This is a genomic window from Paenibacillus rubinfantis, assembly GCF_001486505.1.
GTDB lineage: Bacteria > Bacillota > Bacilli > Paenibacillales > Paenibacillaceae > Fontibacillus > Fontibacillus rubinfantis.
The window spans coordinates 286527-340996 of sequence record NZ_LN909062.1 but is presented as its reverse complement, the minus strand read 5'-3'; the positions used below and the strand labels follow the sequence as shown (position 1 = coordinate 340996).

Annotated in this window: 46 protein-coding genes, 16 tRNA genes, 1 rRNA gene and 3 pseudogenes (1 of these 66 only partly in view); 51 read left to right on the top strand and 15 right to left on the bottom strand. The window is 51.1% G+C overall.

Annotation, left to right across the window (positions count from 1 at the left end):
• From BN3277_RS05025 to BN3277_RS04935, 19 genes are all read left to right on the top strand, one after another.
• Positions 1-464: ribosomal RNA gene (locus BN3277_RS05025) — 23S ribosomal RNA — on the top strand; the annotation flags it as partial.
• Between the two features lie 67 nt (positions 465-531).
• Positions 532-607, top strand: a tRNA-Asn gene (locus tag BN3277_RS05020).
• Between the two features lie 6 nt (positions 608-613).
• A tRNA-Ser gene (locus BN3277_RS05015) sits at positions 614-705 on the top strand.
• Positions 706-727: 22 nt separating this feature from the next.
• Positions 728-799: transfer RNA gene (locus BN3277_RS05010), tRNA-Glu, on the top strand.
• Between the two features lie 86 nt (positions 800-885).
• Positions 886-961: transfer RNA gene (locus BN3277_RS05005), tRNA-Val, on the top strand.
• 21 nt (positions 962-982) lie between these two features.
• Positions 983-1056, top strand: a tRNA-Met gene (locus tag BN3277_RS05000).
• A gap of 34 nt (positions 1057-1090) precedes the next feature.
• Positions 1091-1167, top strand: a tRNA-Asp gene (locus BN3277_RS04995).
• 17 nt (positions 1168-1184) lie between these two features.
• Positions 1185-1260 (top strand) — tRNA-Phe (locus BN3277_RS04990).
• Between the two features lie 20 nt (positions 1261-1280).
• A tRNA-Thr gene (locus BN3277_RS04985) sits at positions 1281-1356 on the top strand.
• 3 nt (positions 1357-1359) lie between these two features.
• Positions 1360-1445 (top strand) — tRNA-Tyr (locus BN3277_RS04980).
• A 6-nt stretch (positions 1446-1451) separates the two neighbouring features.
• A tRNA-Trp gene (locus BN3277_RS04975) sits at positions 1452-1525 on the top strand.
• A gap of 35 nt (positions 1526-1560) precedes the next feature.
• Positions 1561-1636: transfer RNA gene (locus BN3277_RS04970), tRNA-His, on the top strand.
• A 23-nt stretch (positions 1637-1659) separates the two neighbouring features.
• A tRNA-Gln gene (locus tag BN3277_RS04965) sits at positions 1660-1731 on the top strand.
• Between the two features lie 5 nt (positions 1732-1736).
• Positions 1737-1811 (top strand) — tRNA-Gly (locus tag BN3277_RS04960).
• A gap of 12 nt (positions 1812-1823) precedes the next feature.
• A tRNA-Cys gene (locus BN3277_RS04955) sits at positions 1824-1897 on the top strand.
• Positions 1898-1909: 12 nt separating this feature from the next.
• A tRNA-Leu gene (locus tag BN3277_RS04950) sits at positions 1910-1995 on the top strand.
• A 21-nt stretch (positions 1996-2016) separates the two neighbouring features.
• Positions 2017-2096, top strand: a tRNA-Leu gene (locus BN3277_RS04945).
• Between the two features lie 167 nt (positions 2097-2263).
• A complete protein-coding gene (locus BN3277_RS04940; RefSeq protein ID WP_059041174.1) occupies positions 2264-2701 on the top strand; it encodes a MarR family winged helix-turn-helix transcriptional regulator in 438 nt (145 codons plus the stop codon).
• A 64-nt stretch (positions 2702-2765) separates the two neighbouring features.
• Positions 2766-4145 (top strand): metallophosphoesterase, encoded by a 1380-nt coding sequence (locus tag BN3277_RS04935; protein WP_082691317.1) that lies wholly within the window; start codon positions 2766-2768, stop codon positions 4143-4145.
• A gap of 78 nt (positions 4146-4223) precedes the next feature.
• Here BN3277_RS04935 and BN3277_RS04930 read toward each other — a convergent pair whose 3' ends face one another.
• Complete coding sequence (locus BN3277_RS04930; RefSeq protein WP_059041172.1) at positions 4224-6329, bottom strand: GxGYxYP domain-containing protein; 2106 nt, start codon at positions 6327-6329, stop codon at positions 4224-4226.
• 248 nt (positions 6330-6577) lie between these two features.
• Here BN3277_RS04930 and BN3277_RS04925 point away from each other — a divergent pair, with 248 nt between their 5' ends.
• The 8 genes from BN3277_RS04925 to BN3277_RS04890 all read left to right on the top strand — a co-directional run bounded on the left by BN3277_RS04925 (position 6578) and on the right by BN3277_RS04890 (position 20178).
• Complete coding sequence (locus BN3277_RS04925; protein WP_059041171.1) at positions 6578-7831, top strand: GntR family transcriptional regulator; 1254 nt, start codon at positions 6578-6580, stop codon at positions 7829-7831.
• Between the two features lie 192 nt (positions 7832-8023).
• Entirely contained in the window at positions 8024-9016 is a 993-nt protein-coding gene (locus BN3277_RS04920; RefSeq protein WP_059041170.1) for a carbohydrate ABC transporter permease, read from the top strand.
• A complete protein-coding gene (locus tag BN3277_RS04915) occupies positions 8994-9917 on the top strand; it encodes a carbohydrate ABC transporter permease (RefSeq protein WP_059041169.1) in 924 nt (307 codons plus the stop codon). The genes BN3277_RS04920 and BN3277_RS04915 overlap by 23 nt, the downstream gene beginning before the upstream one ends.
• Positions 9918-10057: 140 nt before the next feature.
• Positions 10058-11527, top strand: coding sequence for an extracellular solute-binding protein (locus BN3277_RS04910; RefSeq protein WP_059041168.1), 1470 nt, complete (start codon positions 10058-10060; stop codon positions 11525-11527).
• A gap of 24 nt (positions 11528-11551) precedes the next feature.
• Entirely contained in the window at positions 11552-14590 is a 3039-nt protein-coding gene (locus BN3277_RS04905) for an alpha-mannosidase (RefSeq protein ID WP_059041167.1), read from the top strand.
• A 66-nt stretch (positions 14591-14656) separates the two neighbouring features.
• Positions 14657-16990: a hypothetical protein gene (locus tag BN3277_RS04900; protein WP_059041166.1), complete on the top strand. Its 2334-nt coding sequence runs from the start codon at positions 14657-14659 to the stop codon at positions 16988-16990.
• A 77-nt stretch (positions 16991-17067) separates the two neighbouring features.
• Positions 17068-19098: a glutaminase family protein gene (locus BN3277_RS04895; protein ID WP_059041165.1), complete on the top strand. Its 2031-nt coding sequence runs from the start codon at positions 17068-17070 to the stop codon at positions 19096-19098.
• 237 nt (positions 19099-19335) lie between these two features.
• Entirely contained in the window at positions 19336-20178 is an 843-nt protein-coding gene (locus tag BN3277_RS04890; RefSeq protein ID WP_059041206.1) for an aldo/keto reductase, read from the top strand.
• 49 nt (positions 20179-20227) lie between these two features.
• Here BN3277_RS04890 and BN3277_RS04885 read toward each other — a convergent pair whose 3' ends face one another.
• Positions 20228-20674 carry a metallophosphoesterase family protein gene (locus BN3277_RS04885; RefSeq protein WP_059041164.1) on the bottom strand — a complete coding sequence of 149 codons (447 nt, stop codon included), beginning with the start codon at positions 20672-20674 and terminating at the stop codon, positions 20228-20230.
• 14 nt (positions 20675-20688) lie between these two features.
• Between BN3277_RS04885 and BN3277_RS04880 the strand changes: the two are divergent.
• Positions 20689-20937 (top strand): annotated as a pseudogene (locus tag BN3277_RS04880) (LysR substrate-binding domain-containing protein); the annotation flags it as partial.
• A gap of 70 nt (positions 20938-21007) precedes the next feature.
• Here BN3277_RS04880 and BN3277_RS04875 read toward each other — a convergent pair.
• The 4 genes from BN3277_RS04875 to BN3277_RS04860 form a co-directional block, all read right to left on the bottom strand.
• Complete coding sequence (locus BN3277_RS04875; protein ID WP_059041162.1) at positions 21008-21865, bottom strand: YitT family protein; 858 nt, start codon at positions 21863-21865, stop codon at positions 21008-21010.
• A gap of 152 nt (positions 21866-22017) precedes the next feature.
• Positions 22018-22509 (bottom strand): cation:proton antiporter regulatory subunit, encoded by a 492-nt coding sequence (locus BN3277_RS04870; RefSeq protein ID WP_059041161.1) that lies wholly within the window; start codon positions 22507-22509, stop codon positions 22018-22020.
• A gap of 20 nt (positions 22510-22529) precedes the next feature.
• Positions 22530-22952, bottom strand: a complete 423-nt coding sequence (locus BN3277_RS04865) for a hypothetical protein (protein ID WP_059041160.1) — start codon at positions 22950-22952, stop codon at positions 22530-22532.
• 98 nt (positions 22953-23050) lie between these two features.
• Positions 23051-24334: an ArsB/NhaD family transporter gene (locus BN3277_RS04860; RefSeq protein WP_059041159.1), complete on the bottom strand. Its 1284-nt coding sequence runs from the start codon at positions 24332-24334 to the stop codon at positions 23051-23053.
• A 355-nt stretch (positions 24335-24689) separates the two neighbouring features.
• On the opposite strand from BN3277_RS04860, the gene BN3277_RS04855 reads away from it, so the two are divergent.
• The 7 genes from BN3277_RS04855 to BN3277_RS04825 all read left to right on the top strand — a co-directional run bounded on the left by BN3277_RS04855 (position 24690) and on the right by BN3277_RS04825 (position 29432).
• Complete coding sequence (locus BN3277_RS04855) at positions 24690-24986, top strand: hypothetical protein (protein WP_059041158.1); 297 nt, start codon at positions 24690-24692, stop codon at positions 24984-24986.
• A 65-nt stretch (positions 24987-25051) separates the two neighbouring features.
• A complete protein-coding gene (locus BN3277_RS04850; RefSeq protein WP_059041157.1) occupies positions 25052-25726 on the top strand; it encodes a PspA/IM30 family protein in 675 nt (224 codons plus the stop codon).
• 5 nt (positions 25727-25731) lie between these two features.
• Positions 25732-26232, top strand: coding sequence for a PspC domain-containing protein (locus BN3277_RS04845; RefSeq protein WP_059041156.1), 501 nt, complete (start codon positions 25732-25734; stop codon positions 26230-26232).
• A gap of 3 nt (positions 26233-26235) precedes the next feature.
• A complete protein-coding gene (locus BN3277_RS04840) occupies positions 26236-26937 on the top strand; it encodes a PspA/IM30 family protein (protein WP_059041155.1) in 702 nt (233 codons plus the stop codon).
• Between the two features lie 114 nt (positions 26938-27051).
• The gene (gene liaF / locus BN3277_RS04835; RefSeq protein WP_059041154.1) at positions 27052-27702 is read left to right on the top strand and encodes a cell wall-active antibiotics response protein LiaF; all 651 of its coding nucleotides are present in this window, start codon (positions 27052-27054) and stop codon (positions 27700-27702) included.
• Between the two features lie 19 nt (positions 27703-27721).
• Positions 27722-28804 (top strand): sensor histidine kinase, encoded by a 1083-nt coding sequence (locus tag BN3277_RS04830; RefSeq protein WP_059041153.1) that lies wholly within the window; start codon positions 27722-27724, stop codon positions 28802-28804.
• Positions 28779-29432 (top strand): response regulator, encoded by a 654-nt coding sequence (locus BN3277_RS04825; protein WP_059041152.1) that lies wholly within the window; start codon positions 28779-28781, stop codon positions 29430-29432. The genes BN3277_RS04830 and BN3277_RS04825 overlap by 26 nt, the downstream gene beginning before the upstream one ends.
• Before the next feature lie 48 nt (positions 29433-29480).
• Here BN3277_RS04825 and BN3277_RS04820 read toward each other — a convergent pair whose 3' ends face one another.
• The gene (locus BN3277_RS04820) at positions 29481-30041 is read right to left on the bottom strand and encodes a hypothetical protein (RefSeq protein WP_059041151.1); all 561 of its coding nucleotides are present in this window, start codon (positions 30039-30041) and stop codon (positions 29481-29483) included.
• A 69-nt stretch (positions 30042-30110) separates the two neighbouring features.
• On the bottom strand, positions 30111-31274 hold the full coding sequence (locus BN3277_RS04815; protein ID WP_059041150.1) for a hypothetical protein: 1164 nt from the start codon (positions 31272-31274) through the stop codon (positions 30111-30113).
• 335 nt (positions 31275-31609) lie between these two features.
• On the opposite strand from BN3277_RS04815, the gene BN3277_RS04810 reads away from it, so the two are divergent.
• The 5 genes and pseudogenes from BN3277_RS04810 to BN3277_RS24945 form a co-directional block, all read left to right on the top strand.
• The gene (locus BN3277_RS04810) at positions 31610-32041 is read left to right on the top strand and encodes a TlpA family protein disulfide reductase (protein ID WP_059041149.1); all 432 of its coding nucleotides are present in this window, start codon (positions 31610-31612) and stop codon (positions 32039-32041) included.
• Positions 32042-32059: 18 nt separating this feature from the next.
• The gene (locus BN3277_RS04805; protein WP_059041148.1) at positions 32060-33214 is read left to right on the top strand and encodes a cysteine desulfurase family protein; all 1155 of its coding nucleotides are present in this window, start codon (positions 32060-32062) and stop codon (positions 33212-33214) included.
• Between the two features lie 60 nt (positions 33215-33274).
• Positions 33275-34582 carry an ABC transporter substrate-binding protein gene (locus BN3277_RS04800; RefSeq protein ID WP_059041147.1) on the top strand — a complete coding sequence of 436 codons (1308 nt, stop codon included), beginning with the start codon at positions 33275-33277 and terminating at the stop codon, positions 34580-34582.
• Positions 34583-34610: 28 nt separating this feature from the next.
• Positions 34611-35858: an ABC transporter substrate-binding protein gene (locus BN3277_RS04795; RefSeq protein WP_059041146.1), complete on the top strand. Its 1248-nt coding sequence runs from the start codon at positions 34611-34613 to the stop codon at positions 35856-35858.
• 253 nt (positions 35859-36111) lie between these two features.
• Positions 36112-36279, top strand: a pseudogene (locus BN3277_RS24945) (response regulator transcription factor); the annotation flags it as partial.
• A gap of 20 nt (positions 36280-36299) precedes the next feature.
• Here the strand turns inward: BN3277_RS24945 and BN3277_RS04790 are convergent.
• The 3 genes from BN3277_RS04790 to BN3277_RS04780 are packed head-to-tail and all read right to left on the bottom strand — an operon-like array spanning position 36300 to position 40020.
• Positions 36300-37445, bottom strand: coding sequence for a Ger(x)C family spore germination protein (locus BN3277_RS04790; RefSeq protein WP_059041145.1), 1146 nt, complete (start codon positions 37443-37445; stop codon positions 36300-36302).
• Positions 37442-38932: a spore germination protein gene (locus BN3277_RS04785; RefSeq protein WP_059041144.1), complete on the bottom strand. Its 1491-nt coding sequence runs from the start codon at positions 38930-38932 to the stop codon at positions 37442-37444. The genes BN3277_RS04790 and BN3277_RS04785 overlap by 4 nt, the downstream gene beginning before the upstream one ends.
• Complete coding sequence (locus tag BN3277_RS04780; protein WP_059041143.1) at positions 38929-40020, bottom strand: endospore germination permease; 1092 nt, start codon at positions 40018-40020, stop codon at positions 38929-38931. Before BN3277_RS04780 ends, BN3277_RS04785 begins: the two co-directional genes overlap by 4 nt.
• A 55-nt stretch (positions 40021-40075) precedes the next feature.
• Between BN3277_RS04780 and BN3277_RS04775 the strand changes: the two genes are divergently transcribed.
• The 4 genes from BN3277_RS04775 (at position 40076) to BN3277_RS04760 (ending at position 45147) form a co-directional block, all read left to right on the top strand.
• A complete protein-coding gene (locus BN3277_RS04775) occupies positions 40076-40903 on the top strand; it encodes a YwmB family TATA-box binding protein (protein ID WP_059041142.1) in 828 nt (275 codons plus the stop codon).
• Between the two features lie 24 nt (positions 40904-40927).
• Positions 40928-41677 (top strand): spermidine synthase, encoded by a 750-nt coding sequence (locus tag BN3277_RS04770; RefSeq protein ID WP_059041141.1) that lies wholly within the window; start codon positions 40928-40930, stop codon positions 41675-41677.
• Between the two features lie 174 nt (positions 41678-41851).
• Entirely contained in the window at positions 41852-43402 is a 1551-nt protein-coding gene (gene zwf, locus BN3277_RS04765; RefSeq protein ID WP_059041140.1) for a glucose-6-phosphate dehydrogenase, read from the top strand.
• A gap of 161 nt (positions 43403-43563) precedes the next feature.
• Positions 43564-45147 (top strand): peptide chain release factor 3, encoded by a 1584-nt coding sequence (locus BN3277_RS04760; protein WP_059041139.1) that lies wholly within the window; start codon positions 43564-43566, stop codon positions 45145-45147.
• A gap of 81 nt (positions 45148-45228) precedes the next feature.
• Here the strand turns inward: BN3277_RS04760 and sspI are convergent, their stop codons facing one another.
• Positions 45229-45456 (bottom strand): small acid-soluble spore protein SspI, encoded by a 228-nt coding sequence (sspI, locus tag BN3277_RS04755; RefSeq protein ID WP_059041138.1) that lies wholly within the window; start codon positions 45454-45456, stop codon positions 45229-45231.
• A gap of 134 nt (positions 45457-45590) precedes the next feature.
• Here sspI and BN3277_RS25450 point away from each other — a divergent pair, with 134 nt between their 5' ends.
• The 4 genes and pseudogenes from BN3277_RS25450 to BN3277_RS24935 form a co-directional block, all read left to right on the top strand.
• A complete protein-coding gene (locus BN3277_RS25450; RefSeq protein WP_157688685.1) occupies positions 45591-45821 on the top strand; it encodes a hypothetical protein in 231 nt (76 codons plus the stop codon).
• A 1639-nt stretch (positions 45822-47460) separates the two neighbouring features.
• A complete protein-coding gene (locus tag BN3277_RS04750; protein ID WP_059041137.1) occupies positions 47461-48135 on the top strand; it encodes a potassium channel family protein in 675 nt (224 codons plus the stop codon).
• An 83-nt stretch (positions 48136-48218) separates the two neighbouring features.
• Positions 48219-49010, top strand: coding sequence for a TrmH family RNA methyltransferase (locus BN3277_RS04745; protein WP_059041136.1), 792 nt, complete (start codon positions 48219-48221; stop codon positions 49008-49010).
• Between the two features lie 88 nt (positions 49011-49098).
• A pseudogene (locus tag BN3277_RS24935) lies at positions 49099-49241 on the top strand (alpha-galactosidase); the annotation flags it as partial.
• Between the two features lie 119 nt (positions 49242-49360).
• Here BN3277_RS24935 and BN3277_RS04735 read toward each other — a convergent pair.
• On the bottom strand, positions 49361-49717 hold the full coding sequence (locus BN3277_RS04735) for a hypothetical protein (RefSeq protein ID WP_059041134.1): 357 nt from the start codon (positions 49715-49717) through the stop codon (positions 49361-49363).
• A gap of 280 nt (positions 49718-49997) precedes the next feature.
• Between BN3277_RS04735 and yunB the strand changes: the two genes are divergently transcribed.
• Complete coding sequence (gene yunB / locus BN3277_RS04730; RefSeq protein ID WP_059041133.1) at positions 49998-50873, top strand: sporulation protein YunB; 876 nt, start codon at positions 49998-50000, stop codon at positions 50871-50873.
• Positions 50874-50886: 13 nt separating this feature from the next.
• On the opposite strand, the gene BN3277_RS04725 is transcribed toward yunB, so the two are convergent.
• Complete coding sequence (locus tag BN3277_RS04725) at positions 50887-51942, bottom strand: M23 family metallopeptidase (RefSeq protein ID WP_059041132.1); 1056 nt, start codon at positions 51940-51942, stop codon at positions 50887-50889.
• Between the two features lie 167 nt (positions 51943-52109).
• On the opposite strand from BN3277_RS04725, the gene lipA reads away from it, so the two are divergent.
• Both lipA and BN3277_RS04715 read left to right on the top strand, forming a co-directional pair.
• Entirely contained in the window at positions 52110-53006 is an 897-nt protein-coding gene (gene lipA / locus BN3277_RS04720) for a lipoyl synthase (RefSeq protein ID WP_187380032.1), read from the top strand.
• Between the two features lie 12 nt (positions 53007-53018).
• Positions 53019-53390 (top strand): YutD family protein, encoded by a 372-nt coding sequence (locus BN3277_RS04715; RefSeq protein WP_232436327.1) that lies wholly within the window; start codon positions 53019-53021, stop codon positions 53388-53390.
• 40 nt (positions 53391-53430) lie between these two features.
• Here BN3277_RS04715 and BN3277_RS04710 read toward each other — a convergent pair whose 3' ends face one another.
• Positions 53431-54470: the 3' portion of a S41 family peptidase gene (locus BN3277_RS04710; RefSeq protein WP_059041130.1), read on the bottom strand. 463 nt of this gene lie beyond the right edge of the window; the window shows 1040 of its 1503 coding nt (coding positions 464-1503); its start codon lies off the right edge, out of view; the stop codon is at positions 53431-53433.

Below are 54470 nucleotides of genomic sequence, written 5' to 3'. Positions count from 1 at the left end.
GGATAAAAGCTACCCTGGGGATAACAGGCTTATCTCCCCCAAGAGTCCACATCGACGGGGAGGTTTGGCACCTCGATGTCGGCTCATCGCATCCTGGGGCTGAAGTAGGTCCCAAGGGTTGGGCTGTTCGCCCATTAAAGCGGTACGCGAGCTGGGTTCAGAACGTCGTGAGACAGTTCGGTCCCTATCTGTCGTGGGCGTAGGAAATTTGAGAGGAGCTGTCCTTAGTACGAGAGGACCGGGATGGACGCACCGCTGGTGCACCAGTTGTTCCGCCAGGAGCACAGCTGGGTAGCTAAGTGCGGACGGGATAAGCGCTGAAAGCATCTAAGCGTGAAGCCCCCCTCAAGATGAGATTTCCCAATTAGTAAGACCCCTTGAAGACGACGAGGTTGATAGGCCTGAGGTGGAAGTGCAGCAATGTATGGAGCTGACAGGTACTAATCGGTCGAGGGCTTATCCAATTTACTAACACGCAAATTCGTTTCGTATCCAGTTTTCAAGGATTAAACCTTGAAAAGTTCATAATGTTCCCTGATAGCTCAGTTGGTAGAGCACTCGACTGTTAATCGAGTTGTCACAGGTTCGAGTCCTGTTCGGGGAGCCACTATATGGAGAGGTGTCCGAGTTGGCCGAAGGAGCACGATTGGAAATCGTGTAGGCGTCACAAGCGTCTCGAGGGTTCGAATCCCTCTCTCTCCGCCATTATTATTCTGTTCTACTGCATGGCCCGTTGGTCAAGGGGTTAAGACACCTCCCTTTCACGGAGGTAACAGGGGTTCGAATCCCCTACGGGTCATTCCCTTCATTATTTTAAGTCGATATTGCTGTCTGACTTGATTTGTGAATGGGTTATCTGTTACAATAGAACTTGTCTTTTCCCATGGAGGCTTAGCTCAGCTGGGAGAGCATCTGCCTTACAAGCAGAGGGTCGGGGGTTCGATCCCCTCAGCCTCCACCATATCGATTTTCTTTTTACTGACGCGGGGTGGAGCAGCCCGGTAGCTCGTCGGGCTCATAACCCGAAGGCCGCAGGTTCAAATCCTGCCCCCGCAATTATCCTCGCAAGAGGATGAAATCATCCTAGTGTGGAGCCGTGGTGTAGAGGCCTAACATGCCTGCCTGTCACGCAGGAGACCGCGGGTTCGAATCCCGTCGGCTCCGCCATTCAACTTCATAATTAAGGCTCGGTAGCTCAGTCGGTAGAGCAGAGGACTGAAAATCCTCGTGTCGGCGGTTCGATTCCGTCCCGAGCCACCATTCAACATTATTGTTGAAGCGCCGGTGTAGCTCAATTGGTAGAGCAACTGACTTGTAATCAGTAGGTTGGGGGTTCAAGTCCTCTCGCCGGCACCACGTGGAGGCTTAGCGAAGTGGCCAAACGCAGCAGACTGTAAATCTGTTCTCTGACGAGTTCGGTGGTTCGAATCCATCAGCCTCCACCAGTTTCTAGGGGCATAGTTTAAAGGTAGAACAAAGGTCTCCAAAACCTTTGGTGTGGGTTCAATTCCTGCTGCCCCTGCCACATTTTTTAGAAGTAGTGAAGAAGTTCATATTATGGCGGTCGTGGCGAAGGGGTTAACGCACCGGATTGTGGCTCCGGCATTCGTGGGTTCAAGTCCCATCGATCGCCCCATTTACTTTTACAATCAAATATAGTGGGGATTAGCCAAGCGGTAAGGCAACGGACTTTGACTCCGTCATGCATAGGTTCGAATCCTATATCCCCAGTATAAGCGGACGTGGCTCAGCGGTAGAGCATCGCCTTGCCAAGGCGAGGGTCGCGGGTTCGATTCCCGTCGTCCGCTCCATTTTTATATCATGGCGCCATAGCCAAGTGGTAAGGCACAGCTCTGCAAAAGCTTTATCCCCAGTTCGAGTCTGGGTGGCGCCTCCATTTAACTGCTTCGCGGGAGTGGCGGAATCGGCAGACGCACAGGACTTAAAATCCTGCGGTAGGTGACTACCGTACCAGTTCAAGTCTGGTCTTCCGCACTTTTGATCAACTTTATATGTGCCGGTGTGGCGGAATTGGCAGACGCGCGCGACTCAAAATCGTGAGGGAAACCGTGGGGGTTCGAGTCCCTTCACCGGCATCACAATCCAGAAACAGTTCATTAGACCAAACATCTAATGAACTGTTTTTTTGTTTTGTGGGTGTAACAACTCGACTTGACAACCTGTAACTGAGTTTGTTACTCTTTTCACGAAGTAAAAGTGTATCTACACACATGAGTCGCGAATAGCAGAAAGAAGTGAGATTATGACGAAGGATATTATGGAACGGTACCAGGGCTGCTACTGTGCGAATTTGCGGCAGATTAGCCGAGCGGTTACCCAATATTACGAGGATGTATTGAAGCCAACCGGACTTAAGGTAACTCAATACACCTTATTGCAGTATGTAAAGAGCGTGGGAGCTTGTACGATGCAGCAAGTTTCTGATGGACTTGGCCTGGAACGCACGACGTTGGTCCGAAATTTTCGGATATTGCAGGAAAAAGGCCTTGTCGAAATGATCTCCTCAACTTCTTCCAGATCGAACTTCATTCAGTTAACCGAACAAGGCCTCGAGGTTTTAGAACAGGCCATTCCATATTGGAATCAGGCGCAACGGTTCCTGGAAGAGGAATGCTTGTCGGTCGAAGAGTTGACGAGCTTAAAAGCGATTTTGCAGAAATTGCAAAAGAGATTAAGCTAATGTTATGCGCCTTAAGTGTATATACACAGATACGAATGATTAACAGCCTAGGGCGGGGGATGAAATGATGAAAAATGGTTGGATCTACGCGCTTCATTTGCTTTTTCTAGTTAGTTTGCTGGGGACTGCGGTTGGATGCGCCATCGCCGAGAATAGGCAAATTCAGCCGCCGCCCCGCCTTCCCTCCGGTCAACCTCTTCGGATGATTGCCGCCACTGATATGCACTACTTAGCCCAAAGTCTCAACGATGGGGGGAGCGCCTTTCAAAGCTTTGTTGAAAATGGGGATGGGAAACAGTTGTTGTACAGCGACCAGCTGATGCAGGCTTTAGAATATCAGGTGTCTATGCGGAAGGCGGATATCGTGTTGTTCAGCGGGGATATAACCAACAATGGGGAACAACAAAGCCATGCCGATCTGCAAAAGAGGCTTCGGGATATAGAAGCTACAGGGGCCCGGGTATATGTAGTGCCGGGAAATCACGATATTCTCAATCCCTGGGCTCGTCGATTTAAAGAGGACAGTCAATACAAAACGGACTACATCACGCCAGAGGAGTTCCGCCTGACTTATGGTGACTATGGTTATGATGAGGCGATATCCGTCGATAAAAGCTCTCTAAGCTACCTGGCAGCTCCTTCGGATGATGTTTGGTTGCTCATGCTGGACAGCGCCCGTTACAGACGAAATGAAGAGATTAACTATCCGCAGTTGGACGGGGAGTTTTCGGCGTCAACACTGAAATGGATTGAGCGCTGCGGGAAGCTTGCGGCTGACAGCGGGGCTAAGCTGATTGCGGTCATGCACCATAACTTGCTGGTACACAGCGAAATGTTATCGGAGGGCTTTACTCTCAATAATAGCGCGGAATCGGTGGGGGTGTTCCGTAAAGCGGGAATTCAAATCGTGTTAAGCGGGCATAGCCATCAACAAAGTATCGTTGCAGATCAGAAGAACGGTCAACCGCCCGTATATGACATATCGGAAGGGGCATTATCCGCTTTTCCTCATTTGTTTGGTGTTCTGGATTATACACCGGCTGACCATACGTTTAATTATGACGCGGTCGCGTTGGATGTTGAGGGATGGGCAAAGCAGGCAGGGGTCAAGGATCCCCAACTGTTGGAGTTTACTTCATACAGTGAGACAAATATTTTGAGAATGGCAAAAGCCAAATACTATAAGCGATTATCGGCATCACCGGTTATGGAGTCCTATTCTCAGGAGGAACTGACGATGTTGGCGGAATTTATCGGACGGATGAACCGTGTGGCCATGGCGGGGGGAGATCCTAGCGAGCTGGACCGCTTGAAATCGTCGAAGGGGTATCAACTTTGGAGCCAGGCTCCGGATGGTGCGCCGTTCAAGTCCTACATTATGAGAGCGACCGCGAGTCGGGAGGGGGCCCCCAGCAATCGGAAGCTAACGGTGGTTCAGCCGTAGACCATACGGATTTGGTTACCTTTTAAACAAAAAGACCATGAATCGAGTCGTTTGCGATCCATGGTCTTTTTGAGTTGTTTATGGATTCATCTCGAGCTCTTCGCTATCCTCCAACATATGCGGCTTCACGGACAATCCGTTGGCCTCACGTATAAGAGTAAAGTAATGGTCGGCTCGCACCACTTCAAATTCCGGGCCAAGCGCTTCGCTCATAGCGACGACATCAGAAGGGGTCAGGCTCCAAGCCAGCAGCCCCAGCGACACGAACAGCGGGGATTCCCCGTCCCAATTTGCTTTCGCTTGTTCCAGGATGCGGAGGCCGTCTTGAACGGTACTGATGCCCTGAATGGTGGACACCGGCAGAGAATCGTTTACGATTTCCACCCCATGGCGATCTTCCCAACTCAGGAACAAGCCAGGGGCTTTGTAGTAACGCTCATAAGCCTCAGCGTAACTTGAACCTAGCGGCACGTTGTTGCCGTCGATGCGGTTCAGGACATAGGTGAGGTTCATGCCGGTTTTTTGCAAGTATTTATAGGACTTCTTTAAGAAGTCGGCGAAGGTGGCTTCCGGCCAAGCTTCAGGGTAGAAATAACCCGCGCCGGACGGTCCGGCGATGATCAAATCGTTTGGCGTAGCCGATTGCCGGAAATAGTTCAGCATGGCCGGCGCGGCATCGTACAGCAGCGGGCTGGACGTCCAGTTGATCGGCACCTGACCGCGGGCCGGATCATCCCACAGAATCCGCATGCGATGCTGATTGTATTGGAAGTTATCACCTTCGCTGAACGTATACGTGACATAGATTTTATTTTCGAGTGGCGGAGCAGCAGGTGCCTTGGTCTTGATCTGCTTCGCTTGGGTGCCGGAGAAGACGGTCAGGTTACTGAACCAGTCGGCAGCCAAGACGTAAACCCCATGGTTGGAGGTCACTTCTACCGAACTGAATTCACCGGCCACATCATTGCTGAACCAGCCGAGGTAAGGCGTCCCCGGTTCAACATCGGCCATGATTTTCTCGAACAAGGCTCTTTGCTCCGGATCATTTACTTCCAACCAGAACACCATCGCTTTGTTTGCTACGGCATAATCACGCAAGTAACCGTAGGGCTCCTTCTGCTCGGAGGAAGGTGGTTGGATGCTGCCGGCGGATACCTTGTATTGGTTCCACATGACGACAGAGGCCGTCAGCTCTTGCGTCCCTGCAGGGGGAGTAAAACGGTAGACGAAATAACGTCCGTTATCCGCAAAACGGTGTCCGCCATCTCCGGCCGAGATTTGCGAATCCTGGCGATCGTAAAGGAACGCTTCCTCTTCCGGTGTACCAGGGATGAACTGGGCAATCGTTTGTCCGTCCGCCTGAACCACAATTTCATGGACTGCGGAACCCCAGCCGTCTTGCGTAAAGGCATCGTCAAACCGCAAATAGACGGCGTTCCCGCCCAGAAACGGGGTCAGGTCCAGATCGTAGGTGCCCTTATTGCTGGCATCGCGAATCTGTTCGGTTTCCTCCGCAATCACCTCAAATGATTCGGGGAGTCCGGGAGGGATCTTGACGCCGGTGTTCGGACTGAGCCCGACGAGCATGCGGTGCGTTGTTTGCTTCCACAGATGCTCGTATTGCCAGGTATAGGCGTCCATTCGATCCTCGAACCGGCCGCGAAGGTCATCCAGCACCTTCAAGCGGTAAGGGGAGGCCTTCAGTTGCTGAGCGATTTCCGGGCTGGCCACAACCGCATTTTTGAGCCCGGCTAAGGTCGTTGCGACGTTAATCGAATCCGGAACCTCTGGATCGTAGATGATGATGCCTTTCACTTCATTTTTGTATTTCTTCACGAGATCCCAAGCTTCATCGTGCAGCTTATAGGGAACCTTGAGGTCGTTCAGCCATGTCAGCTTACCTTCTTCTTCGTTCTCCAGCAAGTAGATGCGGGGTTCCGAACGGTTAATGACACCTTGGAGCGTCGCCAACATCAGCCGAATATCGCCCGGCGAGTCCACTACATCGGCCACATCAAGGCTTTTGACTTTCCCGAAGCTTGGAAGCGCTTGCGATTTAGGCCAGCTGATCGTGTTCTTGGACGCGGTCTCCGTTGAGGATTGTGCCGTTGCAGAGGTGGTACCAAGGGATAAGGACATTGTGCAGAATAAAACGAAACAAGTCATCGTTATTTTGCGAAACAAATGCGTTCACCTCGTATCCTCATAATGTGTAGGGCCATCGTTCGTTCAGGTTTCCTCTTGAAAGCCGGATCCACGAATTCCCTCCTTTATCGGCCAATTGTGTACTAGTAAACGATAGCACCTGTATAATATGTTTAATATATCCAATAATGATTGTCAAGCAAGGAAACAAGATGAAATGGATTGACGAAATGCTATAAATGATATAATGTGAATATATGGGAGAGTACAAAGATAGGAGAAGTCTTATGCAAAACGAACGTAAACCGTTATATATGCAGATTCAACAACACTTCAAGGATATGATTCTGCAGGGCAGGCTGCAGGAGAACGATAAGATCCCCTCGGAAAAAGAATTGATGGAGCAGTTCGACGTCAGTCGGATTACGGTAGCCAATGCGCTGATGCAGCTGGCGAAGGACGGCTGGATCTACCGAATCCCCGGCAGGGGCAGCTTCGTTAGCGAAGGAATCGGCGAGCTGTTGCATCGCCATCAAGGATCGCTGTCGCCGGACGGTGCGCCTTGGACGACGCTGGACGGAGGTGCGGGAGCTTTGGCGTATAACACCGCTTCGTTTGGCGGCGGGGGTACCGATCCTCTGCTGGGAGGCGGCGAAGCCGCACTCCAGACTTCGGGGCGAACGACGATTGGGTTGATTATGCCGATGTTGGTCGACTATTTTGCCATTCGGCTGCTTCAGGGGATCAATAACATCATCGCGGACAGTTCTTACAGCCTGCAGATCGTGTTGACTTACAATTCCATCGACCGGGAGAAGGAAGCGATCAAGGACTTGATCCGCAAAGGGGCGGCGGGGTTAATTATTTTCCCGTGCGATGCGGAGACCTACAACGAGGAAATCTTGTCCCTGAAGATGCGCGGCTACCCCTTTGTCCTAATCGACCGGTATTTGCCTGGCGTCGCCACCAACTTATCGCGCAGCGACGGGATGATCGGCGGACAACTCGCCGTCGACTATTTGTGGAGCTTGGGGCATCGCGAGATCGCCATCTGCTCCGATTCGCCGCTGCCCACGATTACGGTGGAGGAACGAATCAACGGATATATGGAGGCGCTCAAGCAGAAGGAAGCGATGATTAATCCGGCGCTGATCCTCACCGACTTTAACGTGGATTACAGCGAAATTGACAAGAAGCATCCGCTGTACCGGTTTATCAAGAATCAGATTGCGACCGCTTATATTACCCTGAACGGGCGCTTGGGCCTGCACATCTATTCGATTTGCAAGGAACTGGGCCTGAGTGTGCCGGAGGACGTCTCGATCCTTACGTTCGATGATCCGTCGCCGGGGCTGCATGAATGGGGATACTTCTCCCATATCTCTCAATCGGAGGTCGAAATGGGGGAGGCGGCAGCTCGCATTCTGCTCGAGATCTTCCAAAAGCCCGACATCAAGGAACCGGGATATACCAAAGTGATCCTCGAGCCCAAATTGATCGAAAGCCAATCCACCGGACCGCTCCGAAAGCGGACTACGTAACATGGGGGGATACGACATCTGCTTGCTGGCTTGCAAGCCGGTGTCTTTTTTTTTACAAATTAGCGATAAATGATATATCTAATATCTTGACATAAATGACATAGTAAAATATAGTTAATAATACAAATAGATATTCAGCTAATAACTGATGCTTAATCAGTGCACTTCACAGTAAGGAGGGTTGCTTGGACTATGGAAAATGCGGGATTACGGCAGCGGAAAATACCGCTGCGGCGCAGGTTAGGAAGACATAAAGATGCTTTAATCGCCGCCGTTATCCTAGTGCCGATGTTTTTGGTATGGCTTGTGGTTTCGGGTTTTCCCACTTTGTTCGGGTTCGTATTAGGTTTCTTTGAATGGGTGGGGTTGGCGGATACGCCTAATTTTATCTGGTTTGATAACTTTATCAGCTTCTTTCAAAACCCGGTGTATACAGATGCGTTGTGGAGATCGATTTGGCTGGGCGGACTGGTTACAGTTATTACGCTTGGGGCAGGGTTCTTTGCTGCACTGCTGATGAATATGCCGCTCTTTGGCAAAGGCTTTTACCGTTCGATTTGGTACATTCCAGCGATCACCGCAACGGTTGCGACCACGCAGGTATTCAACATTTTTCTGGATTCCAACAATGGGGTTATTAACAACATATTAAAGGCCTTGGGCAAGGAGCCGATCGTCTGGCAGTACTCCGTCGGGTGGGGGATCTTCTGGATTGTGGTCTACTCCGTCTGGAAAGGGGTAGGCGGGGCTGCGCTCATTTGGCTGGCCGGTCTGCAATCCGTGGATTTAGCCTTGTACGAAGCGGCCGAAATCGATGGCGCAGGGCGTTGGAATAAGCTGCGGTACGTTACGCTGCCGGGGCTAAAGCCAATCGCGACGTATATCGTCATCACGAATTTGATCGCAGCGATTCAGATCTACGAGCAGGTTCTGTTTATCACCAACGGCGGACCTTACGGGCAAACCGAGGTACTGGTGTTCCGTATTTACCGGGACGGCTTCTGGGACTTCAACTTGGGAATGGCCGGCGCATCTTCGCTGATCATGGCTCTGATCGTTATTGTCGTTACCGTGCTGTACTACAACTGGTCAACGAAATCCGACCGACGGACGACCATCCCGCTGAAGCCCGTCAAATCCGCAGGAAAGGAGGCGCTCCCGCATGCCCAGTCCACTAAACGCTAAGGTGAGCAAGCAGTTTAAGCCGGTTCATTTGCTAGGCCATATCGTGCTGCTTGGGGTGGGAATCATCCTGCTGTATCCGCTCATTTTTATGGTGCTTGCCGGGTTTTTCACCAAAACGGAATTTTCCTCGACGGTGCTGGGCATTTTTCCAATCCCCAAAGCGCCAACGCTGGAGAACTTCAAAGCGCTGATCGCCGGATCCACGGACGCGGCCGTAGCCACCTATATGAAAAACTCGCTTATTCGTACGGTCTACAATACGTTTTGGGCGATTTTGACCTCGTTCCTGGCCGGATACGTATTCGCACGGCTGCGGTTCAAGGGGCGGGATGCGCTCTTTCTGATCCTGCTGGCTACGCAAATGATTCCCGGTACGCTGGCTATCATTCCAACCTACCTTGAATTTGCTCGCTTTCCATTTGCAGGGGGCAACGACGTCTTCACCGGGGGGACCGGGATTCTGAACTCTTGGTGGGTCTACTTCATCGGCGGCCCCAGCATCAACATCATGGGGACGTTTCTGGTGAAGCAGTCGCTGGAGAAGGTGGCGCTGGAAATCGACGAAGCCGCCATTGTGGATGGAGCCGGGACGATTCGGCTGATCTTTCAGATTCTGTTCCCGCTGCAGCTGCCGATTATGGCGTTTATCGCGATCACGACGGCGCTTGGGACGTGGAACGATTTCATAACACCGTTTTTCTATACAACTAGCGACCATTTGCAAACGCTTCCAGCGGCCATCACACGGATTTCGTCCGTTGGTGCTAGCCCGGGTGCCGTGATCAACTATCCAATGATCATCACATTAAGCTTAGGGATTACGATCCCAGCACTGCTGATCTTTGCCTTCTTCCAGAAGTATATTGTGCAGGGCTTAGCCAATACGGGCATCAAAGGGTAAGGATAACCGTCAACACGCTTTGAGAAAGACTCAAAAAGGTCATTACGGTCCTTTGCGGATCGAATGGATAAACACCCGAGTTGAAACTTGACTTACTGGATACTCACAATGAATAAAATAAAATTTGGAGGGGTTCATGTATGTTGTGGAAAAAAATGCACGTCATGTTTCTATCGCTGTTAATCATCGCCTTGTTAGCGGCTTGCGGTTCCGGAGGAGGCAATACAGGCGGCAGCAAAGCCGCGAACGAACCGGGAACCAACCAAAACCAGCCATCCGGCAATGACGGCAAGTCATCGGAGGGAGGCGCAACCATTACGGTGCTGAACGAAGGGGCCGTTGGGGTTGGGGTAGGGGTGCTCGCCGATCTGCTGGAGAAGAACAAGCAAAAGACAATCACTGACGAGACGTTGAATCCACGGATCACGGAGGAGGATTACAACTATACTCCCGGTCAACGGCTGCAAAAAGCCGGTCTTTTCCCGTACTATTATCAATCGATTATGAGCGAGAAAATGCAAAGCAAAAACATTACGGTCAAAACCGAGGACTGGGGCTGGGGCGAGCCGCTGATCCAGAAGCAAACAGCGGGGTTCCTGGCCAAGAACATGCCGGACATCATCGTTGGGGAAACGCAAATGCCTGGGTTTGCCCAACAGGGCCTGCTTGAGCCGTTCCCGGATGACATGGCGCAGGAAATTCGCGACAATGTTGCGCCTGCTGCCTGGAAGCCGATGGAGTATGATGGGAAGATTTATGGTTTTGCCTCGCAGCCTGGTGTAAGCAGCTTGTTTTGGAACAAGGATTTGGTGAAGCAAGCGGGTTTGGATCCGGATAAAGCACCGGCAACCTGGGACGAATTGTTGGCCAATGTGCAAAAGGTAACCGAAGCCGGCAAAGGCAAGTTCTATGGCGGCGGGGTATACGCCGGGCCAAACGCCGGGGGATATTTGCGGTATGGTACACTACTAGTAATCAATGGCGGGGGATTCGCCGATGATCAAGGCCAACCTGTTTTTAACTCCGACGCCAACTTGGAAACGGTGCAGTTCCTGAAAGAGCTTAACGCCAACCATCCTGCAGGATTGATGGCAAACACGAACGAAGGAACCTATTTCGATGCGTTCAAAAAAGGACAAATCGCTTATCTGATCGACGGACCGTGGCGGGCGATCGAAAGCTCGCAAATCGGGATCGAATACGGCATGTCGCAAATTCCACTGTCCCCGGACGGTCAAGCCGGCAATATCACGATCGGCGCCGCGTTCCATGCCGTGCCGAAGGATGCCAAAAACAAGGAAGCTGCATTCGAGTACATTCGCGCGATGTACAGTGAAGAAATCCAGCAGTTGATCGCCGACACCGGCGTCCGTTCGCCGGTCTTGAAGTCGATCGCCGAAACCGATGCCTACAAAGCCGGTTACCCGGAAATGTATCAGCATTATCTGGCGATGTCCGGTAACGTGCAAGGGCTGCCGACGTTTGCCAAGGAAGATTCGAAAGTCTGGCAAATCTTTGGCGAAGCCGTAACCAAAGTCTTGATGACCAAAGGGGACGTCCAAGGTATTATGGACGAGGCGCAGAAGAGAGCGGAGGCCATTACGAAGTAAACTACATTGAAAGAGTGATGCAGCATGCCTTATGAAACAAACCACATCATGACCCAAAAGGCGAAGCAAAGGCTTGCCAAATTACAGGAGTACATTTACCGCCCGATCGCGGGGCTTGAGGTTGAAGCCTGGGTGACGAAGGAGCCGGTCCCTTATGCCGAGCGGCAGAGCGGTCAGCACATCCGGCTTCAAGCCGGGGATAAATGGGGAGAGCTGTGGGACTGCGCTTGGTTTCACTTTCAAGGAACGGTACCGGAAACGGTTGCCGGCCAAAAAATCGTTCTGTTGATCGATATTAACGGAGAATTATGCCTCGTGGACGAAGCGGGCTCCCCGCGCCAAGGCTTAACGAATGTAAGCTCCGAGTTCGACTACAGCTTGGGGCGGCCCGGCAAGCGGGTGGTGGACGTCAGTGCCGCCGCCCGGGGCGGGGAAGCCATCGACCTCTGGGGAGACGGCGGATGTAATGATTTGTTTGGCCATTATCGCAGCGGAACGCTTAAGGAAGCAGAGATTGCCATTTGCCACGAGGAAGCCCGACAATTGGCTTACGACCTGGAAGTGTTGATTGAGCTAGTTGAGCAGTTACCGGAGTCGAGCGCCCGAAAAGCCCAAGTATTGCAGGCCGTCTACGAGGCGGCCCACCTGCTGGCCGAGATCAATGAGGAATCGGTACGTTTGGCGAAGGCACGGGTGGCTCGCGAACTGGCGAAAAAAGGCGGCGATTCCGTTCTGACGGTCAGCGCCATCGGGCATGCCCATATCGATTTGGCCTGGCTGTGGCCGATTCGCGAGACGATCCGTAAGGGAGCCCGGACCTTCTCGACGGCGCTGCGGAACATGGAGAAATATCCGAACTACGTGTTTGGCGCGAGCCAGCCGCAGTTGTACCAGTGGATGAAGGAGTATTACCCGCAGCTCTACGCCGAAGTGAAGGAACGCATTCGCGAGGGACGTTGGGAGGCACAAGGTGCGATGTGGGTTGAGCCGGATACGAACATCTCCGGCGGTGAAGCGTTGGTGCGGCAGATCCTTTACGGCAAGCGGTTTTTCCGGGAGGAGTTCGGCAAGGACATGAAGGTGCTATGGTTGCCGGATGTCTTTGGTTATTCGGGAAGCCTGCCGCAGCTGCTCAAGAAGTCCGGCGTGGACTACATGATGACGCAAAAGCTCTCATGGAGCACATATAACACGCATCCGCACCACAGCTTCCTCTGGGAAGGCATCGACGGAACGAAGGTGCTGACGCACCTGCCGCCGGAGGATACCTACAACAGTCCGGCCGCACCGCGGTCTTTGGCGAAAATCGAGCAAGCCTACTTAGATCGGAATGTGTCGGAGCACGCGCTAATGCTGTTCGGAATTGGCGACGGTGGCGGCGGACCTGGGGAGGAGCATCTAGAGCGACTCGAACGGGAGCACAACCTGCTGGGCCTGCCGCCGGTTGTCCAGGAGCCGTCGCTCACCTTCTTTGAGCGGTTGCAACAGGAGGCTTCCCGGTTCCAAACCTATCGGGGCGAACTGTATCTTGAGAAACATCAAGGGACGTTGACCACGCAGGCGCGCAATAAATGGTATAACCGCAAGCTGGAAAAGGCGCTGCGCGAGCTGGAATTCGCCGCATCGCTGCAGCTCGTGCTCGGCGACAGCCCGGCGGGATACCCAACCGCTCGGTTGGAGGAGATCTGGAAGGAAGTGTTGTTGTACCAATTCCATGATATTTTGCCGGGTTCGTCGATCACGCGTGTGTACGACGAGTCGTTGGAGCGCTACGCCAAGCTGCTGAGCGAAGTGCAGGCGATGATCGCGGAAGCTTACGGCCGCGTGGCCGGGCGATCCGGCGTGGCTGCCGGCGAAACCGTCTTGTACAATTCCTTGCCGTGGGAGCGGCGGGAATGGGTGGAGACGGACGGCAGCTGGCAGTATGTGCAAGTGCCGGCGATGAGCTGGCGCGAATTGAAGCAAGCTGCGGCGGAAGCGCAGGCGCCGGAAGAGGTGCTGATCGCCGAGGAGCTGCGGCTGGAGAACGACCGGCTTAAGGTGCAGTTCGACGACAATGGCAGCATCGTGTCGTTGTACGACAAAGCCGCCGGACGAGAAGCAATCCAAGCGGGTGCACAGGCGAACGTATTTACGGTCTACCACGATGATGGCGATGCCTGGGACTTCCCACGCGACTATCGCGATACGATTGCCGGGACGATGGAGCTGGAAAGCCGGCGCGCTTACGTCTCCGGACCGCAAGCGGTGGTGGAGCAGGTTTACCGCTATGGGGAGTCGACATTGAAGCAAACGATTCGGTTGCTGCAAGGGGATGGCTTGCTGCGCTTTGACACGGAAGCGGACTGGCGGGAGACGGGAAAAATGCTGCGGGTTGCTTTTCCGGTGGCCGTCGTTAGCGATCAGGTGAATTGCGAAATCCAATTTGGGGTATTAAAGCGGTCAACGACCCGGAACAACGCGATTGAGTTTGCCCGGGACGAAATCTGCGCCCATCATTATCTCGACCTGTCGCAGCCGGATTACGGCGTGGCGCTGCTGAACGACAGCAAATACGGGCACAGCGTGGAAGGCAACGTGTTGGATTTGAACCTGCTGCGCAGCCCGGGGTATCCGGATCCTGTTGCGGACCGGGCGGCGCACCGTTTCACCTACGCTCTCTATCCGCATGTTGGTGACTTTATCCAAGCCGGTGTGTACCGGAAAGGGTATGAACTGAATGTGCCACTCACCTCGGTGGAGGCCATTCCCGTGACGGATCAAGGCGGCGTGAGGACTGTTAGCAGCACCTTGCTTTCGCAGCCGTTTCTATCGATCGACCATCCCAATGTCATGGTGGAAGCCGTCAAGAAAGCCGAGGACAGCGATCATCTGATCGTCCGGCTCTATGAGACGGCGGGTGCCGGGGCGGATGCGGAACTGAGCTTCGGGCTGGCTTGCCGGACGATCGAAGAGACGAATCTGATGGAGGAACCCACTACATTGCTGGCCGAAGATACGGATCGGATTCACTTGCGTTTTACCCCGTTTGAGATCAAGACGATTCGCGTGGAACCGGTTTAATGCGGGTTTAGTTGAAGCCTAAACGGTTTCCATCCAACTTCTAGGTAGCGAAGGAGGGACTTTAGCGTGAAGGAAAGAGCACGGGCGGAGGAGCGCACCGGATTTCAGGAAGGCCGTGAATACGGCGCTTCGTACGATATCCAGGCGGATTTTGTGATGGTGTACGGCATCGGGGAGTCGATGCCCCGGCGCATCCGCGAGTGGGCGGAGCGAGGTTACCATGTCCATCTGATGACGGGGGTATCCTGGGGCGGTTACCAGGATTATCTGAACGGGAAGGTGGACGGCCGCTCCCACTGGGACGAAGCTCAAAAATATCAGGATGGCGAGACGATTATCCACGGGACGTCCGAGGATATTCCTTATATGGTGCCAACTATCAGCTACGCCGATTTCCTGGTGGAGCGGATTCGTCCGGCCGTGGATGCCGGGGTGGAAGCCATCCATCTGGAGGAGCCGGAATTTTGGGTGGAAGGCGGTTACTCCGAGGCGTTCCAACGCGAATGGCGAAATTACTACAACGAGCCATGGCAGCCGCCCCATACCTCGGAGGATGCGCAATACCGCGCCTCCAAGCTGAAGGCTTACCTGTATACGCGTTGCCTGGACCGCATCTGCTCGGCGCTAAAGGAATATTCGCTGGTTCGGTATAACCGGCCGCTGCGGTTTTTCGTGCCAACGCATAGCTTGATCAACTATACCCAATGGCGGATCGTCAGCCCGGAATCCCGGCTTCTCGACGTGCCGACGGTCGACGGTTACATCGCCCAGATTTGGACGGGGACGTCGCGGACGGCGAACGTATACGAAGGCCAACGAGCGGAGCGGACGTTTGAGACGGCGTTCCTCGAATACGGGATCATGCAGGAGCTGGTCCGCGGCACGCAACGCCGCATGTGGTTCCTGCACGATCCGATCGAAGACGATCCGAAGCGGACCTGGGCCGATTACCGCGAGAACTACGTTAAGACGCTGATCGCCTCGCTGCTGCATCCGGCGGTTGCCCGCTATGAAGTGGCTCCTTGGCCCCGTCGGATCTTCGAGGGCCAGTATCCTTCCGAAGACGGGAGCGGCAAAGAAGGCATTCCGGCGGATTATGCGACGATGCTTCTGAACGTGATGCATACCCTCCGGAACATGGAGCAGGAGGAAGTCCAGACCTCCGGCAACGCCGCTGTCACCGGCGTGCTTCTGGCCGACTCGGCCATGTTCCAGCGGAAACGGATCGGGACAGTAACGTCCGGATTTATGATGAAATACGACGGAACTAACGAAGTGGAGCTGTCGGAAGAAGAGGCGGTAGAATTGCTGAATTTCTCGGCGTTTTACGGACTGACGTTGCCGCTCGTCAAGCATGGGCTCCCGGTAAGGCCGGTGCAGCTTGATAACGTTCGGCGTTTCCCGGGTTATCTGGACGATTACCGCGTGCTCGTATTAAGTTATGAATTTATGAAGCCGGAATCCCCGGATTTGCACGGCACTTTGGCCCAATGGGTGCGCGAAGGCGGGGCGCTCATTTACGTCGGAGATGACAGCGACCCGTACCATGGAGTCCGGGAATGGTGGAACCAGGGACGGCGGCGTTATACTTCGCCGCGGGCGCATCTGTTCGAATGCCTCGGGTTACCGTCTGGGACCGGGGCGGAACAGGCTGCAGGGGATGCGAATGCGGCTGCAGTCAAAGAAGGCTTCACCCGGGTTGGCGCCGGCTTGGTCAGCTATTTGCCGATGCGGCCGGACCGGATCGCGGAAAGCCCGGAAGCGGCGGAGCGATTCCGCTCCGCGGTACGGGAAGCGATGGAGGTGCTGGGAAGCGGGGAGAAGCCGGTGAATGCGAAGGGTTCGGCTCCGGCGGATGCGCTCCGCTGGGAACCGCTGAATTATTTCCAACTCCGCCGTGGTCCGTACGTGATCGCTTCCGTAATGAGTGAGTCGATCAGCGAAACGCCGCTCGAGTTGGAAGGACAATTTGTCGACCTGCTTGAGGCTGGCTTGCCCCTCAAAGAACGGGTCACGGTACAGCCGGGGCAGCAAGCCTTACTCTATGATTTGGCGTACGCCGGGCCGGGGAGCCTGCTCTCTGAATCCGGCTCCGGCTCCGGCGTGATCGCCGCCTCCTCCCGGATCGAGGGTTTCCGCGAGGAGGAACGCAGCATGATGTTTACGGCCAAAGGTCCGCGTCCGCTGCAGGCTGTGGCGCGGATCCGCTGCGAGGCAGAACCGGCGGCGGTATCGGCCGCAGCTGCGTCTGGTGAGGGAAATGGTTCCGCTCCGGAACGAAACGTCTCGCTCCCATTTGAATGGGATGCGAAGTCACGTACCCTGCTGCTTCACTACGAACATGGAGACGCAGGAATTCGCATCACAGTGACGAAGCAGGATACGAAGGAATCACGATAGGATCACGATAGGAACAGGATAGGATCACGATAGGAACAGGATAGGATCACGATATCCTCATGGGAGGCAGAAAACCGATGAATACGAAATTGCGTCCACCGGCAGTACCCTTGGTAACAATCGATCCTTTTTTTAGCGTCTGGTCGATGGCGGATCGTCTAACGGACGATGATACCCGCCATTGGACCGGGCGCCGGCAAGCGTTCACCGGCTTGCTATCCATCGACGGTGTAGTCTGGCGGTTTGCCGGGCGCGTCGAACCCAATCCGGAGCGGTATTATACGGAGCCGGAGGCGATGAACCAAACCGGACTCGAAGTCACGGCGCTCTCGACCCGCTACGAGTTCGAAGCGGGTGGGGTTGGGCTGGACGTCACCTTTACGAGTCCGCTGCTGCCGGACGACCTGGAGCTGTTGTCGCGGCCGGCTTCTTATGTCGCGTACCGCGTGCGTTCTCTCGACGGCAAACCCCATCAGGTGCGGCTCTATACCGACGTTACTGGGGAGTGGTGCGTAAATGAAACCGATCAGGCGATCACCTGGCAGCAGGAGGCGCAGGGAGAACTCGCCGTACTGCAGGTCCGCCATGCCGAGCAGAACCCGCTCCATTCCTCGGGCGACGATCAGCGCATCGATTGGGGCACCTTTATGTTGGCCGTCAAGCAGACGCCGGACGTACAGACTTACCTGGATCAAGCATCGATCCGTAAACAATTCGTCCGGGAAGGCGAAATCCGGCCAAACGAAGGGAAGGCGGCGCTCGCACAACCTCAGCCGGTTCGGGAGGCCGAACTGGTTCTGGCCTGCGTGTGGGATGCCGGCGAAGTAGCCGGTACGGATGAGAAGTCCCAATTGATCGTCCTCGCTTATGACGACGTCTATGCGATTGAGTATTTTGGCCAGCCCTTAGAGGCTTACTGGAAAAAGGACGGGACCTCCATCCCGACCCTGCTCATCGAAGCGTTCCAGAATTACCCGGATCTGATGGCGCGCTGCGACACGTTTGATGCCAAGCTGCGCGAGGATGCTATCCGTGCCGGCGGAGAGAAATACGCGGACATCCTGTCCCTGTCCTACCGACAGGCGATTGCCGCGCATAAATTGGTCCAGGATTCGGAGGGCCAGGTGCTGTTCATGTCGAAGGAATGCTTCAGTAACGGCTGTATCGCCACGGTGGACGTGAGTTATCCTTCGATTCCGCTATTTTTGCTGTACCAGCCGGAGCTGGTGCGCGGCATGATGCGGCCGATCTTCAAATATGCAGCCAGCGACGCGTGGGAGTTTGAATTTGCGCCGCATGACGTGGGTCAATATCCACTGGCGAACGGCCAAGTGTACGGCGAGAACAAGCTGGAAGGTCAAATGCCGGTAGAGGAATGCGGCAATATGCTCGTGATGGCGGCCGCAGTCACGCTGGCGGATGGGAACACGGACTTCGTGCTGGAGCATCGGGAGCTGCTTGCCAAATGGGCCGACTATTTGGTGGAGCATGGGCTGGATCCGGAGCATCAGCTGTGCACGGATGATTTTGCCGGACATTTGGCACGTAACGCCAACCTGTCGGTCAAAGCCGTGATGGGCGTAGCCAGCTACGGGTTGCTGTGCGGGCTGCTCGGCGAAGCGGAAGCCGCGGAGCGTTACCGCCAGGCCGCATCGGACATGGCTCGGAAGTGGGAAGGCCTTGCCGCCGATCCTACTGACGAGAGCCACACCGTGCTGGCATTTGGTCAGCCGGGAACCTGGAGCCTGAAATACAACCTCGTTTGGGACGGCATCTTCGGAACCGGGCTATTTGGGGAAGAGATGATCCGGCGCGAGGTTGCTTGGTATCTGGAGAAGCAAGAGCGTTATGGCACGCCGCTGGATAACCGGGCGGCGTACACGAAAGCCGATTGGCTCGTGTGGGCCGGAGCGCTGGCGGAGACGCGCGAGGACTTCCAGCGGATCGTGGAGCCGCTCTGGGTTTTCCTGAACGAGACGCGGGACCGCGTACCGTTTACGGATTGGTACGATACGAAGACGGCGCGGCAGATCGGCTTCCAGCATCGGACCGTCGTTGGCGGCTTGTACATCAAGCTGCTGAAGGATCGCGGTTGGGAACGGGCGTAGGGTTTGCAAAATCTATTCGAATTTTCGAATAGAAATTGTGATTTCTCGCCAAAAGAGAGGATTCTATTCGATATTTCATATAGAATTCCTGCCTTGAGCCGATTTAGGCCTAAATCTGTTCGAAATTTCATACACATTCCGCAGAAATAAGCCGGTATCGGCGATTTCTGTTCGTTTTTTCGCATACATCGGATATGATAGTTGGAGAGCAGTACCTATTTGAAGGGAGTGTTTGTCTTGGGTTCGATCATTCCAGAAATTACGCTAAATGACGGTGTGAAGCTGCCGGTAGTGGGTTTGGGCACCTACACGCTTCGCGGCAGCGAAGGCGTGCAGTCGATCGTTCACGCCATCCGATCCGGCTACCGCCTGCTCGATTCCGCGTATAACTACGAGAACGAAGGCACCGTTGGCGAAGCCGTAAGGCGTTCTACGGTACCGCGGGAAGAGCTCATCATCGCATCCAAACTCCCCGGCCGCTACCATACCTACGATAAAGCGGTGAAGGCGATCCAGGAATCGTTGTACCGGGCACAGCTGGATTACTACGATCTGTATCTGATCCATTGGCCTAATCCGAATCAGGGGCATTATGTAGAAGCGTGGCAAGCTTTGATCGACGCGAAAAAATGGGGGCTGATCCGCTCCATCGGCGTCAGCAATTTCCTGCCCGACCACCTGGACCGCTTGATCGAGCAAACGGGTGTGACGCCCAGCGTAAATCAGATTGAGCTGCATCCGTTGTTTAATCAGGCGGAACAGCGCCAATATCATGAAGCACACGGCATCGTCACGGAATCGTGGAGCCCGCTGGCTCACGGCAACGAGGTGCTGAATCACGAGACAATCCGGCAAATCGCCGAACGTCACGGAAAATCGATATCCCAGACGATTCTGCGTTGGCATGTTCAGTTGGGGGCCGTGTCTATCCCAAAATCGGCTTCCGCCGCTCGGCAGGTGGAGAACCTCTCGATTTTCGACTTTACATTGGACGAGGAAGAGATGAAGCAGATCAACGGCTTGTCCCGTCCGGACGGGAGGATCCGCAACCAGGACCCGGCCGTTTACGAAGAATTTTAAATCGTATCCAATAAAGCCAACCCCAATGGGTTGGCTTTGTTGTGCTGGTTTATAGGGAGAGATGAAGCGATTCCTGCCGAACCTCCTCGTAAAGGCTGTCCAGAGACGTGGAACAGGAATACGCGATAGAGTGGGTTAGATCCAGCAAAGTCAGGCGATAGCCATGCTTTGCCCCCGTATCGATGCCCAGGCGTCCGGAGGATTGCCAGATCGTTCCCGGGGGAGCGCCCAGTTTGAAGGTGGGCGTGTGTCCAAAGACGATCGGATCTCCGCCAAGCGGCTCCGCTGCCCAGAACGCCTCGCGTATGCCGGTTAAATCGTCGACATGCTGCTGGTCCAGCGGTATGCCGGGGCGGAGGCCGGCGTGAACGAATAGCAAGCCGTCCAACGCGGCGTAATACGGTAAGCCGCTCAGCCAATCGAGCCGTTCCGCAGGCAGGAGCGCAGCGGCCTTGTCCCCGTTCCGGAGCAGGGCAACCTCGAGATTGCCCAGCAAGGCGAGAGCACCGCCTCCGTTTTGCGTCCACGATGGAGCTTGGAGCCATCGAAACGATGAAGGAAGCGGTGAAGTGCAATATCGGTATTGCGGTCTTGCCTCGGCGCAACGTTGTTCGCGAGATATCCAGCGGAGAGTTAAGACAACAGGATCTCCCCGGTTATGTGAACCGGCGGCAGATTTGCCTGGTTTATCGGGAGGAGAAAACCTTGTCTGCCGCCGTGCGGAGGTTTAACGAATACATGACAAGTCAGGACTTCTGAGCCGCGTCCGGGAAGGGAACGTGTCCGTAAACCAAAGAGCCGCAGGGACTTCCCCTGCGGCTCTTAAATATTATTTCCTTGGATGAAACGTAATTTCACTTTCACGGTCGCATTGATGGACGAGGGAAATCAAACGGGATCGCTCCAGCCGGTGGCATCGGCATTCCAGAATACCTATCCCGTCCTCGGTCCCGATTCCTTCCGGGTTCTGCCGGTAAACGGCCGAACGGTTCAGATAACGCAGCAGCTCCTCCTGGATGGCGGTGCAATGGCGGCTCTTAATCCGCACCGTTAGGGTGAAGATCCCGCCTTGTACCGGAAGCTTGACGGCTTCGAAAGCGGACAGGTAGGCGATGACCGAATAGAGGGCCTGCAGAAAGCCGAAATGAAAGCCTGCACCAATCAGGATCAGGCAATTCAACAGCAGCAAGATCCGTTCCGGGGACAATCTGAAATATTGGAGCTGATTGACCGCTTTTTCCGCAATGTCCAGTGCCCCTCCAAAACGCAGGGCTAAACCAAGACCGATTCCCAGGGACAATCCCCCGATCAGCGCCGCCAGAAGTGGTTCGTCAATCAGGGAGGGATATGGATGGAGCACGAGCGTCCCCAGTGAAAAAACCAATACGCCGATTACAGTGAAGATCCCGTAGGACCAATGGATATTTTTACGGTAGAGAAAGAGTAACGGCAGATTCAGTAAGAACAAGAACAATCCAAGCCGCATTTCCGTCTTTAACGCCAGCAATGCGGATAAACCGGTCATTCCTCCAACGACGATGCTGTGGGGCATCAGGAACAGCTCTAAGCCGACGGAAGCAAGCAATGCGCCGGCGATAACGCCAGCAGCACGGCCCAACGGCGGAAAAAGAGGTTTGAGGCCGCCACGGGTCTTCCTGGAGGAATGAACTCTCATCTGGTGTTTCAAACCGACCCCTCCTTACTGGATAAACCCATCATCAAGGGCAGGCGGTTCTTATACCGGGTAACAGATGGATCGCGAGCGGCAGATCATCAAAATCGCCGCCGCGATCAGGGAGAAGGACAAACCGCCTTCAGCGCGAGATGATCCATAGTAACTTACTTTCCACTTAATAAAATCTGTCTAATTTGCTGTTGATGCAGCCGTTCGCCAAGCACGACGACCATGGCCTCGGACGTCAGCATCAGATCGGCTCCGGGACTGATGTGTTTTTTGTGGTTCTTCTCGATGACGGCGATAATCGTCGCTCCAGAACGCTGACGGATTTTTAGCTCGCCGATGGTTTTGCCGATCGCTTTATAATTCGAATCTAATTTATACCACTCGATGATCAGATCGCCTAAAGCCACTTCAATGTTCTCCATAGCCGTTGGCTTATATGTCGCCCCACTGATAATGGCCGAGACGTATCTCGCTTCATCGTCGTCCAAGGTCACCATGGAGACGCTGTCGTCCGGATCGTCCTCATGAAAATGAGATAACTCGCGCCGGCCGTCATTATGGATAATGATCGATAGTTTGTCGCCGCTGCGGGCCTGGATCACGAATTTTTTACCGATACCCGGTAGATCTGTTTCTTTGAGATTCATTTGAATCACGCCTCCATTTTTTAGGTCATCATTTCTATGATGTGTATTGTAAAATTAGACTTATGCGATTTAAGCGTATGGGGTTCATCCACAAACATACTTGTAAATTTGATGGGCATAAGTAGAAGCTGCCTTAACAGCAGGCAGAACAACGGACGAAAGCGTGCCCATGGCGCCAGCAGCATAAAGCTGATCAAGGCCGGGACGGTATCCAATTGATGCGGGGTTCTGTCGATAAATAGCTTGCCGTGAGACGTCGTAGGATTAAGGCGAAGCGATACCTTGTATTGCATGGTGCTAAAATCGGTCTCAAGCGTCTCTTCCCCACGGGATTCTGCCTGCACGGGGGACGAAATGAAGGAAGGGAGGGAGAACGCCATGAACAACGACAAAATCACGGCAGCTAACCAACCCCAACGTAGCCTTCGTTTTTGCGTTGTCATGCGTAATCCCTCCCCTCGGACATCGATTTCCTTATCTTAAGGATAGCATATCGGCGTCTTTTTTTCTAAAAGAAAGAGTTGATCTGGATGGACTTCTATTAGATTAGGAAATACCGGATGAGAATATACGCGCTGGAGATCACGATCGACAGGAGCATCAGCGGGAAGCCGTATTTCAGGTAACGCATAAAGGTAATCGGCTCCCCCTCCTTCGCGGACATGCCCGCCGCAATCAGATTGGCGCTGGCGCCGATCAATGTGCCGTTGCCCCCTAGACATGCGCCAAGCGCGAGGCTCCACCAGAGCGGCTCCAGATTCTGGATCCCCATGGTCCCCATATCCTGAATCATCGGAATCATTGTGGCTACAAACGGGATATTATCCAGGAAAGAGGAGGCAATGGCGCTAAGCCACAAAATTAGCATGGAGGTCGTCAGCGGGTCGCCTCCAGTCAAGTCGATGGCCCACTCGGCCAGCCGCTTGATGGTTCCGGTTTCGATCAAACCGCCAACGAGTACGAATAACCCGATAAAGAAGAAGATCGTTGGCCATTCAACGGAGCGGAATGCACGTTCCATCACATGCTCTCCGGTAAGCAGCAGCAGCAGGAAAGCTCCTGCCAAAGCCACGGTCGCCGACTCCAGATGGAATGTCTGATGCATGAAGAAGCCCAGCAGCGTTAAACCAAGGATGATCAGGCATTTATATAGAAGCTTCTGATCCGTAATCAAGCCTTCCAAGCTAATGTTCATGATGTTCTTCTGGTTCTCCGGCGTCGACTTGATGCTCTTGCGGAACATTACCACAAGAAGCGGCAAGGTGACCGCAAGGATGACGATGACGATGGGGGCCAGATTTTGCAGGAATGCGACGAAGGTCAACTCCTTAACGGCGCTACCGATCATAATATTAGGAGGATCCCCAATTAACGTTGCCGTTCCGCCGATGTTCGAGGCAACGACCATTGAAAAAATGAAAGGAAAGGCCTTGACCTTTAATTGACGGGTAATGCTGAACGCGACCGGTACCATCAGGATGATCGTCGTTACATTGTCCAGAAACGCGGACGCTACTGCCGTAATTAATGCGAGGAGCCAAAGGATCGTTACGGGATTGCCTTTGGCCTTTCGGGCCGTCCAAATCCCGATATATTTAAATAGCCCGGTTTCCGCTGTGGTGTTGACGATGATCATCATGCCGATCAAGAGGCCCAGCGTATTGAAATCGATGTGATGAATCGCCGATTCCTGATCAATGATGCCGAAGATGATCATGAGGACGGCGCCGACCATGGCCAGCAGTGTTCGATGGATTTTCTCCGAAATGATGAGTGCGTACGTTAATAAAAAGATGATAATAGCCCAGATTGCTTGTTGCTCCATACGAATTCTCCTCTCCAAGTGTGCCGTAACCCTGAGGTATCCTTAGATTGCCTTGCAGGGACAGAATTATGCCAATCCCATTCAAAAAAAGGCAAAAAGAGCCCGCAATGTGGCAGGCTCCTCCGATAACTCTCATTTTCTATTGTATGGTTTGACTTACTTCATTATAGATGGACGATAGTTAGATGTAAAGCATTTCTCGGGAGTAAGGTCCAGGGGCCTGTAAACCCTTGGGATGAGGGCATCCTCGACTTAGGTCTAGGTTCAAAAACCGTCCGCGGTCCGTTTTGGAAAACCTGAAATCCACCTAGAATAGAGACATAAGGTTGATCAAATGAGAGGCGGTGATATATCGATGAAAACAAATCGACCGAATGTATTCGCTATTGTACTTATTGCCCTGGGCGCTCTGATTCTGCTGGGCAAGTTGACTCCTTTCCTGGGCAGCCTGTTTGGCCTGGTGATCGCGATCGTGATGATCGGTCTCGGATATTACGGGATTCGCCGGGGGAACGCCTTCTTCGGATGGCTGGTGCTGATTTTCGGGGTCATCTCCCTGATCTCCAAACTGGCTTGGCTGATCGTTCCGCTCCTGGGTATCGGATTAATCGTATACGGTATCTCTTCCCTTAGAGGAAGACGGAGTTACTGATTTAAATAGCATACATGCAGAATACCATGAAATGAGAACCGTAAGGTTAGGAGGGAAGGGTATAAATGAGTGTATTTCGTCGGGTACGAGATATTACGGTAGCTACTTTGAATGAGAAGTTGGAGCAATCCCAAGATCCGGTCAGATTGATCGACCAGTTCTTGATCGAAACGCGGCAGGAAATCGCCGAAGCCGAGAAGCTTCATTATCAATACAGCGGCCATGCGAAGCAAATGAAACAGCAGGTGGATCAAGCCAAGGGCATGCGTGACAAACGCGAGGAACAAGCACTGCTCGCACTGAAAGCGGGCGAAGAGCATTTGGCTAAGCTGGCTTTGCAAGAGAAGATGCTGTACGAGGAAAAGGTTGAGCAATACACCGAGTTGTATTCGCAAAGCTTGGAATCGCTGCAGGAATTGGAAGCCCAGCTGAATGAATTGAAGACCGAATATCAGGTCGTGTACAGCAAACGGCAATATTACTACGCAAGAATGGAGACGCTTCGTTTACAGCAGCGGATGAACCAGCGGATGAGCGGTTACGGCGTGCAGGATGTGCCGAAGATGTTCCATCGCTTGGAGGACCGGGTGTCCGATATGGAATGGGAAGCCCGCAGCCTGCGCGATTTGCGGAGAGCGGGTTCGGATTTCTTGAACCAGGCCGGCTCCGCCATCCAATCAACTCTGGAACAGGAGCTCTCCCGCTTGAAGCAGAAGCTGAATAACCAGGGAGAGGAGTAAGATCGATGGGAAGACCCTTGTACCGTTCCAGACGGGATCGTTGGATCAGCGGTTTAATCGGCGGGCTAGGCGAGTATTTCGGCATTAACGTCGGCGTGCTCCGGCTGATCGCTTTTCTCAGCATTTTCTTTACCGGCGGGACTACGATATTTATCTACTTTATCGCCACCTTGGTGATCTCCAAGGAGCCTTACCCGCCTCACGATCCGTATTATAACGGCGGATGGCCGGGCGGCGGCCCGCCACCGGGCTATGGCCCCAAACGCCGGGAGTTTTACGAGGATGCTCGCTTTGGTCCCCGCCCGCCGTACGGAGCTCCAAACGGAAATACTTACGGAACCCAGCCGCCGCAATACGGCGCGGGCGCTACGGGGAACGGCTTCCAGGCTGCCCCGAGTGCTTCCAACCTGGATTCCATGATGGAAGATATCGAGAAGAAAGCGATGAAAAAAGAACTGGAAGAGCTGCGTAAGAAGCTCTCCGACTACGAGAAGGGAGAAGTGTAAAACATGGGAGTATTCAAAAGAATTAAAGATATTACGAAAGCGTCTGTAAACGATTTGTTGGATAAGGTGGAAGACCCGATTGTCATGCTGAATCAGTACCTGCGCGATATGGAGGCTGAAATTCGCGACGCCGAAGTCACAGTGGCCAAGCAAATGGCCAATGAGCGCCGGATGAAGCAACGCTTGGACGAAGCAGCCCGCATTTCCGCACAGCGGGAAGCACAAGCTGAAGTAGCGCTCCGCAATGGGCAGGAAGAAGTCGCCCGTAAAATGCTGGAGGAGAAAATTCATTACGATCAAAAGCAAACCGAATTCGCCGAGCTGCATGCGCAGTCCGAAGCTCAAGCTGCTGAACTGAAACAACAGCTGCATGAGATGAAGGATGAATTCTACAAGCTGCGCAACAAACGGAACGAGCTGGTTAGCCGTGCGCAAATGGCGAAAGCCAGAAAACAAATGTCGCAAATCAGCAGCCTGCATTCGATCGAAAGCGGCAACGCTTCGCTTGGATTCCACCGGATGGAAGAGAAAATCATGCAGTTGGAAGCCGAAGCCGAAGTTGCCGGCGTGGTCTATCGCGGAACCTCGCCGTCCACGTACATCAGCCCGGCGGATGCCGAGAAGCAGTTGAAAGTGGACGCACAGCTTGAAGCGCTGAAGGCGAAATTGAACCCGTCCGAAGCCCGCGAGGAAGATAAGGAATAACTACACGTCCGCCGGACATTGTGATATTCTAAATACTGGTGTAGCCATACGGTATGGGGTTCCATACCGTTATGGCTTTTTACGACTCTATGAACCTGCAGGGAGGTGCGGCATATGGAAACACGGAAAAGGTTCTTAGCCATCGGTTTGATTGGATTTGGGGTATTGTTGATTTTCGGGAAATGGCTGAGCTTCTTCACCATTGTCGCCTTCTTATTCCTGGGGTTTGGCATTTATAAAATCCGGCAAGGTGAGCAGGTCAAGACCGGTTATATCTTCATGGCGATCGGCGGCGGGATGATCCTGCTTGACCACTTCATGCTGGTCCTGGCGATCCTGATGATCTCGCTGGGCTACTATTACGCAAGGATCCGCAAAACTCAACCTCAAGGCAATTACGTACAGAAGCAGAACATCACCTCCAGCATCCGTTGGGACCGCGATCCGTGGAGCTTGCGGAATACGAGCATGTGGCATGTGCTTGGTGAACTGGACATCGATTTATCGCTAGCGATGGCGGAAGGGGGACATAACGTCCTGATGTTTCAAGGCATCGTTGGAGATGTCGATCTGGTGATTCCGGAGGATTATGGCGTAGAGATCGAGGCGTTTGTCCTGTTCGGGCAAATCGATTTTAGCCAAGACAAAGAAACGGGCATGCTCAATCGGCTGTATTGGAAGTCGCCGAACTACGAGTTCCGTGACCAAAAAGTGAAAATCATCATTTCCTATCTTGTAGGAGATGTCGATATACGATTAACTTAAGACAGGAGGAGCGTCCCGCATGAGATCAAAAAAACCAAGCAATATGGTATCCCGCAGCATGCGCGGGGGGATTCTCCTATCTGTCATTATGATGGCAGCGACCTTTTACGTGCTGTATACATACGGGTATTTTCAGCCCCAATCCTCCTGGAGGACGGGGATTAAGGCGGGCATTACGCTGTTCTCGCTACTGGTTATTATCGGGGCGGCTTATGGAGTAATTCAAGGCTACCGCCCCAAACGACAGATCGACGGGCTGCGCGAAGCGCTGCTGCAATGGGAGAAAGGCAACCAAACCGGAAGCGTTCCGAAGCTTGGCGAAGACGAATTGGGCCGATTGGCTGAACAGCTCGAGCGAATCGGCAAACGTTGGGAGGAGCAGGTATCCTCCTTACAGCGATTGTCGACGCATAACGCTCAACTAGCCGAGCAAGCCCGGGTGTCGGCCATCGTGGAGGAGCGCCAGCGGCTTGCTCGTGAGCTGCATGACGCTGTTTCCCAGCAGCTGTTTGCCATCTCGATGACGGCCACGGCGGTAGGGAGAACGTTGGAGAAGGATTTTGACAAGGCCCAGCGGCAGGTCGAGCTGATCGAAGAAATGGCTTCCGTCGCTCAGTCGGAAATGCGCGCATTGCTGCTGCATTTGCGGCCGGTTTATTTGGAAGGCAAGGAGCTGTCCCAGGGCTTAAGCGACCTGGTCAAGGAATTAAAGACCAAGGTTCCGATGGATTTGACGCTGGAGATGGACGAGGATTTAAGCCTAGGCAAGGGCATCGAAAACCATCTGTTCCGCATCATTCAGGAGGCGATGTCCAATACGCTGCGCCATGCCAAGGCGGACAAGATGGAGATTCGGATTCACCGCCGAGGCGAAGCTGTCAAGGTGACGCTGCGCGACAACGGCATCGGCTTCGAGCTGGATGACAAGAAGCAGGCTTCTTACGGCTTGTCCACCATGCAGGAACGCATCCACGAAATCGGCGGCTCCATTCAGTTTATTACCGCGCCCAATAAAGGGACGCGTATTGAGATGACCGTACCATTAATTAATGAAGAAAGCGGGGAAGAGAGCAGCCATGGAGATGGAAGACAAGGAGATTAAGGTACTGCTTGTGGATGATCATGAAATGGTGAGGATCGGCCTGGCGGCGGTATTGGGCACCGAAGACGGCATCGAGGTCGTCGGGGAGGCCAGCAGCGGAGAGGAAGGCATCCGCCTGGCGCAGGAATACCGGCCGGACGTCGTGCTGATGGACCTGGTGATGGAGGGCATGGACGGGATCGAGGCCACTCGGCAATTGCTCGCCCTGCATCCGGATTGCAAAGTGATCGTGCTTACCAGCTATCTGGATGACGAGAAAATGTACCCGGTCATTGAAGCTGGAGCGTTCAGCTATTTGCTCAAGACATCGCGCGCCTCTGAGATCGCCGAGGCGATCCGCGCTGCCGCTCGCGGCCAGTCGGTCTTGGAGTCGCAGGTGGCTTCCAAGATGATGAACCGGTTCCGCCAACCCAAGGTGGAAGCGCCGGCTCACGAGGAATTAACCGAGCGAGAAATGGACGTTCTGCGGCTGTTGGCCCAAGGCAAATCTAACCAGGACATCGCTGACGACCTGATTATCGGCATTAAGACGGTGAAGTTCCATGTCACGAATATTTTGGCGAAGCTTGGGGTTGAGGATCGTACCCAAGCGGCCATTTATGCATACAAAAACGGTTTGGCGGAGTGATTTTGCTCCGGCAAACCGTTTTTATTTAAAGCATATCACATTTACTGGTTATTTTTCAGTGCTTTGGTCTAGATAAACGACGTACACATGCATATACCCGTCCCTAACGCCGGAAATGCCTTCGGTTTCTATGTTCAAAAAACTTAGCTTTTCTTTCCAGGCATCTCTTTCCGGATCTTCAATCGCATCGCCGTATTTGTCAAAAATATAGGTTATCGCAAAAGCGCTTATTTCAGCGATACCTTTAGATAGTCTAACGGTGTCGGATGAAAGAACGACTTGGTTGGCGGAAGGCTTAATTTCTTGTCCCGAGAAATTAAGCACCAGTTCAGAGTCTTGATTTTTAACAGTCGCTACTTTTTGATTTTTATCCAAGGAAATCGTATAACCTTGAAAAAGATCGCGGATTGGGATATAAGTTGTGTCGTAAAAATATTCTTTCAACTCATCATCTTGAGTAACATGAAGCGCTGTTTTTTTCAAATCCGTGTTGTACACTTGAGCCGCTGCTTTTACCAAAGAATAGTCACCCGCTTGGACTATAGTCTGGAACGGAAATGTTGACAAGAAAGCCATTGAAAATAATAAAGCTGTAATTTTTCTAATCATCTTTTTCGTCCCGTTACATAATTTGAGTATTCAAATTATGTAACGATAAATAGAGAAGTTTTGTTTCAGCTAAAAATTTGTTGTATCGACAATGATTTTTTGTGCAGAAACTTCACCAGACTTTGTTACCGCACTACTTGGAGTGTCAGAGGTACCATATGTTTTACCATTATAAGTATGGGTGCTAAGGATACTTGAAGTCATCGAAGATGTAGTACCGCTATTAGAAGTCACCGCAGTTTCATCATATTTTACTTCCACTTTCCCAATATTCTCTCCTGTATACCCTGCCTTAGCTAACGCCGTGACTCTTTTTACCGCAAGAGCTGCAATTTCATTACTTGTAAAAGATTTACTATAGTAAAAATAGATATATTGGCTATCTCCTTTGACATTGATTCCGTTTACAAAATACTTAAATTGGGAGGATGAAGTATCGTATAAAAGATTACTTACAATGGCAGTATCTTGAGCATATCTTGGAGGAGCACTGCTATATCCTTCCGGAATAGCATTCTGACTTAATCCTTGGGGGTGAATAGAAGCGGAATAATTATCGTAGGTCTCACTGTACTGAAGACCGCCTTCCAGTTTATATCCAACATTGGATGAAGATAAAACATCGATTCCATTATATAAATATCCAGTTACACCTGAACTTGGAGTTTCAAATTTAGTATCTGTTGGTAAAGTAAAGGTTGTTCTGATTCCTTTGTAACCACTTTTAGTTGTTTGCCTTACAAAGGCTCCTGTATTGTAACCGCTAATGGATGTATCTAGTGAGGCAGACATTATTGAATTAGTGCCAGTCGCCTGCTCTTCTTTTAAATCCAGTTTATTTACCACCTCTCCTTCTCTGTCATATACATACCCATTTTCATCCATAGTAAAAATATACGCATTTTCAAGTAACTCTTCAAAGTAATCACTAGTAATTTCCTCTGAAATAGATAAATCTGAATCTAAATTTCTATAAGTAGCATTGGTAGTTGTTTTAATATTTTTTGTATCAAAACCATATTCACTTAAGTACGATAATTGTTCGGAACCCTTTTTCAGGCTCTCGATTTCTTTAATATGATAGTTGATTTGTTTTTGTCGTTCGACATCGATTTGTTTCTTGATTTCTGCTTTACTTTGGGGTTGAGGATTTTCTTCAGCCTTTACTAAGTTTAGAAATGAATTAGAAACAAGCAATAAACTAAAGCCTACTAGCAAAAAAGATCTTCTCATTCTAATACCTTCTTAATTTTAGATGATTTCAATAACAACATACAACTATAATGATAAACTATAAATATTTTAATTTTTTAGAAATTTTATACATAAAGAAATATTATAATCCTAAAAATATGTAATTATTTTGCTTTTAATAGGAATAAAAAACAACGAATGCTTAATTTGTGAACTTAATGTGAAAATGGTAAAAGTAACAAAACCGATACCCCTTTTTAAGGAAATATATGTATTATATTTACATAATATAACAATTTATTTAAAAGAATGCGTTTTCTTTTATTTGTGGTGGAAATAAGTAAAAGCCCAAAATAATGGAAGGGGACTCACCAATGTTCAACAGAAGAATGAAGAAACAGGGATTATTAATTGGGGATAGGGTTCCTGAAATTGAAGAATTAAAACTGACTCAATTACCATCTAACAAGTTTTATGCAGTTATTCTTATATCACTACATTGTATGGGCTGTATTGAGTTTATTCCCTGTTTATCTGATCTTAAAGTAGAATGCGATAATATAGAAATTCTTTTGATGTCAACAGGATCAAACAAGGAGAACGAAGAACTCGCGAAATATTATAGTTGGGAATTTCCGATAGTTCATATGAATGAAGAGAATATGCAACTTTATTTTAATGTTGCGACCCCACCATTTGCATTAATAGTTAATTCTCAAGGCCTAGTCATGGCAAAGGGTGAGGTTTTCAGTAAGAAGGACTTCAAAAATGTTATAAACTCAATTGGAAATTATGTGAGTAGATAGAAAGGTGGGGATTTTACAATGTTATATTTTGATTATTGTGCTTCGGCCCCTATGCATCCTACAGTAAATAAGCTTATGTATGATATGTCAAGGAAGATTTATGCAAATCCGTCGTCAATGCATCGTTTAGGGGACGAGGCCAATAAGGTTGTAGAAGAATCCAGAAAAATAATCGCGGACATTCTACAAGTAAATACTAATGAGATTATTTTTACATCGGGAGCAACCGAAAGTAACAATTTAGCAATATTAGGTGTAATACGCGCTTTTAAAATGAGTAATGACAAGCCTATTCATGTTATAACCTCTCAAATAGAACATTCATCAGTATTCAATTGTTTCAAGGAATTGGAAAAAGAAGGAGTGTCCGTCACTTATATACCGGTAGACGCTAATGGAGTTGTTAGCGTAGAAACTATTGAAGAAAGCATCCAGGAGAATACAGCTCTAGTAAGTATTATGCATGTAAATAATGAAACAGGATCCATACAACCTATTGAAGAAATTGGTAAATTCCTAAAGAGAAATAATGAGATTTTATTTCATGTGGACGGAGTGCAAGGCTTTGGAAAAGTACCGATTAAATTAGATGATATAGATTTGTATACAATTTCCGGGCACAAAATAGGGGGACCTAAAGGAGTAGGAGTGCTTGTGGTTAAAGAGGAGGTTGAAATATTTCCTATTATTTTTGGGGGAGAGCAAGAATATGGAATTCGTTCTGGTACATTAAATGTTCCTGGAATTGCCGGTATAGCTGAGGCGATCAGAATAAACAACCTTGAAAAAGAACGAAGGCTAAATAACTTAGTTTCAGTCCACAATTTGCTTTATTCTGAACTTATTAATATTCCTGAAATCGTCCTAAACACGCCCCGAATTCCATTGGCGGCGCCTCATATAATAAATTTTTCATACCCACGAACAACCTCAGCCATCTTTTTGAAATTACTTTCAGATCAAGGAATAGTTGCTTCTTCACAATCTGCATGCTCAGCAAAGAAAAATAAACCTAGTCGAGTATTAACCGCTATGAACAAGGATGAACTGATATCATCAAGCAGTATCAGATTAAGTTTTAATGAAAATGTTGGTATAGTTGAAGCGAGAATGTTATTAGAAGGGATAATAAAAACAGTGGAAGAAATTTCGAAAGTTAAGAGCTTTAGTTAATGAAAATAGCTGAGAAAGTATATAATACATTGTTTATCAAGGAAGTGACATTACATTCAAATGATGAAAAGAACAAAGAAAAATATCCTCATATTATGCACGATTTGGCTTAGTTTTATGTTAGTTACTGGCTGTACAGTATCTCAGAAGAATGAGACTAAGCATGTAACTATCTTGTATAGTTCAAAGTCTAATTTTGAACAAGATTTTGGGAATATTAATCAGCATTTTCCGAATATAAAAATTGATGTAATAGAATATCAATCCATACTTGGAAACGGTGTTTGGAACGACTTTGAGTTCGTTCCCCAGTCAGGAGATAATTGGGATGCGGAAATGCTGATTAGTGAGATAAGGGATGTTAATCCTGATATTATGTTTTTTCCACTGCAGTTATACCCACGATTACAAGAAGAGGGATTATTATTTGATTTATCTATTTTAAGTAAAGAGCGCGAATTACAAAACATTGACACTCAGATTTTAGACACTTTTAGAGAGATGGGAAATGGGAATCTGTATGCTGTTTCGAATACGATTGCAACTCAAGCTCTTTATTACAATAGGGGAATTTTTAAAAAGTATGGCATTACGGAACCCGTGGATTTCATGAACTGGGAAGATGTTCTGAAGCTTGGAAATACAATTTCAGAGCTTGGAAAATCGGATGAAATAGTAGGCCTACAGACACAAAATTACGGCAATGTAGAAATGTTCCTTCAGGCAGGCAAGTCAAATGGTTTAAATTGGTATGATCCAGTTCATAATCGTGTTCTATTCTCAAGTGATGCGTGGAAAGCTACGTTAGAACTTGTTGTTGAAAAATATAAGTCGGAATGGAATTCAAAAACTCAACAAGAGTTAGGCTCTTTCTCCAATGGACATGTTGCTATGGCGCTAGACACTTACAGACTGAAAGATGAACTGAAACAATCCAATTCAGATCTCGATTGGGATTTGGTTACTGCACCTGTCACTAGTCATGATACAAATAAGAGTACGGCTATAACTTTTCAATATTTAAATGGAATAAATAGAGAGACGAAGGATATATCAAGTACAAAAGAGGTCTGGCTCTACTTAAATAGTAGTACCGTGGCACGTACGAATTTTAATGCTAATTATTTTAGGTTCACTCTACCTGTTATTAAGGGTTTAGTTAAGGATGATGGTAAAAATGTAGAAGCTTTTTATAAGGTGATGCCGAAAATTTCTAATGACACAGAATTTCCTTTAAATGCAAAAAATGAGTTGAGTAGTTATTTGGATAAGGATATTCAAAAAATAGTATCCGGCGCTCTCTCTATTGATGAAGCTGTTAAGAACTGGGAGATTGAACTTCTGGTTATTATGCAAAGATACCAATAAATATAACAAAAGGTGAATTATGAAAACAATGAATGTATCTATTGTTATACTTTGTCTTTCTTTGGTCTTGTTTGGATGTACGTCACGACCACAAAATAAGGAGCTAAATGATTATACCGACACTATTATTAATATTTATACTTCCTACGTAAACGAACAACAATTTTATCAAAATTACGGAGAATTAATTCTCGAACATTTTCCAGGATTAGAGATTAACCTAATGATGCCATCTGATACATCGGATTGGGAAGCAAGATTTGAAAAAATTAAGAATAATCAACCGGATTTGATGCTCTTTTATACTGACGAGTACGAAAAACTGAGCGAACAGTCCTATTTATTGGACCTTGATCCATATGTAAAAAAGGACAAGTTCGATCTGGATAAATATGCGGATAGTATGATAGATGCAGTGAGTACGGATACGGGCTCACTATATGGCCTTGTACCACGAGTAAATATATCTGGAATATATTATAACAAGGATCTGTTTGATCAATTAAAAATTAATTATCCAACTAGCGGGATGGATTGGCATGAGTTATTAAACATAGTTTTGCGTTTTGAGGATAATGCCATAGGTTTAGAAAGTACATTCTCAGATCCTAATAATTTGTTAATGGAAATTGCAAATACAAATAATTGGAGTTTCATTGATAGCCAAAATGATAGTATTTCGTTTCAAAAACAAGACTGGACCAGCGCTATTCAACAAATCATAGATTTATATCATACACAAACTGTTTCAGGTGTTGAAGATGACTTGTTTCTTCAGGGCAAAGCAGCTCTACATACGGGTAACCTTCTATATATCGATCAATTATTAGGCATTAATAATTTCTCATGGGATTTCATACCTTCACCAGTGAATTCTAAGAAAAGAGATGAAAGCCATAGTATCTATTTTGATCGAATTATATCTATTCCTAAAGAATCCACAAATAAGGATTTATCCTGGGAAATTATTAAAATGCTCATGGATGAAAATGTAGCTGATGAATATAAATCTTTTCCGCCAAATGTATCTACACTAAAAAGTCGTATGAATCAATATGAGGGAATTAACTTAGAGGAATTTTGGCAGCAGAATCTGGATACAAAACCAGGAATCCTCCGAAGTGATTTTTCCTCTTCATTTCTTGAAGAATTTTATGGAATTTTAGAAGACCAACTTCAATTAGCAATTGACGAGAAGCAAACGGCTGATCAGACCCTTGATGAAATTATAAAACAAACAGAAATTGCTTATGAAAAGGAGAAATTAAGGAGATGAAACAAATTAATGAGGATTATCGAAGATTCTTTAAAGATCCAGTTCGCGATTTTAAAGTAGGCGGATTGTAGTATTAAATATGACCTACTGCAATTTGCAGTATTCAGTGAAAACTATGACGATGATTTGCTAATAGAACTAAGCTCTAAATATCCAAAAGTAATGATTTACAAAACTAATGCTACCTATATAGAGGGTGGGTTCGTTAGTGTTGCTGATCAAATATAAATGAAAATTACAGAAACCTTAAGTTGTTCTGCGGCTGTTGGCCCAGGGCAAATCGAACCAGGACATCGCTGACGACCTGATTATCGGCATTAAGACGGTTAAATTCCACGTGACGAATATTTTGGCGAAGCTTGGGGTTGAGGATCGTACCCAAGCGGCCATTTATGCATACAAAAACGGTTTGGCGGAGTGAATACTCTGCTAAACCGTTTTTTAATGGTTCTGCACTTTGTAAGAGGAGGCGTGGGAGATTTCGACTTGGACGTTAACCTCCCCAAAATCCACTAAAGAGATAAACGGCTTCCCTTGGGAATGAAGTTGTTTCCAACGGGCTAAATCATTTCGGTACAACTTCTCTTCCAAGTTGAATAGATCGATGTTATGGGCTTTGGCGGCCGTAAAGGAACGGCGAATCTCCGCTTCGATCTGCTTTTTCGCCAACATGCGGATTTTCTCGGCATTCGCTTCATCGGCCGAGCCGGCTTCTGTGATATAAGTTTTGACACGAACCTGGATTTGCACGGAAGGGGGGGTACCTCTCGCATCGAACCGCACTTTTGGATCAGAATGGATGATGCTGAGCGCTACCGCCGTTTCATCGTCCAACATCAGGGTTAAAGGGAATTTGTCAAATCTTTTAAAGGAGACATACCGTGCCCCTTGCAGCATTATGGGATCAACTCTTCCCCGGTTGCTTCCCTGCGCTATGGCATAAGCCCCGGCAAGCTTTACCTGCGGGACGGGCTCCCCGTTCCCCTTCCATACCTTGTCGGTGTAGCTAATGAGGGGCAACAGCGTCGTGGTGGCCGGCTCCTTCACGCCGTTCATCAATTTGATGATTCGCAGCGGTTCCATAAAGGAATATTGCTTGAATATTTCCTCAGGATCAAGAAGCTCCGAGTTTAGCGCCGACTCATTCAGGAGCGAGATGCTTGAGAAAATGATTGGGATCTCCTTATCCGTCCCATACACCCAAGGGGTGTAACGAAGGTCGCGGGAGCGGATCAAGCCGTTGATGGCTTCAGGCAGTCGGTTATCAAGCAATGCCTTAGAGAAAACGATAGCCCTAACATGTGTCCACAGCGTCATTTGCTGGGAGGCGGGGTATACGGAATTCATGGCATCGGTAACTGTCTTGCCTTCTCCTTTTCCGATCCAAATTTTCGCGCTCCCCGTTTCGACCTTCCCCTCTTGCTTTGCGATCTCAGCAAAATCCAGCAGCTGCGCGTAGATGACATAACGTCCGTTTACATAATCAACCCCCAATGCCGTGACGAAATTGATATCTTGCGCTTCTTTCATATCCCAACATCCCGTCAGTAACAGGATGAGCGTCAGGATGGCCAATGCTGCTCTCAAGGCTTGTCCCTCCTTGCGGTTTTGTCGATCGGACGAAGGATACGGGGTCTATAACGAAGCGAATCTGACGGCTTCTTAAACACAGACTCCACGAAGTCGTCTTTCACGAAGGGAGAGAAAGGCGACAGATAAGGTACGCCGTAGGATTCTAGTGAAGAGAGGTACAGGGTTAGACTGATGAAACTGATCAAGAACCCAAACATACCGAAGGTCGCCGACAACAGGAGAATCACAATTCGAAAATGAGCCGCGGTCCCGCTTAACGTCTGATTTTCCAAGGTAGAGCTCGCCACGATCGCAATCGCTACGGCAACGATGATCGTGGGTGACGTGATGCCTGCGCGAATTGCAGCATCGCCGATAATCAGACCGCCGACGACGGTGATCGTTTGACCCATGGCTTGGGGCAGGCGTTTTCCTGCCTCATTGAAGATCTCGAACAAGAACAACATGATGAAGGTTTCGAACGGGACCGGGAAGGGTAAGCCATGGCGTGAATTGCTGATGGTCGCCAGCAGCGGGAGCGGAATTTGCTCCAGGTTAAAGCTGGTTAGCGCAACATAAAAACCGGGTAAAAATAGGCCTATGGTCAACCCGAAAACTCTCAGCACTTTTTGTACGGAAACGATGTAGTAAGGCGTATTGGCATCCTCCGGGGAGATCAGTAAATTCATCAGTGTTACCGGGGCCACGATGGCGATGGGGTTCCCATCGACCAAAACTGCGAATTTTCCTGCCAGCAGCGCATCCGAAACATAATCTGGCTTTCCAGAGTAATCGGTTAATGGGAATAGAGTTCGGTTCCGTTGACCGCTTACCACGGCTTCCACAAACGAGGTTCCAATGATCGCATCGGTATCGATGTTGTGCAGCCGTCGGCGGGCTTCCTCAAGAATCTCCGGGTTGACAATGTCTTGGATATAGAAAAGCGCAACTCGGACCTCCCCGCGTTTCCCCTTGATGATTTCCTCGACGCAAAGCGATTGGGTTCGTAAGCGCTTGCGGATCAATCCGACATTGGTCTTCAAATTTTCGGTAAACCCGTCGCGGGCTCCCTTGACGGCGGCTTCGGTACTGGCGTCCTCCGGGGAGCGTCCGGGGGGGCTTGAAATATCGAAACTGAAGTAGACTTTCTTGTCCTCAAAATAAATCAGCAGCTCACCTGAATAGACGCGAAGCGAAAGTTGATGCAGCAGATCCGGTCCTTCGATTCGGTCAAGCGGTAGAGAACGATTACGCGCGATGGATTCGGTATCGGGATCGGCCTCGTCCTGGAACAGGTTGGCAAGGCGGGGAAGGATGTAATCGTTCAACTGCTTGATATCGGCCATCGATTCGCAGTAGATTAAGCTGATCGGATGTTCCTGGTCCGCATCGGCATTAAACCGGCGGATTTTGACGTCGGCCGAATGCTGGAAGTATTTTTTTAAATACGGAATATCGATCGGGCCGGTTGATTGGTCGAAATTGATGTCGCTAGGGTTCATGCGGATCGTCCTTTCTTGCTAGTTCTCACTAAGGCGGCAGCGAAAACAACGAGCGTCATGAACGCAATAAAGTAAGCGTTCGCCGGGAAAATATATCGGATCATCAGGTGCTGGAACATGACGTCCGTAAAGACATAACAGCTAAGTGGAACAAGAAGGACCGTAACGGAGACAAGTAGAGTAGCTCTTTTGCGGGAGGAGCGTTTGATCCACATGTCGGCGATGATAATCAGCGCGAAGGAAATACGGATGCAACTCCCGGACAACCATTGGTAGATCGAGAAGAAGTCGGTTTGCGATACGTATTTGCCAAATCCGGCGATTCGCCACTCCTCGTAAGCCGGGTATCGCTGGATGGCGGCTTCAAACGGATTAAATTCAACGATCGCTCCCGTCAGCGGGCCCAGTGTCAAGCCAAAGAGGATGACGGCGAGTATAATCATTTGCTTTTTGTTCAAAGGCGCTTTCAGGTAAGGATGGAGAAACAAGATAAAAAATAATTCAAACAAACCTGAGCAGGCGTACAACACGCCCCTTAGCACCGGGCTCCAGCCAAATTCGAATAACGGAAACAGCAGATGGTAGTCTTTATGCTCGACGTTAACGATGGCGACGTAAAATCCAAGAATCACCACAAGCGGAAGCAAGATCGCCGACGTTAGGGTGATGGCCTTCATCCCCTTTAAAGCTCCGATCAAACAAAGTGCCATCAAAATGATGGAGGTAGCAATAAGCGGGGTATACGGGAGAAAGGTCACCTTCATCCACATCACCGTATCGAATAAACTAAACCAGGCGGTGACGAAGAAAAACAACGATAGAGCACATTGGAACAAAAAAGCAGGAATTCGGCCAAGCCGATGGCGAATCCAATCGGGTAGGGGCTGCGTTCCGATTCGGGAAGAAGCGAATAGAATCAGGCCAATCATGAGCGCAAAGGGAATCACTGCGAGAATGACAGACACCCATGCGTCTCGCTTGGCGATTTGCAGCAGCGCAGGGATGATAAAGACATGGTTTGTAATCCCAACGGTGAGCATCAGCGTCATGATAGCTTGAAGTTTTGTAGGTTTAGGTGTGTTGATCATCGGCTTCTCCCATTTCTCATTAGTGGTAATATTATCTGCAGAGGAGGCTCGTAGCATGCAACACCGTAAGCTATGGATGATCGGACTCTTGATTCTCGTTGGTGCGATGTTGTTGGTTGGTCTGCAACGCTTCCAGGAAGCCGGTCAAGAGGAACCGGAGGTTCTCCTGGATCCCGTTGAAGCGGCGGATCAGCAATTGGGGACCCTGTATTCAATCGGGCAAGCGGTTACGGCAGATCCTTTCCCGATGACCTTGAAATGGCAAGGGGAATGGGCTTCGCTGCTCTCCCCCGAGGAAGCCGCTGGGGTGTTAACGAGCCGGTTGGGGCTGCCGGGACCGGAAACTTCGATGGTCCAGGGGCGTACCGTTTATGGGGCCGAAGGCTTGAGCGAAGGCTTCTCCACCAACCTCCAATTAACCCAGCTGGAGGAAGGCAAGCTTTATGCCATGGTTCGCTTGGAAGCAGTAGGCGACGCTACGGCATCGTCGTTGGAGCTTCTGCGGGAAGCCCAACGGACGGCAGGCGAATCGTTGGCAGACGAAGGGGTGCACATTACCTGGAATGCGGCGATCCAAGGGATCGCTTGGCCGGCTACGGTAACTAAGGATTCTCCGCCGGATCTTGAGCAGGCTTCTGCCTTATCCCACACTCTGGAGAAGTTGGAATCGAAAATTTCGGGGTTGCCGAAGTTGAAACTGAAGCGGGCGGAAGGATTTGCGGATGAACAGACCGCGAGTCAGACCTATGCCGTAGATGCCTTGCCGATTACCGTTCAAAGCGGCGATCAGCGTGTGGCGCTGCAGTTGGCCGTACACCGCAACAGCGGAACCGGCATGGATGAGATCACGATCGGCATGCCGTTACTCACTGTGGAATATTAAAGATCATCAAGGAGGCGGGGGAAGGTGCAACGTCTGTTGCTGCATCAGCAAAGCCGCTACTCGGAAATCTCCGTCTATGAGACGGACGAGTTGTATGGCGAGCGTGGTTTGTTTCGCGTCTTGCAATTCGCCAGCGAGGCGGTGCAAGGTGCAATGGATATGAACCGGCCGGAGCGGATCATACTAGAATATCCGCGTGCGATGCTGCATTTGCTTCAACACCAGGTGCCGCTGCTGGATCGGGTGTTCATAATCGGCCAAGGAGCGGGAACGCTCGCCAGCCATTTGTCCGGGCGCGGTGTCATCGTGGCGGAGATCGATCCGCTGGTGGCGGAAATCAGCCGCACCTATTTCGGTTATACGGGCGATTCAGTGCGGATTGGAGACGGCCGCTCCCTGCTGGAAGAGGAGAAGCTGGGTTCCCTCGACGGCATTATTATCGATGCGTTCTCCGAACAGGGTACGCCGGCCCATTTAACGTCGCTTGGTTTTTTTCGACTTGCTGCGGAAAGACTGGATCCGGAAGGGCTGCTGCTGCTGAACGTTTTTGGCCGCGGGGCCGACGACGCCTGGATGGCGGCAATTGCGACAACCTTGCGAGAGGTGCTGAACGAGGTCCGGGTCTTTTCGCTGCCACCGGAGTTGCCTCATGAACCGCGAAACATGATGATTGCAGGAAGCCGTAAACCAATTCAGTATCAAGCTCATGGCCTGGCGGGATTTGCTGAAGTTGAGCCCCGGCCGGGGTATATCATCCATGACATCCCCTCTTAAGAAAAGTTTGCTTAAATTTCAGAAAACCCAAGGTTTTCTGAAATAGATGTGATGGCATCCGTAAAGCGAATATGCTAAAATGGCATCACATCCCGTGATGCAATGTAAAGATATGTCCTTGATCGGGAATGAAGTTGAAAATTCACTAATCTTACATAGAAAGAATGAGGAGCCATGGCTGAAAATGTAAATCAGGAAACGGTTCGGCCCCCAGGGGCGGTATTTTTTATTTTCGGAGCTACCGGAGACTTGGCGCGTCGCAAGCTCTTTCCGGCCATTTATTCCTTATATCGCGAGGGCAAATTGGCCGAGGATTTCGCCGTGGTTGGTGTGGCCCGGCGTCCGCGTTCGGACGAGGAATTCAAGGACGATCTCTATCGTTCCATTGAGGAATTCTGCCGCTATAAAATCGATGACAAGGAGCAATGGGCGCGGTTCGCAAACCATTTCGCCTATAAATCGCTGGACATCAACAACGTTGACGGTTACCGCGAACTCCGAGAACTAACGGAATCCGTAGAGTCGCGCTTTGATATTCCCGGAAACCGTCTGTTCTATCTGGCCTTGGCGCCGGAACTGTTCGGCAGTGTATCTTTTAATTTGCAGAAGGGCGGCATGCTGAACACCAGCGGCTGGCACCGGTTGGTGATCGAGAAGCCGTTTGGCTACGACCTGCAGTCGGCGCAGAAGCTTAACGAAGAATTAAGCCAGGTGTTCAAGGAAGAGGAAATCTACCGGATCGACCACTATCTCGGCAAGGAGATGGTGCAGAACATCGAAGTAATTCGCTTTGCGAATGCCTTCTTCGAGCCGCTCTGGAACAACAAGCATATCGCCAATGTGCAAATTACGCTGAGCGAAACGGTTGGCGTGGAAGAGCGCGGCGGGTATTATGATCATGCCGGTGCTTTGCGGGATATGGGGCAGAACCATATGTTGCAAATGCTGACGATGATCGCCATGGAGCCGCCAAGCCGCCTGTTCCCCGAGGACATTCGCGACGAGAAGGTCAAGGTGCTGCGTTCGCTGCGTCCTTACGATTCGGCACAGGAAGTGAAGGAATACGTGGTGCGCGGGCAATACACCGAAGGGGAAGCAAAAGGCAAGAAGCTCCCGGGTTATCGCCAGGAGGACAAGGTGGACCCGAACTCCAACACGGAAACGTATTTTGCGGCCAAAGTCTTTGTGGACAACTTCCGCTGGGCCGGCGTGCCGTTTTATATCCGCACCGGGAAGAGACTGCCCGTGAAAACGACGGAGGTTGTGGTCGAATTTAAGCAGATGCCAACCAATGTCTATCTCGGTCAAAAGCATACGCTGGAACCGAACCTGTTGGTGATCCGCGTTAACCCGATGGAGGGCATCTACATCAAGATCAATGCCAAGAAGCCGGGTTCGGAATCGCAGATCGAACCGCTGGCGATGGAATTTTGCCAAAGCTGCTTGGTCGGGATTAACTCACCGGAAGCGTATGAACGCCTGATCCATGACGCGGCTCAAGGAGATTCGACGTACTTTACCCGTTGGGATGAGGTGGCGACGGCTTGGGCTTTCGTCGATCGGATCGCTGCGGCCTGGGCGCAAAACCCTTCCGACATCAGCACGTATCCGGCTGGCTCCTGGGGGCCGAAGGAAGCGGATGAGCTGCTCGCGAAGGATGGCTTCCACTGGTGGCCGGTGAATGGTCAAGAGGAAGACAACGTGATTTGGATCAATCCGAATTGATGGTATTGTCCCGTCACCCGTAAGGACGGCGGGCGAATAGAATAGATCGTGCTGGAAACACCTTCATGTCCCGGCCTGGGCGGGAGGTGTTTTTGCTTAACTGTCGGACAAAATATGTTACAATAGAGAACGTGAATTTGTGGAACGAGAGGAACGTGAGCATGAGCAAAGCATTAGACCAAGTGCTGCAGCAGGAAGTGGACAAACGGCGTACGTTTGCAATCATTTCCCACCCGGATGCCGGGAAAACGACGCTGACCGAAAAACTGCTGCTGTTCGGCGGCGCGATACGCCTCGCCGGATCGGTCAAGGCGCGCAAAGCGAGCAAACACGCGACGAGTGACTGGATGGAAATCGAGAAGCAGCGGGGGATTTCCGTTACTTCTTCCGTCATGCAGTTTGATTATAACGGCCATCGGGTGAATATTCTGGATACGCCGGGCCACCAAGATTTCTCGGAGGATACCTACCGGACGTTGACCGCAGCGGACAGCGCCGTCATGCTGATCGACGTGGCCAAAGGCGTCGAGGCACAGACGATTAAGTTGTTCCAGGTGTGCGCGAAGCGGGGCATTCCAATCTTCACCTTCATCAACAAGCTGGACCGGGAAGGTCGGAACCCCTTTGAGTTAATGGAGGAAATTGAGCAGGTGCTAGGCATCCGCTCCGTGCCGATGAACTGGCCGATTGGGATGGGCCGCGAGTTGTCCGGCGTCTATGATCGGATGAAGAACCAGGTGGAGCTGTTCCAGGGCGACGATCATTCCACCATCCAGGTGAAGAAGGTAGACGGCTATAACGATCCGGTGATCCGTGAAATGGCCGGGGACTATCTTCATGATCAACTGTGTCAGGATCTGGAGCTGCTGGACGTAGCGGGCGATCCGTTTGACCTGGAGAAGGTCCTTAACGGGCAACTGACACCGGTATTCTTCGGCAGTGCGGTCAACAATTTCGGCGTGCAGACGTTCCTGGAGAACTTCCTGCAGCTGGCGCCTAAGCCGGAGCCACGCCGCAGCACGCAAGGGATGATTGAGCCAACCAACGAGAAATTCTCGGGGTATGTGTTCAAAATCCAGGCGAACATGAATCCGGCCCACCGCGACCGGATCGCTTTCCTGCGAATCGTCTCGGGCAAGTTCGAACGCGGCATGTCCGTGAAGCATGTGCGGGCGGGCAAGGAAATCAAGTTGTCCCAGCCGCAGCAATTCCTCGCCCAGGATCGGGATATCGTCAGCGAGGCTTATCCGGGGGATATCATCGGGTTGTTTGACCCGGGAATTTTCCGAATCGGCGATTCCTTGAGTCAAGGCAGCGAGATCGTGTTTGACGAGATGCCGACGTTCTCGCCGGAGATTTTCGCTAAGGTGACGGTGAAGAATGCCCTGAAGCATAAGCAATATCAAAAGGGTATCGACCAGTTGACCGAGGAAGGCACGATTCAGGTCTTCACGACGGTAGGCTTCGAGGACACGTTGCTGGGTGTCGTTGGGCAGCTGCAGTTCGAAGTGTTCGAATACCGGATGAAAGGCGAGTACGGCGTGGATGTGCAGCTGCAGCGGATGCCGTTTCAGTTCGCGCGCTGGATCGTGAGCGAGAAGATTGATCCCTCCAAGTTCCGGATCAATTCCACGTTGGTAAAGGACAAGAAAGGCAACTACGTTGCCTTGTTCGAGAACGAATACGCGATGCGGACGGCGATGGAGAAAAATCCGGACGCCCAGTTCCTAGAGACTGCGCCTTAAGCTGCGCGCTAAGCTAAAGTGCATTAGTGAAGACCGCCCTGGATAGGGCGGCCTTTTTTTGTTGCGGGCAGTTCTATTTCATCATTTGAGGCTGGCCTGATCCACTTGCTGCTTGAGCACGGATACCAGTTCGTTTTGTTCCGGCGTATCGATATGCTTCCAGATCGTTTCGAAAACGACGCCAAGGCCTGGCAACGCCGCTTCCTGGGCATCGATCGAGCCTTCGATCATCTCCCGCAGCCCTTGCTCGTCTTTGCCTTGGATTTTGTGCATCACCGCTTGACGCAGGTCGAGTGTAATGGATGGCACGTGTTTTCCCTCCTTGAAATAAGTGACTTGCCCGGTGTTAATTTGCCCGAAGGAAACTGTGATAATGCGCGGGGTGGGGAACGTGATCTGTAAGCGTGGTTGTAGGGGGATTGTGGGGATGGTGAACGTAACTTGTGCTCGAAGGATGTAGGTGTGATAGTGATGCTGGTGGTGAAAGTGATGGTGATGGTTATGGTGATGCTGGTGGTGATGGTAATGCTGGTGTGTTGTTGATGGTGATGCTAATGGTGATGGTGATGCTGGTGGTGATAGTGATGCCAATGGTGATGATGATGCTGGTGGTGAAGGTGATGGTGATGGTTATGGTGATGCTGGTGGTGATGGTAATGCTGGTGTGTTGTTGATGGTGATGCTAATGGTGATAGTGATGCTGGTGGTGATGCGGTGGTGATGGTGTGATGGTGATGCCAATGGTGATGATGATGGTGATGCTGGTAGTGATGGTGATGCCAATGGTGTAGTGATGCTGGTGTGATGGTGATGCCAATGGTGATGATAATGCGGGTGTGATGTGTGGGCGTGGTAGTGAGGGTGATGGTGGTAATGGCGAACGGCCGTGATCGTGATTAGGAAACGTAGCCGTGGTCATAATTGTGGGCGTAATCGTGGTGGTGATGTTGCTGTTACTGATGCTGAGGCATGAACGTGACCTGTGATCGTAGTTGTGGTGTGGTCTCGGAGTTGATGGTGGGTGTAGCGGTGGTGCGTGATCCGTGGCCGGAGTTGTGGTACGTAATTGAGATCGTGATCCGTGAATCCATGAAACCATAATTCGTGACCGTGCTGTGACCGTAGTTGTGAAACGTAGTCGTAATCGTGACTCGTGTCGTGACCATGCCGTACCGTAGTCATAATCGTGACTCGTGTCGTGACCATGCAGTACCGTGGTCGTAATCGTGACTCGTGTCGTGACCATGCCGTACCGTGGTCGTAATCGTGATTCGTGTCGTGACCATGCCGTACCGTGGTCGTAATCGTGATTCGTACCGTAACCGTCCTGTAACGTAATCGTCCCATGCCGTAACGGACCGTAATGACGTTATTTGCTCATTTCCCGGATATTTCCCGTTCTAACGGACTCCAGAGCTCTTATTGGGCTTTTTTGGCGGTGGTTACACTAGTTTTGTCCGAAATAAGGTCTCCTCGGTCCGTTAAGTTCAGGTAAATGGCCAAGCGAAATAAATAGCGCCTCTGGTGTCCGTTAGCGCTTCTGTGCTGGCGCCATGAGGAGCCTTTGACGCGCGATAAACTTCTACGTAATCTGTGATCGTAGTTGTGGCCCGTAATCGTAATCGTGACTCGTGATTCGTACCGTTACCGTCCTGTAACGTAATCGTCCCATGCCGTAACGGACCGAAATGACGTTATTTGCTCATTTCCCGGATATTTCCCGTTCTAATGGACTCCAGAGCTCTTATTGGGCTTTTTTGGCGGTGGTTACACTAGTTTTGTCCGAAATAAGGTCTCCTCGGTCCGTTAAGTTCAGGTAAATGGCCAAGCGGAATAAATAGCGCCTCTGGTGTCCGTTAGCGCTTCTGTGCTGGCACCATGAGGAGCCTATGACGCGCGATAAACTTCTATGTGATCTGTGATCGTAGTTGTGGCCCGTAATCGTAATCGTGACTCGTGATTCGTACCGTTACCATCCAGTGACGTAATCGTCCCATGCCGTAACGGACCGTAATGACGTTATTTGCTCATTTCCCGGATATTTCCCGTTCTAACGGACTCTAGAGCTCTTATTGGGCTTTTTTGGCGGTGGTTACACTAGTTTTGTCCGAAATAAGGTCTCCTTGGTCCGTTAAGTTCAGGAAAATGACAAAGCGGAATAAATAGCGCCTCTGGTGTCCGTTAGCGCTTCTGTGCTGGCACCATGAGGAGCCTTTGACGCGCGATAAACTTCCTCATGAGCTGTCTTCAAACCATGCTCCTACCGGATTGTGGTATACTAATTCGGATGGATAAAATATGGGTGGTGAGCGCATGGCAAATGCAGCCAAAAAACAGTTCGCCGTGATCGGTATGGGCCGGTTTGGCTTAAGCGTAGCAACGGCACTCAGCAATATGGGCTTCGACGTTCTGGCGATCGATGCCGACGAGCATAATACGCAGGCCGTGGCGAATTTGGTCACGCACGCGGTATCCGCGGATTCCACCGATGAAGATGCGCTGCGCGCACTGGGGATTCGGAATTTCGATGTGGTAGTCGTGGCGATTGGCGAAGATATCCAGGCCAGTATTTTAACAACGCTGATACTAAAAGACATGGGCGGGCCGCTTATCGTCGTGAAGGCGCAAAACGAATTGCATGGGAAGGTATTGCAGAAAATTGGGGCCGATAAGGTCATTTTCCCAGAACGGGATATGGGGCTTCGGGTGGCGCATCATCTGACTTCTCCAAATATTTTGGATTACATCGAATTGTCCGACGAGTACAGCATCGTGGAGATGCGGGTTGGCTCGCAGATGGTCGGCAAGAACCTGAAAGAGCTGGACATCCGCGCACGCTATGGCTGCAACGTGATGGCGATCAAACGGGGCGGCAAAATGAACATCTCCCCAGCGGCAACGGACCAACTAACGGAAGAAGACGTGCTTGTAATCGTAGGCGAAAAAGGTGATTTGACGAAGCTGGAGCTGGCTTACGCGGAGGAATAAGTAAGCTAGCTTGGTGGACGAAAGAGAAAGATGAGTTTAGGATGACCCGTTGATTTGATACCCTTACTGAGGATGGAGTTTGTATGGAAATAGTGTCTCCGCAAAACCCCCGCGTCAAGGAATGGGCGGGGCTGCTTGAGAAGAAAAATCGGGACAAGCAGGGCAAATACTTAATCGAAGGCCTCCATTTGGTGCAGGAGGCGCTGCAGGCCAAGGCCGACGTGGAATGCGTCTGCTACGATCTCGATCGCGGCATACCGGCCGAGCTGCAGACCGCGGCGTCCGCCGGGCTGGACGTCGACTGGATCGGCGTGTCCGCCGCCGTGATCGCCAAATGCAGCGACACGAAGTCGCCGCAGCCGGTGTTCGCGGTCGTCCGCAAGGACCGCGGGACGATCGCTCCGCTCCTGAGCAAGGAGCGGAGCTTGGTGGTGGTGCTCGACGGTGTGCAGGACCCCGGCAACGTCGGCACCATCATCCGCAGCGCCGACGCGGTCGCGGCGGACGGGGTCATCGTCGGCGCAGGCTGCGCCGACATTTACGGGCCCAAGGTGCTGCGCGCCACCATGGGCTCGCTGTTCCACCTGCCGGTCGTGCATGCCGACCTGGCAGAGGTGCTGCCGCAGGCGAAGCAGCGGGGCATCCGGCTGGCCGGGACCAGCCTGCAGGCGGCGGCGAACTGCTTCGCCTACGACTTCGCGCAGCCGGTGTGGCTGCTGTTCGGCAGCGAAGGCAGCGGGCTCAGCCCGGAAGTCCGTCGGCTGATGGACGACGGGCTGCTGATCCCGATGCGCGGCCAGGCCGAATCGCTAAACGTGGCGATGGCCGCCACCGTGCTGCTCTATGAAGCGATGCGACAGCGGTATTACCGCTAACGCCGGCGGTCCATAAAGCAAAGACCGGACAAGATCCAACCACAGGTTGCGTGGATCTTGTCCGGTCTTTTTTCGGCTCAGGTCTCGGTTAGCGAAGCAGGTGAACGATTCGGGCTGCAGTTTGGACTGTGGTTCGAGCCGGAGATGATCGCTCCGGACAGCGACCTGTATCGCAGCCATCCCGACTGGTGCCTGCACGTGGAAGGACGTCACTGGACGGAATTTCGATCCCTAACGAGCTGAAGGACTATTATAGTTACTCAGTTCATCTGAAAGCTGTGGAGTAAGTCATCTGCTTTAGAGCCAAAACTAATAAAACCCCGTAACCAGATTCTGGTTCGGGGTTTTACCTAAGTCAAACTATTGATGGCAAGCTTCGCATAAATGGCTTTTTTGTTTAATTCCAGATCGTTCATATAATGATCGATTTTGGAATTCAGCTGTTCAATCAGGTACGTACGGATTTCCTCAATAAGCTCCTCCTGGCAGAAGGCGGAAATGGCCAGGGTACCGTCGCAGTAATGCTTCGTCTCGTAAACGGCGATATTCAGCTTCTCTTTATACAACCGTTTAACCGGTCCTTTGATCGGTTTGATCTCGTAATACCGATTCGTTTCGACGAGCAATCTCCAAGGTATGATCCTGGATGCAAGCTGATCTCTCCTTAATTCTATGGTGACTTGATACAGTGTTTTAGAGCTGTTCATGATGATGATCCCCTTGTATATTTATACGCCCTTATGAATATTATACCACAAGTCATAAAAGCTTTTGAAGATGATTGATGCAACTTTATGACTAAAAAAGTGATACTAAAGTACTATATAGCAATATACCTGAATAAATCAAGTGTCAAATCAAACAAATATCCGTTAGCCCTGCGCGTCCTTCTTTTTTGCCTCTGTCCCGCATAACTTTTTAGAGAAGCCGTTTTATGGAAGGTTAGAGCATCCTCTAGAACTTTTCCCGCTGCAGGGGGGGTGAATCATGCGGATACGACGACGCGGATGGCGGAGCCGGACAAGGCGGCCGAAGCGCAGACGGAGAATATGGATCGCCGTCGTGATCATTTCGATTATTGGTCTGGTGCAATTTGTTCAGTACGTGGAACGGCGAATGACGGGGCCTATCGTTCATCTAGCTCAGATCCGAGTCAAACAAATCGCCACGGAGTCGATCAATGACGCGATCACCGCCCAGGTGGCGAATCAACAGCAGGTTGGGCAACTGATCGATTGGAAGATGGATGATAACGGGAAAATCACGGGTTTTATGTTAAACTACTCCGCTCATATGAAGGTGACGTCCGAGACGATTCAAACGGTTCGGCATACGCTGGATGAGGTAGCCCGGCTGTCGGAAACCATCCCGTTGGGGCAGGCCCTTGGCAGTCCGCTCTTGGCTTCCTTTGGTCCGAGCATCCCGATCAAGATCGAGCCGAAGGGCGACGTGAAGGTGGATTTGAATACCCGTCGTCAGGATGCCGGCATCAACATGATCCTGGTAGAGGTCTATCTCCGGGTGAGGACGGAGCTGGCCGTGGTGGTTCCTTTTGACATGGAGTCGCAATCGGTCGAAACGGAAATTCCGGTTTCCTACTTGCTTGTGGTTGGAGATGTACCTATGTATTACTATGACAGTAAAGGAAACCCGGTTGGCGAGGGGCAGGCGGATGCTCCAAATATTGCACTTCCGGCGTTACCGGGCAAGGAAGAGAGCAATGAACCGCCGGCAACCAAGGAAGACACGACCCTACCAAACGGACCCGACGGGTCGGGGGGAGCGGCTGGGAATACAGAAGCGGGGAATACAGGCTCAGAGGAGCCGTCGAATTCAGAAACCAATGCAGGGGGATCGCATTAAAAAAGGGCGCCGGTTATTTGGACGCCCTTTTATTTTTTTTGGAGCGTTCGGCTTGCTCCCATTTCTTCAGCAACGGATAAGGGTCAAACGCCCATTCCGTACTTCCGGTATCTCGGTAAATCCCGTAGTGCAGGTGCGGCGGGAATTTCCCCGAAGTCCCCGGCGGACCGTAACCGCTGCTGCCGACCCAGCCGATCGTTTGCCCAGGCTCGACGAAATGACCCACCTCGATCCCTTTCTCATAACCCTGCAGGTGCGCGTAGTAATGGTAACGGTTTTGGATATCCCGTATGCCGATACGCCAACCGCCATAGGGATTCCATCCCTTCGTTTCCACCAGGCCATAGCAAACGCTGCGTACGGTGACGCCCATCGGGGCGAATAGGTCGGTACCTTCATGGATGCGTAATCCTCCCCAGCCGCGGCGGTCTCCCCAGGTGTCGCGATAGGTATAGGTGCTTCGTAATGGCAACGGGAATGCGCTGTCGGACAAATTCAGCCGTCCCCAGTGTTTGTACATTTTCGCGAATTGGCGAATCCGCTCTACTGCGGAATCGTTCTGATAGTAGCGCCACAGGGCGATGCGGAAATCCTCTTCCTTGTAGCCGAAGCCGGTTAAATAAGAAGCCAAGGTGAACAAAGCATCCCGATCGTTCCTCGGATCCGCTGCACCGTCAGCGGTGGCGTCTTTCCCAATGCCGCCAAACAATTCGATCGTGGCCGGATTGCGGTCTTCGGCATCCGGATTCAGCGGGCCGCTCCAAAACGCTTCCTTGAAGCGGAACCCGGTGAGTCGCTGCTCCTGCTGCTGTTGCTCCTTGCGCGGTGTAAGGGTGCGTTCGTATTGATCCACTGCGGCAAGCCAATACCAGGGAACCCGCGTGAGCAGCTCCATTTCTTCAAATAGGGTACGTCGTTGCTCGTAAACGCTGACGACCGCCTGCGCCGATGTCCCCGGGGCTTCGGCAGACGCTGCACCAAAGCCGGATCCCGGCCATAAAGAGGTGATCAGCGCAACGCTGATCATACAACAAACCGCTTTGCCGCGGGCAAATCGATAAGACCTCAAGGCAAGTATTCCTCCTTCGCCTTTATTTTGCACGCGATTCGTGACCTCTCTTAGATTGAGGCAAACGCTGTGTTTTTATTCCATTTTGTGAAGTAGGTTTTTCCAGCGGTTTCATGATATAATAAATGGCGCTACGGCTTAAATCACAAGAAGGAAGGTCTTGCGCTTTGGCAAAACAAATCCAGGAACCGAAACCGGATTGGATTCGTATCAAGCTGACGACAGGGGATAATTATCAGGACATCAAGCAGATGATGCGCTCCAAAACCTTACATACCGTTTGTGAAGAAGCGCGTTGTCCAAACATATATGAATGCTGGGCGAACCGGACGGCGACGTTTATGATTTTAGGCGATATTTGCACGCGGGCTTGCCGCTTTTGTGCGGTGAACACCGGTCTGCCGACCGAGCTGGACCTGCAGGAGCCGCAGCGTGTAGCGGAAGCGGCAGAGCAGATGAATTTGCAACATTGCGTGGTTACGAGCGTGGCCCGGGACGATCTGAAGGATGGCGGGGCCAGCATTTTCGCCGGAACCATTCAGGCGATTCGCGAACGCTTGCCACTCTGCAGCGTAGAAGTGCTGATCCCGGACTTTCAGGGGGATGAAGAAGCGCTGCGGATCGTCATGGAGGCGAAGCCCGATATCTTGAACCACAACATCGAGACGGTGGAACGGTTGTCCGACCGCGTCCGGGCGAAGGCGAAATACCGCCGCTCTTTGGAGCTGCTCCAGCGGGCCAAGGCGATGAAGCCGGAGATTCCTACGAAATCCAGCATCATGCTGGGCGTTGGGGAGGAATGGGACGAAATTTTGCAGGCGATGGATGATCTGCGTGCCGTAGACTGCGATATTTTGACAATCGGCCAATACCTGCAGCCTACACCTCAGCATTTACGTGTGGAGAAGTACTATAAGCCCGAGCAATTTGCCGAGCTGAAGGAAGAGGGGATGAAGCGAGGCTTCAGCCACGTGGAGTCCGGTCCGCTCGTGCGCAGCTCGTATCATGCGCATGAACAGGTGAATTCGGCTAAGAAAAAAGCAGGCGTCCCCGCTTCGTCGTAAACCAGAAGGAGGATGGATCCTTTGATTCAAATCGGCGGCAGAACCTACGAACTGATTCAGAATTATCGGGACGCTTGGGATCCCGAAGCGTTTAAGCAGCGGTACAGCGAGGTGCTTGACCGCTATGATTACATCATTGGCGATTGGGGTTACGAGAAGCTTCGTCTCAAAGGCTTTCTTCGAGACAATCATCCCAAGGCGAACCGGGATACGGCGTATTCCGGCATTACGGATTATATCAACGAATACTGCAACTTCGGCTGCGCTTATTTCGTCCTCCAGAAGGTGAAAGACAACCATAAGGACAAGGACGCGCCTAAAGACAAAGACGTCGGAAGCGAAAAAGCGGCAGTGTTGCAGGAAACAGAAACGGCCCCCGAATAATCGGGAGGCCGTTTTTTTGCGATGATGGAATAAGTTCGATTTAGTTCATGGATAAGTTCAGAAAGCCTTGTTTATAGCTCCAAGTCAGCTTCGGATATTTCTTCTGGAATTCGTTCAGTTCCAGATACGACTCGCCATCCACCAGTTTAGCCGTTTTGGCAGCCAACGTGAACCCGCTTTGCTTCCCTAGGCGATCCGTGATGGTTAATTTACCGATGCTTGTGCTCCAAACCGGGGTGCCTTGAATCAGCGAGGACAACAAGCGGGAAGGGGCATACACTTGCTTGCCGCTTTGGATCACATCGATATACCCCGGGAAATCCGCTCCATTAATGCTCAACGAAGCTGGTCCTCCACTTACGCTGATATGCCGCACGCCGGCTTCATACATTCCGGTAATCAGCTGAGCGGCTGCGTTGTTGTTGACCTCGATGTCCGGCTTCAGACCGATATGGTTGAAATCGAGCTTCTTTGGCGTTAGGTAAGCTTGGACGGTTAGCTTCAGCGAACTGCCATTGGAAAGCGGGAATACGTTCTGGATACGAGCTTTGCCGTAAGTTTGCGCCCCTACCACCTTGGCAATCCCGTTGTCGCGAAGCGCACCCGTCAAAATTTCCGAAGCGCTGGCGGAGAGCCCGTTGGTCAGCACCACCACCGGCATGCCGATGTCTTTTCCGCCCGTGATCTCCACCGGCTGCAGTTCACCGCCCTGGTCTGCGGTATACATCAAGGTACCTTCCTTCATAAATTGCTTGGCGATATTGGCCGCGGATTCGACGTATCCGCCGAGGTTGTCGCGCAGGTCCAAGACGAGCGCGCCGATGCCTTCCTGACGCAGGGAGGCCAGTTGATCGGCAAATTCCTCGTCCGCTGTATCGGAGAAGGAGGAGATGGCGATATAGCCGACCTTACTCGAAGGAATTACCGTTCCGGTGACGGAAGGCAACGAGAAATGGCCGCGCTTAATCGGGTAAACCAAAGTTTGTCCGGTCCGGTTCACCGTGATGTTGACCTGGGTATTCTCTTCCCCTTGAATCCGGGCCACATCCTCGCTGCTGCTCACCAACTGCCCGTCCACCT

Excerpts from the sequence above, each read along its gene's own strand:
- BN3277_RS04940 (WP_059041174.1), top strand. The coding sequence starts at position 2,264 with ATGACGAAGGATATTATGGAACGGTACCAGGGCTGCTACTGTGCGAAT.
- BN3277_RS04935 (WP_082691317.1), top strand. The coding sequence starts at position 2,766 with ATGATGAAAAATGGTTGGATCTACGCGCTTCATTTGCTTTTTCTAGTT.
- BN3277_RS04925 (WP_059041171.1), top strand. The coding sequence starts at position 6,578 with ATGCAAAACGAACGTAAACCGTTATATATGCAGATTCAACAACACTTC.
- BN3277_RS04920 (WP_059041170.1), top strand. The coding sequence starts at position 8,024 with ATGGAAAATGCGGGATTACGGCAGCGGAAAATACCGCTGCGGCGCAGG.
- BN3277_RS04915 (WP_059041169.1), top strand. The coding sequence starts at position 8,994 with ATGCCCAGTCCACTAAACGCTAAGGTGAGCAAGCAGTTTAAGCCGGTT.
- BN3277_RS04910 (WP_059041168.1), top strand. The coding sequence starts at position 10,058 with ATGTTGTGGAAAAAAATGCACGTCATGTTTCTATCGCTGTTAATCATC.
- BN3277_RS04905 (WP_059041167.1), top strand. The coding sequence starts at position 11,552 with ATGCCTTATGAAACAAACCACATCATGACCCAAAAGGCGAAGCAAAGG.
- BN3277_RS04895 (WP_059041165.1), top strand. The coding sequence starts at position 17,068 with ATGAATACGAAATTGCGTCCACCGGCAGTACCCTTGGTAACAATCGAT.
- BN3277_RS04870 (WP_059041161.1), bottom strand. The coding sequence starts at position 22,509 with ATGAATCTCAAAGAAACAGATCTACCGGGTATCGGTAAAAAATTCGTG.
- BN3277_RS04865 (WP_059041160.1), bottom strand. The coding sequence starts at position 22,952 with ATGACAACGCAAAAACGAAGGCTACGTTGGGGTTGGTTAGCTGCCGTG.
- BN3277_RS04860 (WP_059041159.1), bottom strand. The coding sequence starts at position 24,334 with ATGGAGCAACAAGCAATCTGGGCTATTATCATCTTTTTATTAACGTAC.
- BN3277_RS04855 (WP_059041158.1), top strand. The coding sequence starts at position 24,690 with ATGAAAACAAATCGACCGAATGTATTCGCTATTGTACTTATTGCCCTG.
- BN3277_RS04850 (WP_059041157.1), top strand. The coding sequence starts at position 25,052 with ATGAGTGTATTTCGTCGGGTACGAGATATTACGGTAGCTACTTTGAAT.
- BN3277_RS04845 (WP_059041156.1), top strand. The coding sequence starts at position 25,732 with ATGGGAAGACCCTTGTACCGTTCCAGACGGGATCGTTGGATCAGCGGT.
- BN3277_RS04840 (WP_059041155.1), top strand. The coding sequence starts at position 26,236 with ATGGGAGTATTCAAAAGAATTAAAGATATTACGAAAGCGTCTGTAAAC.
- liaF (WP_059041154.1), top strand. The coding sequence starts at position 27,052 with ATGGAAACACGGAAAAGGTTCTTAGCCATCGGTTTGATTGGATTTGGG.
- BN3277_RS04830 (WP_059041153.1), top strand. The coding sequence starts at position 27,722 with ATGAGATCAAAAAAACCAAGCAATATGGTATCCCGCAGCATGCGCGGG.
- BN3277_RS04825 (WP_059041152.1), top strand. The coding sequence starts at position 28,779 with ATGGAGATGGAAGACAAGGAGATTAAGGTACTGCTTGTGGATGATCAT.
- BN3277_RS04820 (WP_059041151.1), bottom strand. The coding sequence starts at position 30,041 with ATGATTAGAAAAATTACAGCTTTATTATTTTCAATGGCTTTCTTGTCA.
- BN3277_RS04815 (WP_059041150.1), bottom strand. The coding sequence starts at position 31,274 with ATGAGAAGATCTTTTTTGCTAGTAGGCTTTAGTTTATTGCTTGTTTCT.
- BN3277_RS04810 (WP_059041149.1), top strand. The coding sequence starts at position 31,610 with ATGTTCAACAGAAGAATGAAGAAACAGGGATTATTAATTGGGGATAGG.
- BN3277_RS04805 (WP_059041148.1), top strand. The coding sequence starts at position 32,060 with ATGTTATATTTTGATTATTGTGCTTCGGCCCCTATGCATCCTACAGTA.
- BN3277_RS04800 (WP_059041147.1), top strand. The coding sequence starts at position 33,275 with ATGATGAAAAGAACAAAGAAAAATATCCTCATATTATGCACGATTTGG.
- BN3277_RS04795 (WP_059041146.1), top strand. The coding sequence starts at position 34,611 with ATGAATGTATCTATTGTTATACTTTGTCTTTCTTTGGTCTTGTTTGGA.
- BN3277_RS04785 (WP_059041144.1), bottom strand. The coding sequence starts at position 38,932 with ATGAACCCTAGCGACATCAATTTCGACCAATCAACCGGCCCGATCGAT.
- BN3277_RS04780 (WP_059041143.1), bottom strand. The coding sequence starts at position 40,020 with ATGATCAACACACCTAAACCTACAAAACTTCAAGCTATCATGACGCTG.
- BN3277_RS04775 (WP_059041142.1), top strand. The coding sequence starts at position 40,076 with ATGCAACACCGTAAGCTATGGATGATCGGACTCTTGATTCTCGTTGGT.
- zwf (WP_059041140.1), top strand. The coding sequence starts at position 41,852 with ATGGCTGAAAATGTAAATCAGGAAACGGTTCGGCCCCCAGGGGCGGTA.
- BN3277_RS04760 (WP_059041139.1), top strand. The coding sequence starts at position 43,564 with ATGAGCAAAGCATTAGACCAAGTGCTGCAGCAGGAAGTGGACAAACGG.
- BN3277_RS04750 (WP_059041137.1), top strand. The coding sequence starts at position 47,461 with ATGGCAAATGCAGCCAAAAAACAGTTCGCCGTGATCGGTATGGGCCGG.
- BN3277_RS04745 (WP_059041136.1), top strand. The coding sequence starts at position 48,219 with ATGGAAATAGTGTCTCCGCAAAACCCCCGCGTCAAGGAATGGGCGGGG.
- BN3277_RS04735 (WP_059041134.1), bottom strand. The coding sequence starts at position 49,717 with ATGAACAGCTCTAAAACACTGTATCAAGTCACCATAGAATTAAGGAGA.
- yunB (WP_059041133.1), top strand. The coding sequence starts at position 49,998 with ATGCGGATACGACGACGCGGATGGCGGAGCCGGACAAGGCGGCCGAAG.
- BN3277_RS04715 (WP_232436327.1), top strand. The coding sequence starts at position 53,019 with ATGGATCCTTTGATTCAAATCGGCGGCAGAACCTACGAACTGATTCAG.